Source organism: Rhodococcus phenolicus, from assembly GCF_001646785.1.
Taxonomy (GTDB): domain Bacteria; phylum Actinomycetota; class Actinomycetes; order Mycobacteriales; family Mycobacteriaceae; genus Rhodococcus; species Rhodococcus phenolicus.
This window is the reverse complement of record NZ_LRRH01000085.1, coordinates 1-56,124: the sequence shown is the minus strand read 5'-3', so window position 1 is coordinate 56,124 and position 56,124 is coordinate 1. Positions and strand designations below refer to the sequence as shown.

The window sequence follows — 56,124 nt, the reverse complement described above, 5'->3', positions numbered from 1 at the left end:
GGCCAATCGTTCCTGCCCGCCTTTCGCGCCCTTCTTCGCGGTGGAGAGGGCGTCGACGCTGGGTCCGCGCGGATCGTTGACCGACATGTTCGGATCCACGGGCTCGTCGCACAGCCAGCATCGCCACGAGTCGCGCTCGCCCACTTCGTCCAACCTGCTCATGTCGTGAACGGTACACAGTGCGCGCGTAGGGTCCGGGGCGGGTTGTGGCACAGTTGCGTGCATGCCACTGATCCAGATCAGCCAGACGCCCGGCCTCACCACCGAGCAGAAGGCCGCCGTCATCGCCGCGGTCACCAAGGCGTACGCCGAGGCATCGGGGAAGAACGAGTCGTCGGTGTGGGTGACCCTCACCGAGGTACCGCGCGAGAACTGGGGCGTCGGAGGGGTTCCGCTCGGCTGATCCCGGGCAGAGCCGCGCGTGGAAGCCTAGGACGGCACAAGGCGTGATCGGTCGGTGTACGGCACGATTCACGTGTGAATCCCGTATTCGAACGCGCCGACTTCGACGACCCGAGTCTTGCCGCATTCCTGCAGGCGCACTTGGACGACATCGCTCCCACCGCGCCGAAGGAAAGCCGTCACGCGCTCGACCTGTCGGAGCTCGGGATGCCGTCCGTCCGGCTGTGGGTCGCCCGACATCGCGACGAGGTCGTCGCGACCGGAGCGCTGGCCCGGCTCGAACCGGGCCACGAGGAGCTGAAGAGCATGCGCACCGTTCCCCACCTGCGCGGACGAGGGATTGCGCGTGCTCTGCTCGACCATCTGATCCGGGACGCCACGGGTCGAGGGATCTCGCGGATCTCACTGGAGACGGGTTCGATGGACTTCTTCGCGCCGGCGCGGCGTCTGTACGCCGGAGCAGGCTTCGTCGAATGTCCGCCGTTCGGCGACTATTCGGACGATCCGAACAGTGCGTTCATGACACTGGTGCTTCGCGATCCCGGTGCAGTCGACTCCGGCGTCTCCGGCACACCTGGCAGGATCGAGGCGTGAGCACCGCGAACCTGACCCGAGCCGAGACGTCGACCCGCGCGAGCGCCGTCCGGGTGCACGCCTACCGCGTGGAACTGGACCTGCGGAGCGCACCGGACCCGGCGACCACCGGTTTCGCAACGACCACCACGATCGAGTTCACGTCCACGCGCGGTGAGACGTGGCTCGACTTCCTCGGCGCGTCCGTCGAATCCGTCACCGTCAACGGCGTACCCGTCGCGGTCGCGTACGACGGCGCGCGCATCGCGTTGAGCGGGCTGGCCGAGGACAATGTCGTGACGGTCGCAGCGACGGGCGAGTACAGCAGATCCGGGGAGGGCCTGCACCGGTTCGTCGACCCCGCCGACGGGCAGACCTATCTCTACACCCAGTACGAACCGGCCGACGCGCGGCGGGTGTTCGCGTGCTTCGAACAGCCGGATCTCAAGGCGCCGTTCACCTTCGACGTGTCCGCACCAGGCGGGTGGCAGGTCGTGTCCAATCAGGCGGTCGCGCATCGGAATCCGGTGGCCGATGGGCACCGCGTGGTGTTCGCGCCGACCCCGCCGATGTCCACCTACATCACCGCGGTCGTCGCGGGACCCTATCATCGGATCGAATCCTCTTGGAGCCGAGACGATCTCACCATAGACCTCGGCGTGCTGTGCCGGGTGTCGCTCGCGCAGTATCTCGACGCGGACGCGATCGTCGAGGTCACGAAACAGGGACTGGACTTCTTCGCCGAGCACTTCGGCTACCCGTACCCGTGGGGCAAGTACGACCAGGTGTTCGTGCCCGAATACAACCTCGGCGCGATGGAGAACCCCGGCTGCGTCACCTTCACCGAGGCCTACGTCTTCCGCGGCGCGGCGACGTCGGCGCAGTACCAGGGGCGGGCGAACACGATCCTGCACGAGATGGCACACATGTGGTTCGGCGACCTCGTCACCATGCGGTGGTGGGACGACCTGTGGCTCAAGGAATCGTTCGCCGACTACATGGGTTCGCTCGTCAGCGCCGAGGCCACCGAATTCACCGACGCGTGGGTCGCATTCGCGAACCGGCGCAAGGCGTGGGCGTACCTGCAGGACCAGCTGCCCACCACCCACCCGGTGGTCGCGGACATCGTCGACCTCGAAGCCGCCAAACTCAACTTCGACGGCATCACCTACGCCAAGGGCGCCAGCGTCCTGAAACAACTCGTCGCGTACGTCGGCCGGGACGCCTTCTTCGAGGGCGCCCGCCGCTACTTCCGTACCCACGCCTTCGGCAACACCACCCTCGACGACCTGCTCACCGAACTGTCCGCGACCTCGGGCCGCGACCTGACCGGCTGGGCGCGGGCATGGCTGCAGACCACCGGCGTGTCCACGTTGACCCTCGAACCCGCCGGTTGCGGCGGACACGAGATCGTGCAGACCGATCCGCGGCCGCACCACCTCGCGGTCGGACAGTACGACTTCGACGAGAGTGGCAACCTGGTGCGGCGCAACCGCATCGAGGTCGACCTCGAGAAGCGGCGCACACCGATCGATCTCACCGATACGCCGCTGACACTGCTCAACGACGACGACCTCACCTACGCGAAGGTCCGGCTCGACGCCCGCTCGCTCGCCACCGTCGAGGACTCGCTCGACCGGATCACCGATCCGCTCGCCCGCGGTCTCGTGTGGTCCGCGCTGTGGAACGCCACCCGTGACGCCGAGCTGCTTGCCGCCCGGTACGTGACGATGGCGCAGCGCTTCGCTCCGGCCGAATCGAACCTCGCGTTGCTCGGGGCCGTGCAGGCCAACGTCGCTGCCGCGATCGAGCACTACCTGCCGGCCGCGGCACGGGCCGGCTACCGGTGCGCGTGGCTCGACTCGGCATGGAATGCGCTGCACACCGCTGCCCCCGGATCGGGTGCCCAGCTCGCCTGGGCGCGGACGGTGGCCGCAGCGGCCACCGTCGACGACAGCCGGGCCGCGGACATCCGGTCCATCCTCGACGGTGCCGCACCGGCACCGGACGGGCTCGCCCTCGACCCGGACCTGCGCTGGTCGCTGTGGCTCGCGCTCGCCGCCACGGGCCACGCCGATGCCGCCGACCTCGGCGGTGAACTGACCCGCGACGACACCGGTTCCGGTCGCACCGCCCATCTGCGCGCCCTCGCCGCCCGCCCCGACAGCACCGTCAAGGCCGAGGCGTGGACCGCGATCTTCACCGACCGGTCCCTGTCCAACGAGCACCTCGACGCGACCATCGGCGGATTCCGCGCCGGGGGCCGCCGCGATCTGACCTCGCCCTACGACTCGGAGTACTTCGGGACGATCCGCGACGTGTGGGGCGAGCGCAGCATCGAGATCGCGCGGCGCATCGTCGTCGGGCTGTTCCCGGACAGCGACTCGCTCGCGCCGGCCGACGGGTGGCTCGACGCGCACCCGGACGCGCCGGGGGCGCTGCGTCGGCTGGTCGTCGAACAGCGCGACCACCTCGCCCGCGATCTGCGGGCTCGGTTGTTCAACCGAGATCGCAACTAGGTCCGACCGGGACGCTTCGGTCCGTGCACATGCCCCGCCAGGCGACCTCGAGGGCGGCGGCACACCGGGTGCGGGCGGTGCCGGCACCGAGGGACTCCCCGCGAACGACGGACTGGTAGTAGAACACGCCCGCGAGGAGGTCGAAGCAGGCCTCGACGTCGAGATCCGCGCGGAGCACACCGCGCTCGATTCCGGTGCGAAGCGCGTCTTCGATCGGCACGCGGCGCCGGGACACGTGCGAGTCCCAGTAGACCTGCTGCAACTCGCGATCCGCCATCGCCATGCTGACCCGGCGCCGGAAGCGCGCCTCGGGGTAGGCCTCCGGCCCGTCACCGATCTCGGGGGCGAGGAAGGCGCCGAGCACGGCTTCCCGGAGGTCCCCGTCGAGCGGGATCGGTGAGGGCTTCTCCCGGCCCGCGTCGACGGCGGCGGCGACGAGCGCCGTGATGGACGGCCACCTCCGGTACAACGCGGCCCGGCTGACGCCGCTGCGCTCGACGATCCGGGTCACCGTGGGAGTCTCGTTCTCGTCGACGAGTGCGAGTGTCGCAGCGAGGATCTGCCCGTCGATGTCGTCGTTGCGGGGCCGCCCCGGTCCCCGCCCGGCCGGCGCCGGGATCGCAGCGGCGGTCACGGTCACCGACCGAGCGCGCGCCGGCGCAGTCGCGTCACGGTGTCGTCGCCGAGGCCGGCCGCCCGCAGCGGCGCGAGCGCGTCGCCGTGACGTTCGCGCAGCAGTGCCAGGGTGTTCCGCATCGGGACGTCCCACGGGGTGTCGTCGTGCCGGATCGCGTCCTCGTCGAGGTCGAAGCCCATCTGCGCCATCAGGGTACCCATCACGGGGTTCATGCGGGTGTGGACCGCGTCGATGTTGGTGCCCGTGATTCGGTAGTCCGCGACAACGGCGTCGTCGTCGGCGCCGAGCGCGAGCAGCAGTGCGGCGGCGAGCACACCGGTGCGGTCCGCACCGGCGGCGCAGTGGAAGGCGGTGGTGCCCGGCGCGAACGCGATGATACTCAGGGCTGTGACTATCTGCGGCGCAGCACTTTCCAGCATCCCGGCATACATCTCACCGAACTCGGAACGGGAGGTCGGGATGCTCCCGCCGGAGTCGCCGACGCGACTGATGTCCGCCATCAGCGGCAGGTGGTGGTAGGCGACGGGATGGCCGGCGAGCGGCCCGCGACCGGTGTGCGCGACCTCGGTACCCGAGCGCAGGTCGATCACGCTGACCAGGCCGTCCGCCACCAGCGCGGCGGCATCCTCCGCGGTGCAGGTGGACAGGTCGTCGGCGCGGATCGCGAGACCGCGGCGCAGGACGCCACCGGCGATGGGGATTCCACCGAGGTGGCGCAGGTTCACCGGCGAGCTGAGGGCGATGTCGAGTGCGGTGGTCATCTAGGTGATTCTCCTTCTGATGAGGGCGCTGCCCTGGTCGATGACGGTGACGAGCGCGATGATGCAGATGATGATGGCGCTGAGATGGCCGTAGTCGTACATCTTCATCGCGGTGGTGAGTTCGAGTCCGATACCGCCCGCGCCGACGAGGCCGAGGATCGTTGCTCCGCGCACGTTGCCCTCGAACAGCAGCAGGGTGTAGGACACGAGGTTCGGGGCGGCCTGGGGCAGGATGCCGTACGTGATGACCTGGCGTTTCGACGCGCCGACCGCTTCCATGGCGACGACCGGCCCGCGGTCGACGGCCTCCATCGCCTCGGCGAAGATCTTGCCGATCGACCCGATCGAGCCGAGTGTCATCGCCAGGATGCCGGCGAACGGTCCGAGGCCGACGGCGGAGACGAACATCAGCGCGAAGACCAGATCGGGGACCGACCGAATGATGTTCATCGTCCAGCGCGCGAGGTAGTACAGCCATCTCGGCGCGATGTTCGACGACGCCCCGAAGGCGACGAGCAGCGAGAGGATGCCGCCGAGAACCGTTCCGACGATGGCCATCTGCAGGGTCTCGACGAGCAGCTCGACGATGGTGCCGAACTTCGAGAAGTCCGGCGGGAACAGGCGGGAGAGGAACTCGCCCATGTTGATCGCGCCGTCGGACAGTTTCGCGAAGTCGAATTCCGCGCCATCGAACGACCACAACAGCACGATCAGCGCGATCGGGATGCCGACGAGGAATCTCCCGCGCGGGATCGAGAAGGCGCGCTCGAGGCGTGTGCGTTCGGCGGGATCGAGCGACGGTGGGGTGGCCGCGGAACGCTGCCCGGCACCGGATGATTCACGCGAGAGCATCGTCACGGCCGTGCTCCTCGTCTTCGTAGAGGGGCAGGAGAGCCTCCGCGTCGAGTCCGGACGTGGGAGCCGAGATCAGCATCCGGCCCTGCCGCAGGCCCACGATGCGGTCGCTGTGCCGCAGGGCGACGGGCAGCACGTGCAGGCTGACGAGAACCGGGATCCGGTACTCGGCGGCGATGCCGCGCAACAGCTCGAGTACCGAGTCGGCGAGCTTGGGATCGAGGGAGGCCACGGGCTCGTCCGCGAGAACGATGCGCGGCTGCTGCATGAGCGCGCGGGCGATCGCGACGCGTTGCTGCTGGCCGCCGCTCAGTGATCGGGCCTGGTCCTTCGCTTTGTGGGCGATGCCGACCCGGTCGAGGTAGTGCATCGCGAGTGTGCGTTGCTCACCGGTGAATCCGCCGATCAGGTTGATCGGGCCGGCGGAGTGCAGGCCGCCGGCAAGGACGTTGGTCAGCACGCTCAACCGGGGAATCAGGTTGAACTGCTGGAACACCTGCCCGACCTCGGCGCGCAGTCGCCGCTGCTCCCGGTTGCGCAGCGCGGTCACATCGTGCCCGACGACCCGCACGCTGCCGCCGGCGACGGGTGCGAACCCGGTCAGGCTCTTCATCAGTGTCGACTTGCCGGACCCGGACGCACCGAGCAGAGCTACGGTCTCGCCGGCGTGCAGGTCGAGGTCGACCCCGTCGAGCACGGTGTGGGTGCCGTAGTCCACCCGCAGGTTCCGGACCGTGACGACGGGTGAGGTGTGGTCCACCGGGTTCCGGACCGGGGCCGGAACGGTCGCGGCGGTCATCCCTCGAGGTCCGACAGTTCGACGCCGGCGACCGCGGCGATATCGATGAACGACTGGAACTCCGACCGCGCAGGCTCGACGATCTGCTCGAGACCGATGAATCCGGAGTAGGCGCCGAGCGCCTCGGCGTTCTCCTCGGAGAACACCTTCGGCAGCGCTTCTTCCAGTTGCGTGCGCGTGTCGTCGTCGAGCGATCGGCGGGCCAGCACGGCTCCCTGGATCGGCATCGACGGGCTCGCGCCGACCCCGCGCCATTCGCCGTCGGCGAACGGGAACATCGGTGCGCCGAGTTCGGTGAGCATGACGGCGGTGCACGCGGCGTCGACCTGGCCCTGGCCGAGGGCGGCGAAGCTGCCTTCGTGTCCGCCGGCGAAGATCGCCTCGTAGTCGGTGCCCTGTTCGAGGCCGGCCTGATGGAGCATGTAGACGGGCATGAAGTAACCGGAACTCGAGGCCTGGTCGGCGAACGCGACGGTCTTGCCCTCGAGATCGGTCAGTTCGCGTACGGGGGAATCGTCGAGCACGACGCAGGTCGACACCGGGGCGTCGCTGCCTTTCCAGGCGAGCAGTGCGTCGACCTCCCCGGTGTTCATGGCGAGCGCGGACGGGAAGCCGCTCATGATGCCGAAGTCGACGTGGTCGGAGCGGATCGCCTCGACCACGCTCAGATAGTCGGGCACGTCCCGGATCTCGACGGGGCGTCCGGTCTCGGCTTCGAGTTTGTCGGCGAGGACCTCGACCGGGTTCGCCGCGGTCGGATCGTCCCCGACCGGGGTGGTGGCGATGGTGATGGGGGCGTTGGCTCCCGCGGAACCCCCGGCGTCCGCGCTGTCCGACGAGCAGCCGGTCAGCGCGACGACGAGGGCGCCGGCGCCCAGGACGCCGAGGAGGGGTGTGGTGTGGCGACGCATGGTGTCCCTTTCACGCGGTCACGTCGGGGTGGTTTCGAGAACGGGAGTATTCGAACCGTCCGAGGTGACGCGGAATTACGAGACTGCCGTACCGGAAATGGGCCACCGGGTGAACACTCGGTGGCACCGGTGTGGCGTGGGCCTCGCAGCCGGTGGTGTGCCCGTCCGCCGCCGGGCGCGCCGATGCCGTTACGCCCGGCGGACACCCCGTGCCGCAACTGCGGTGCCGGTGGTTCCTTCCCTCCCGATCAGCGACCGCAGCGGGGCGGCAGCGTCGAGCAGGGCCAGGGCGCGGGCGCCGATGTTCTCGCCCCGCGCGGCGAGCGCCACGCTCAGCTCGGCGTGTCCCCGGGCCCCACGCAACCGGGGCAGCACCCGCCGCAGGTCCGGGATGCGGTACCCGGCCAGGCGCAGCTGGTGAACGATGCGTGCGTCCCGCACGTCGGTCGGGGAGTACCGGCGCGGGCCACCCGCACCCGCCCGGCCGGGCACGACGAGATCTTCTGCGTCCCAGTGCCGCAGCGTGGAGGCCCGCACGCCGAGCGCGCCGGCCAGTTCGGCGATGCTCATGGCATCGGACGGCCGCGTGTCCCCGAGCGGCTCCGCGGAGATCGCCGCCGCCGCATGCTGTGCGAGCGCGAGTTCGCGGCGTTCGGTGTCGAGCCGTGCGTGTGCGGCGTCGAGAAGCGCCAGCACCTCCGTTGCCGGACGGGTGTGTGCCGCCCGCACCATCACCTTGGCCTCGACCGGTCCGACCCCGGCGGCGAGCGCCCGGTAGGCGAGCGCCGATTCGAGGTGCACCGCGTCGTAGATCCGGTAGCCGGCATCCGAGCGGGCCGCCGGTGGCAGCACCTCGTCGCGTTCGAGATTGCGGATCTGCTGGACCGAATACCCGGCCACTCGGGCAAGGTCGCTCGTGCGCATGCCCCGCTTGAGACTTTCTGTCATCTCACCTCGACATTTCCGGGTCAGGTCTCCACAAGCACTTGAATGGAACACTCGAGACATGAGTATCGACGAGATCATCGACTTCGTCACCGGACTGGGCGGGGTTCTGGCCTGTCGTCCGGCGCCCGGCGACGGATCACCCGAGATCAGCTGGGGCGACACCTTCTTCTACTACGCCCCCGACGGGCAGGTGCCGACGACCACCCAACCGTTCGCGACGATCGTGACCAAGGACTACCCCGGCGACGAACGATCGCGGCTGAACCGTCCGGACACATTCCGGCTCAACGTCTTCGCGGGGAAGGACGCGTTCACCGCGCGGATGGGTGCGAGACCGCGGGATGCCGGCACGCTCGATACCGACCCGAGTGTGCCCGACCGGATCGTCGCGCATCCGGTCTACGGCACGCTCGGGTGGCTGTGCGTCGTGAATCCGGGGCCCGGAACCGTCGCCGACGTCCGGGCGTTGCTGGTGCAGGCTCACACGTCGGCGCTCACGCGGTATCGACCGCCGCGCTGACGGGCCTGCCACGAGGTTCGTCGCGCCGATCCGGTCACGGATCACGATCAGGACCGGTGGAGCCGGTAGGTCAGCGAGGTGCAAGCAGCCGGGTTCGAAACAGGTCGAGCACCTGGTCGAGTGCTTCCCGGGTCGGTTGCCCGGGTTCGTCGATGAGGTGTTCGGTGAGCACCGAGTGAGGCTCGAGGGTCGCGGTGGGATCGGCGGCAGAGTCGTCGAGTTCCACGCCGACGAAAGCCTCGCCCAGTTGCTCGCGCAGGTAGTCGAAACGTTCGGCGGGGGAGGTTTTGTCGCCTCGGAAACGCAATCCCAGGACCGTGAGTCCGTGGGCGCAGCGCTGTCTGACCTTCGCCAGATCGTCGGGAGAGATGTCGATCGAATGTCGTTGCCGTGCGGTGATTCCGTAGGGCAGCGAAGGCTGGGAGAGGACCGGGGCCAGCAGACGGTCGTCGGTGGCCATCGCCAGGGCGTACCCGCCGGTGAAGCACATGCCCACCGCTCCGACTCCGGGCCCTCCGCACCTGTGATGCTCCTCGGCGGCCAGGGCGCGCAGCCAGGTGACGACCGGAGAGGTCCTTCCGGTGGCGAGCACGGTGAATTCGCGACTGATGCAGGCGGGAACGATCGAGTCCACGAACTTGCCGGCCGCGCGCAGCGTGCCGTCGACTTCGGGGTTCGGGTAGGCGCGTCCCGGGCGTCCGAACAGATGGGGCAGTACGGCCGTGCAGCCGATCGCGGAGACACGCCGGGCGAACTCGAGCACTTTCGGTGTGATGCCCGGTATTTCCGCGATCACGATCACCGCTGGTCCTGTGCCCTGCCGGAAGACCGCCCGCGTCCTGCCCTCGTGGGTGAAGGTGACGCGGTCGAAATCCTCCAGGGCGTCGTCCGGCATGGAAGGTGATGATATGCCAGTGCGGGATGAGACCGGGGTGGATCTTGCGTGCGCTGCTCGTGTTCGGTGCGGAGAGCTTCGCGCAGGAGGATCGCCGTCGGGTGTGGTGCGATCACCCCGGACGTTTCCGTCAGCCGGTCTGTTCGAGATCGGCTGTCGGCAGGCAGAGTCGGGCGAGTTCGTCGAGCGAGACCGACAGTTCCGTCGCCAGCGCGGCGACCGTGGTGAAGCCCGGGGTGGCGAGCCGCCCGGTCTCGATCTTGCGCAGGGTCTCCGGGGAGATGCCCGCCGCGGTCGCGACGTCGGTGAGGGTGCGCTCGCCGCGCGCGCGGCGCAGGTATTCGCCGAGGCGCTTGCCGGTGGCGATCTGTTGCGGGGTCAGTGGGAGACGGACCATGTGATGAAGCCTACCCGAGCCGGTATGAAAATACCGGTCCGCTCCGCTAGAGTGGTATTTTAATACCGACCTTTCGAACACTCAGGAGTGCGGACCGTTGCTCGAACTGAAGACGGCACGAGAGATCGCTGCCATGCGCGTCACCGGGGCGTTCATCGCCGAACTGCTCACCGACCTGGCGGGCATGGCGAAGCCCGGAGTGAACCTGCTCGATCTGGAGCATCGTGCGCGGCACCTCATCGAGGAGCGTGGCGCGAAGTCCTGCTACTGGGACTACGCGCCGTCCTTCGGGAGCGGCCCGTTCCGCAACGTCATCTGCCTGTCCGTCAACGACGCTGTGCTGCACGGGCTTCCGCACGACTACGTGTTGCGCGACGGTGACGTGCTCACCATGGACATCGCAGTGTCGATCGACGGATGGGTCGCCGACTCCGCCCGCACCGTCATCGTCGGCACGCCCCGCCCGGAGGATCAGCGGCTGATCGAGGCCACCGAACGCGCCCTCGAGGCGGGGATCGCCGTGGCGCGCCCCGGCAACAAGCTGGGGGACATCTCGGCGGCGATCGGTGCGGTCGCCGCCGAGTACGGATATCTCGTCAACACCGAGTTCGGCGGTCACGGCCTCGGCCGCACGATGCACGAGGACCCGCACGTACCCAACACCGGACGAGCCGGTCGGGGCTTGAAACTGCGCAACGGGCTGACCCTCGCGCTCGAACCGTGGTTCGCGCAGGGGACCGACCGGATCGTCTACGACCCGGACGGATGGACGATCCGTTCCGCCGACGGATCGCGCACCGCGCACAGCGAGCACACCATCGCCGTCACCGACGGCGACCCGCAGATCCTCACGCTCCCCGCCGGTGCCTGATCGTCACGCCTTCCCGATCCCCGCTGCCAGGCCCTTGTCGAGCTGGGCGACGAGTACGGCGCCCAGCTCGGTGAGCAGACGCACCTGGTGGTCGTCCAGTCCGTCGAACACCAGCTGTCGCACCGACTCGACGTGGGCGGGGGCCGCCTCGGCGACCTTCGCGTAGCCCTCGTCGGTGAGCACCGCGAAGGAGCCGCGGCTGCCCGGGATCGGCTCCCGGTAGACCCAGCCGCGTTTGGTCAGGCGGGTGATCACGTGCGACAGGCGCGACAACGACGAATTCGTGGACTCCGCGAGAACGGACAACTGGGCGCGCCGGCCGGGGGACTCGGACAGTTGCGCCAGAGTGAAGTACTCGAAGTGGGTCAGGTCCGAGTCGCGTTGGGTCTGGGTGTCCAGGGCGGCGGGCAATCGGGTGACCACCGACACCAGCGTGCGCCAGGCGGCCTGCTGGTTCGCGTCGAGCCACCGGGGACTGTCGCTGCCCATGGGATGTGTCCTCGCTTCCGTCGTGCTGTCGTTCCAGCCTGCCAAAGCCCCGTGGTGCACCGGCGCGCGGCATGCGCCGGTCAGCTCGGGTCGGTGCCGTCCCCGCGGCAGATCATCACGGGCCGCTCCGCGCGATGCAGCAGATTCTGGCTCGTCGAGCCGAGCAGGGCGCCGGTGATGCGGCCCCGGCCGCGGCTGCCCACGACCGCGAGCTGGGCGTCGTCGAGCGCACGCAGCAGTTCGCGCGATGCCGATCCGCGCGACGACACCTCCTCGACCATGACCTGAGGGAAGCGTTGCCGGTAGGGCGTGAGGAACTCGCGCAGTCGCGCCGCCTCCCCGCGCGCGACGGCGTCCCAATCGACGAGCATCGCCGCCGGACCGGCTATCGGTGTCGCGTCGGCGGCGACGGAACCGACCGCGAACTCGTCGGTCCACGTGCGGACCGCGGTGATCGGCGCGCCCGTCAGTGCGGCGAAGTCGAACGCCGACTCGGCTGCGAGAGCGGACGCCGGCCCGTCGGCGACACCGACGACCACGGGCCGGGTATCGGGTCCCGGATCGGCGGGATCACCACGCCACACCACGACCGGGCAGTGAGCGCGACCGACCACCCGGGACGCGGTGGAGCCGAGCAGCCACCGCTCCACCGACCCGCGGCCGGTCGCGCCGACCACGATCAGCGACGCGTCCTTCGCGGCGGCGAGCAGGGTGGTCGCGGGCGCCTCGTCCCCGAGCAGCGTGGTCATATGGGTGTCCGGGGCGTCCTGCCGGGCCGCGGCGACCGCGGCCGAGACGATGCGGGCCCCGTCCTCCGTCAGGCTGTCGGTCAACTGTTGGGCCAGTGTCGGGTCCCCGACCCCGAGCAGACGCGTGGGATGCGATGTCGAGTGCACCAGTTGCAGGGTGCGGCCCAGCTTCCCGGCGATCGCGGCGGCCCACTTCGCGGCGCCGAGCGACGTGTCGGATCCGTCGATTCCGACCACGATGTGGGTTCCGGTGTTCTGGAAGGTCATCTCGTCCTCGCCTTCGGCCGATGGTCAGCTGTCGTGCGAACCTGCCGTGGCGATCGAGCGGACCACGACCCGAGTCGAGATTATCTCCCGCGTGGCTGTGATCGCGGCGCTGATTGTGGTGACGACCCTGGTGGTGGCGACGACCGGTAGGTCCTGCCGACCCGCCTCGCGTCGGGGTCTCGGTAGTGACCGGTCCGACGGTCGGCGTACTGATTCGGCGTACTGATATTGGGGTGCACCGGCCGTCGCTTCGGTCGCTGCTGTGCGTGGGACCGGTGCCGGGGGAATGAACTTGGCGATCGCGCGGTTGAAGCCTATGATAGTTGAAGCTTCAACTTGAAGGAGTGTCATGAGCACCATGCCCGCCCTGTTCCTGAGTCACGGCGCCCCGCCGCTCGTCGACAGCGAACTGTGGGTGTCCCAGCTCCGGCGGTGGGCGGCGGAGCTGCCGCGCCCTACCGCGATCCTGGTGGTGTCCGCGCACTGGGAATCGGCGCCGCTCACCATCGGTGCCACCACCACCGGCACCCCGCTCGTCTACGACTTCGGGGGCTTCCCACAGCGCTTCTATGAGGTCACCTACACCTCGCCCGGCGCGCCGGACCTCGCCCGGCAGGTCGCCGCGCTGATGCCCGACAACGAACCGGTCGTGCAGCAGCCCCACCGTGGCCTCGACCACGGCGCGTACGTTCCGCTGACCGTCATGTACCCGGATGCGGACATCCCGGTGCTGCAGATCTCGCTGCCCACCCTCGACCCGCAGCGGCTGCTGCAGCTCGGCGAGCGGCTGCGGCCGCTGCGCGAGCAGGGCGTGCTCATCATCGGCTCCGGCTTCACCACCCACGGGCTGCCGTTCCTGCGCGACCCGCGTCCCGAGGCCGCCGCCCCCGGCTGGTCCGCGGAGTTCGACGCCTGGGCCGGCGAACGGTTCGCGGCCGGTGACATCGAAGGACTGCTCGATTTCCGCACCCGGGCGCCCGGCATGCCGTACGCGCACCCGACCGTCGAGCACTTCGCCCCGCTGTTCGTCACGCTCGGTGCCTCCAGCGACCCGGAGCAGACCCCGCGACAGGTCATCGACGGGTTCTGGATGGGCCTGGCGAAACGGTCGATCCAGGTCGACTGAGGCCGGTCAGCGGGCGCGGAGGGCGTCGAGCGCGCGGTCCGCGTGCACCGACGCACGCAGCTCGCTCGCAATCACGTCGAGGACACGGCGATCGGTGTCGATCACGAACGTCGTGCGCTTCACCGGGGACAGCTTCCCGAGCAGACCGCGCCGCACCCCGTACGCCTCGGCGGTGGTGCCGTCCGGGTCCGACAGCAACGGAAATCCGAACGCCTGCCGCGTAGCCCACGACGCCAGCCGATCCACCGGATCCGCGCTGATCCCTACGCGCGTCGCACCGACCGCGGCGAACTCCGCCGCCAGATCCCGGAAGTGGCACGCCTCCGCGGTGCACACCGGCGTGAACGCCGCCGGATAGAAGAACAACACCAGCGGGCCGCCGGCAAGCAGCTCGTCGAGCGTACGCAGCCCGCCGTCCTGATCGCGCAGCGAGAAGTCGGGGGCGGTGTCACCGGGTCTCATGTCCGGCGACGCTACCGCGCCCGCACCCGTCACGGGAGTCCCTGGGATGATGGGCGCATGTCCGGCGAGCCGACCACCATTCCCGCAGCCAGCGACCCGTCCGCGCACGGTCGATCCGATACCACCACCCGCGAGGAGTTCCGGGTACTCGCGGCCGAGCACCGTGTCGTCCCGGTCACCCGCAAGGTGCTCGCCGACGCCGAGACGCCGCTGTCGGCGTACCGCAAGCTCGCCGCCGACCGGCCCGGCACATTCCTGCTCGAATCCGCCGAGAACGGCCGCTCGTGGTCGCGCTGGTCGTTCGTCGGCGCCGGCAGCCCCGCCGCGCTCACCGTCGTCGACGGTGAAGCCGCGTGGTACGGCAGTGTTCCCGCCGGCGCACCCCAGGGCGGCAATCCCGTCGACGTCCTGAACGAAACCCTGAAGCTCCTGCACACCGAGCGCCTCCACGGGCTGCCGCCGCTGACCAGCGGCATGGTCGGATACCTCGGCTACGACATCGTCCGGCGCCTCGAGAGGCTGCCCTCGCTCGCCGAGGACGACCTGCAGATCCCCGAACTCGTCATGCTCCTCGCGACCGACCTCGCCGCGGTCGATCACCACGAGGGCACGATCTGGCTCATCGCCAACGCCGTCAACTGGGACGGCTCCGACGAACGCGTCGACGAGGCCTACGACGACGCGGTCGCGCGGCTGGACCGGATGACCGCGGCGCTCGCCGCGCCCGCCGCGTCCACCGTCTCGACGTTCACCAAGCCCGCCCCCGACTACCGGCGGCAGCGCACCACCGAGAGCTTCGGCACCGACGTGCGCAAACTCATCGGCGACATCGAAGCCGGTGAAGCGTTCCAGGTGGTGCTCTCGCAGCGTTTCGAAATCGACTGTCCCGCAGAACCGATCGACGTGTACCGGATGCTGCGCGCGTCGAACCCCAGCCCCTACATGTACCTGCTGCACATCCCCGGCCCGGACGGGGAGACCGCCTTCTCCATCGTCGGTTCGAGCCCCGAAGCGCTCGTCACCGTCTCCGACGGCGTCGCGACCACCCACCCGATCGCCGGGACCCGCTGGCGCGGGACCAGCGAGGAGGAGGACGTCCTGCTCGAGAAGGACCTCATCCACGACGAGAAGGAGAACGCCGAGCACCTCATGCTCGTCGACCTCGGCCGCAACGACCTCGGGCGCGTGTGCGAACCGGGCACCGTGAAGGTGCACGACTACCGGCACATCGAGCGGTACAGCCACGTGATGCATCTGGTCTCGACCGTCACCGGCCGCCTCGCCGAGGGCAGACACGCCCTCGACGCGGTCACCGCGTGCTTCCCGGCCGGCACCCTGTCCGGGGCGCCCAAGGTCCGGGCGATGGAACTCATCGAAGAACTCGAACCCACCCGCCGCGGCATCTACGGCGGCATCGTCGGATACCTCGACTTCGCCGGCGACGCCGACACCGCCATCGCCATCCGATCGGCGCTGATCAAGGACGGCGTCGCGTACGTGCAGGCCGGAGCCGGTGTCGTCGCCGACTCCGACCCGGTCTACGAGGACACCGAGGCCCGGAACAAGGCGATGTCCGCGCTGTCCGCGGTCGCGGCGGCCGGGACGCTGAACCCCTACGGCGGTGACCGGAAGTGACCGAGCCCGTCGAAACCACCGGCACCGCGCCGCGGCGCCGCCCGGCGGTGGTGGCGGCGCTGCTGCTCGGCATCGCCGCGCTCGCGCTGTGGGCGTCGAGCCGGATGACCTGGGTGACCGCCTACTCCTCCGACGGACTGGGGGAGGACCGCACCATCGGCCTCGACGGCGGCACCTGGGCGGCCTCGCTGACCCCGCTCGCGCTCGTGCTCGTCGCCGCGATCGCCGCGTCGTTCGCGGTGCGCGGCTGGGCCCTGCGGATCGTCGCGGTCGCGGTCGCCGCGGTCGGCGTCGCCGCCGCGATCCCGGCCGTCGGGCTGTTCGGCGGCGCCGACCCCGAGGACGCCGCCCGGATCGCGGACCTGCCGCTGCGCGCGACCGTCACGGCCACCGACATCGCGTACGGGCCGGCCGTGCTCGCGCTCGTGGGTGCGGTCGCGGCGCTGGCCGCGGCGGTGGTGCTGTGGCGGACACCGCGCAGTCAGGCCGGGCTGTCCTCGAAGTACGACAGCCCCGCCGCGCGCCGGGAAGCGGCCACGCGACGCGGCGAGGGCGACGAACCGGTCACCGAGCGAGCCCTGTGGGATGCCCTCGACGCGGGAGAGGATCCGACCCTCGACACCGAGACCGACGCCCGCCCCGACACGAAGGACAACCCGCCCGGTGACGAGGGTGGCGACGATTCGGGTACCCGCCGCTGACCTCTGTGGGGCGGCGCACTAGGCTTCAGGAAACCCCGATGAGCTTCGTCACAGGGGGATTGACAAGGGTGCGGAAAGGACTCGAGCCATGACAGTTCTCGACTCGATTCTCGAAGGGGTGCGCGCCGATGTCGCCGCCCGTGAGGCGGCCGTCGACTTCGCTGCCGTCAAGGCCGCCGCAGCCGCCGCGCCCCCGCCGATCGACGCGAAGGCCGCCCTGCGCGAGCCCGGCATCGCCGTCATCGCCGAGGTCAAGCGGGCCAGCCCGTCGAAGGGTGCGCTCGCCGATATCGCGGATCCGGCCGAACTCGCCAAGGCGTACGAGTCCGGGGGAGCGCGCGCGATCAGCGTGCTCACCGAGGAGCGGCGTTTCCACGGCAGCCTCGCCGACCTCGACGCGGTTCGCCGCGCCGTGCGGATCCCGGTGCTGCGCAAGGACTTCATCGTCGGCCCGTATCAGATCCACGAGGCCCGCGCCCACGGTGCCGACCTGGTCCTGCTGATCGTCGCGGCGCTCGAACAGCCGGTGCTGACCTCGCTCATCGATCGCATCGAATCGCTCGGGATGACCGCGCTCGTCGAGGCGCACACCGAGGAGGAGGCCAGCCGTGCCCTCGAGGCCGGCGCCACCGTCATCGGTATCAACGCCCGCAACCTCAAGACCCTCGAGGTCGACAAGGGCACGTTCGGGCGGATCGCGCCGGGCCTGCCCAGCGACGTCGTCAAGATCGCCGAATCCGGTGTCCGCGGCCCGGCGGACCTGCTCGCGTACGCCGGTGCCGGTGCCGACGCGGTACTCGTGGGGGAGGGTCTCGTGACGAGCGGCGACCCCCGTCAGGCCGTCGCCGAACTCGTCACCGTGGGCACGCACCCGTCCTGCCCCAAGCCCGCGCGCTGACCCACACCGGTCGCCCGCGCGCCGCCCGGACAGCGGCGCGCGGACGGCACCGCGCGAGCGTCCGCGTCGTCGTCGGAACCCGGGGACCACAGGGGTGTTCGGCCGTCCGCACACGATGATCGGAGACGGTGACCCGACGGCGCGCCGGGCGCGGTGGTGGGGCAGACTGGACACGTGACTGCAGACGATCCCGTCCTCTCGGCCAAGGGCCGCGGCCTGCCCCTCATGAGCGAAGCCGTGTCCGTCCCCACCGCGCACGAACCCGACGCCGCCGGACACTTCGGGGTCTTCGGTGGCCGCTACCTGCCCGAGGCGCTGATGGCGGTCATCGAAGAGGTGACCGCCGCCTACGAGAAGGAACGAACCGACCCCGGTTTCCTGGCCGAACTCGATCGTCTCCAGCGCGACTACACGGGCCGGCCCTCGCCCGTCTACGAGGCGGCCCGGCTCAGCGAACACGCCGGCGGAGCGCGGCTACTCCTCAAGCGCGAGGACCTCAACCACACCGGCTCCCACAAGATCAACAATGTGCTGGGGCAGGCGCTGCTCGCCAAGCGCATGGGCAAGACCCGCGTCATCGCCGAGACCGGCGCGGGCCAGCATGGCGTCGCCACCGCCACCGCGTGCGCCCTCCTCGGCCTCGACTGCATCGTCTACATGGGTGAGGTCGACACCCAGCGGCAGGCCCTGAACGTCGCGCGGATGCGCCTGCTCGGCGCCGAGGTCGTCGCCGCCAAGACGGGCTCGCGCACTCTCAAGGACGCCATCAACGAGGCGATGCGCGACTGGGTGACCAATGCGGACAACACCTACTACTGCTTCGGTACCGCCGCCGGCCCGCACCCCTTCCCGGCCATGGTCCGCGACTTCCAGCGCATCATCGGCCTCGAGGCGCGCGCCCAGGTGCAGGCCCTCACCGGCCGCCTGCCCGACGCCGTCGTCGCCTGCGTCGGTGGTGGTTCCAACGCCATCGGCATCTTCCACCCGTTCATCGACGACGCCTCGGTCAAGCTCGTCGGTATCGAAGCCGGCGGCGACGGCGTCGAAACCGGACGGCACGCCGCGACCATCGGCGGCGGCACCCACGGCGCCCTGCACGGCGCGTACTCGTACCTGCTGCAGGACGAGGACGGGCAGACCATCGAATCGCACTCGATCTCCGCGGGTCTCGACTACCCCGGTGTCGGCCCGGAACATTCGTGGCTCGCCGACACCGGCCGCGCGGAATACCGCTCGGCCACCGACACCGAGGCGATGGACGCGTTCAAGCTCCTGTGCCGCACCGAGGGCATCATTCCCGCGATCGAATCGGCCCACGCGGTCGCCGGAGCGCTGAAGCTCGGCCCCGAACTCGGAGACGGAGCCATCGTCCTCGTGAACATCTCGGGCCGCGGCGACAAGGACGTCGACACCGCCGCCAAGTGGTTCGGTTACCTTCCCGCCGACAGCACCGACACCGAAGGAGCCGCGCAGTGAGCGCCCCGCACGAACGCCTCACCGAGATCTTCACGACCTGCCGCGCCGAGAAGCGCGCCGCGCTCGTCGGCTATCTGCCCGTCGGCTACCCGACGGTCGAGAAGTCCGTCGAGGCCGTCACCGCGCTCGTCGAGGGCGGCTGCGACCTCGTCGAGGTCGGCATCCCCTACAGCGATCCCGTCATGGACGGCACCACCATCCAGAACGCCGCCACCGCCGCGCTCGCGGCAGGGGTGCGCGTGCGCGACGTGTTCCCGGCGGTGAAGGCCGTGACCGACGCCGGTGGCGCCGCCGTCGTCATGACCTACTGGAACATCGTCATGAAGTACGGCGTCGAGAACTTCGCCCGCGACCTCGCCGCGGCGGGCGGGCTCGGCATGATCACGCCCGACCTCATCCCCGACGAGGCCGGCGACTGGATCGCCGCGTCCGACAAGTACGGGCTCGGCCGCATCTTCCTCGTCGCGCCGTCGTCGACCAACGAGCGGATCGCGATGACCCTCGACCGGTGCCGCGGCTTCGTGTACGCCACCTCGACCATGGGTGTCACCGGCGCCCGCGACAACGTCGACAACCGCGCACCGGAGATCGTCGCTCGGGTGCGCGCCCACTCCGACATCCCGGTCGGGGTCGGACTCGGCGTCCGCAACGGCGCGCAGGCCGCGGAGATCGCCGGATACGCCGACGGCGTCATCGTCGGATCCGCGCTCGTCACCGCAGCCGGACAGGGCCGCGACGCACTGCTCGAACTGACGCGCGATCTCGCGAAGGGAGTGCGCTCGGCTACCGTGGCACCGTGACCGACACGACCACGTTCCTCGCGTATCTTCCCTCGCCCCCGCAGGGCGTCTGGTATCTGGGGCCGGCGGCCCTGCGTGCCTACGCCCTGTTCATCATCGTCGGCATCGTCGTCGCGATCGTGTGGGGGGACCGGCGCTGGGTTGCGCGCGGCGGCGAGAAGGGCACAGTCCTCGACATCGCGGTGTGGGCGGTCCCGTTCGGCCTGATCGGTGGCCGGCTCTACCACGTCGCCACCGACTGGCAGAAGTACTTCGGTGACGGCGCCGACCCGATCGACGCGCTGAAGATATGGGAGGGCGGCCTCGGCATCTGGGGTGCGGTCGCATTCGGTGCGGTCGGCGCCTGGATCGGCTGCCGCCGTCGCGGTATCCCGTTGCCCGCATTCGGTGATGCGCTCGCGCCGGCGATCCTGCTCGCCCAGGCCATCGGACGGCTCGGCAACTGGTTCAACCAGGAGTTGTACGGTCGCGAGACGACGCTGCCGTGGGGCCTCGAAATCTACGAACGCCGCAACGACGCCGGTCAGGTGTCGCCCGCCCTGATCGACGGGGTCTCCACCGGGCAGGTGGCCTCGGTCGTGCACCCCACCTTCCTCTACGAACTGCTGTGGAACGTGCTGATCGTCGTGCTGCTCGTCGTTGTCGATCGGCGTTTCCGGATCGGGCACGGCCGTCTGTTCGCCCTCTACGTCGCCGGATACTGCCTGGGCCGGTTCTGGATCGAACTGATGCGCTCCGACGCCGCCACCCACATCGCCGGCATCCGCATCAACTCGTTCACCTCCGGCATCGTCTTCGCCCTTGCGGTCGCGTACTTCGTCTTCGCCCGCAAGGGCCGGGAGGCCCCCGAGGAGTTGCAGTCCACTCGTGCACGGGCCGCGGCCGCCGAGGCCACGCCCGGAAACACGGCCGCCGCCGAGCCCGGGAGTTCCACCGAGTCCGGGAGTGAGACGACCGCGGGCAGCGGCGACAGCGGGAAGTCGAAGGACAGCCCGACGAAGTCGAAGGACGGTGCGGACTCGAAGGCTGGCGCACCGTCGACGGCAGCCGCCGAGGAGAAAGCGGCCGCCGGGGAGAAGGCAGCCGCCGGGGAGAAGGCAGCCGCGCAACCGGCCGGCGAGACCGGGGAAGCGAAGAAAGCGGACCGCTAGCCGCGGCCCTGGACCGGACCCGGAGGCACGCCGCCGGTAAGGTCGAACACGACATACCGACGACGAGGGGGATCATTCGTGACTACACCGGATCCGGCCGCTTCGGACCCGAATTCGGAGCGCCCGATCGATCTCGGCAAGAAGACGTCCGGCCCTGCCGATTCGCAGCCCGGCCCGAACTTCGGACCCGAGTTCGACTACGACGCGACCGCGCAGGCGTCGCTCTCCGAGCCGCCACCGACCTCCGAATCGACCGCGGCGTCGTCGGGCACCGCCGGTCCCGGCTGGGACACCTACTCGGGTATCGGCAACGGCCCGGGCTGGGGCACCACGCCCAGCTACCCGCCGCCGTCGGACTACTCGTCGGTGCCGCAGCAGCCCCCGGCGGGCGGTCCCGGCCCCTCCGGCTCGACCGGACCGGTGTACGGCACACCGGATCCGCAGTACCCGATGGGCGAGCAGCCCGGTTACGGTGCGCCCGGAGGTTTCGGCGGCCCGCCGCCCCCGCAGCAACAGCCGTACGGCAACTACGGCGCCGTCCCCGGTTACGGGCAGCCTCCGGCCGGTATGCCCGGTTACGGCTTCGTGGACCCGTCGGCGCCGTTCGGTCGTGATCCGCTCACCGGCGAGCCGTACTCGGACAAGTCGCGGATGACCGCGGGTCTGCTCGAGATCCTGCTCGGGGCGTTCGGCGCCGGCCGGTTCTACCTCAACCAGCCGGGCCTTGCGATCGCCCAGATCGCGGTGGTGTGGCTGACCTGCGGCCTGGGCGGCATCTGGCCGTTGATCGACGGCATCATGATGCTCACCGGCAAGGTCCGCGACGAGCACGGGCGGCCCCTGCAGCCCTGACCGGGGCGTCCCACACCCGGCACGATTCCCGACGGAAGGCCCGGCCGCGCACGCTCGCGCAGCCGGGCCTTCCGCGCGTAAACTGACGCGACCGGGCACGATCCCCGGCCTTCCCGGGCGGAGCCGATCGGCCCACCCACGCTGCTGCACCGCCCGTCGCGGCGACCCACCCGGGCCGCCGTTCCGACGCGCGACGCGTCGCCCCACGCCGTCCGCCCCGGTGGAGGTGGCCACAGTGCTGTACTCCGCGATTCCCGGCCCGCGCGGCCTGTACGACCCGGCGCTGGAATCGGACGCGTGCGGGGTCGCCGCCGTCGTGGACATCCACGGCCGGGCCGGCCACGACATCGTCACCGACGCCGTGCTCGCCCTGCAGAACCTGAGTCACCGCGGCGCGTGCGGTCGCGAAGCGGCCAGCGGAGACGGCGCCGGCATCACTCTCGCGGTCCCCACGGCGCTGTTCGACGCGGTCGCCGGGTTCCCGTTGCCCCCACCCGGCCGCTACGCCACCGGACTGTGCTTCCTTCCCCGCGACCCCGGCGATCGTGACCGTGCCCGCCGGCGCGTCGAGGTCATCGCCGCCGCCGAGCGCCTCGAGGTACTCGGCTGGCGCGACGTGCCCGTCGCACCCGAACGCGCCGGGATCGGCGCCACCGCGGACGGGTGCCGCCCGCACATCGCCCAGCTCTTCGTCGCGGCTCCGCCCGTCGCGGGCATCCGGCCCGGCGGCATCGATCTCGATCGGCTCGTCTACCCGCTCCGCCGCCGTGCCGAACGGCCCGGCCCCGACGAGGCGCCGGCGGTGTACTTTCCGTCGCTGTCGGCCCGCACGATCGTCTACAAGGGCATGCTCACCGCCGGGCAACTGCCGCGCTTCTATCCGGACCTGCGCGATCCGCGGTGTGTCAGCGCGATCGCGTTGGTCCACAGCCGCTATTCGACCAACACCTTCCCCTCGTGGACGCTCGCGCAGCCGTTCCGATACAGCGCGCACAACGGGGAGATCAACACCATCCGCGGCAACCGCAATCGGATGCGGGCCCGTCACGCGGTGTTGCGGACCGCACGGATCCCGGGTGACCTCACCCGGTTGTTCCCGATCTGCAGCCCCGACGGATCCGATTCGGCGTCGCTCGACGAGGTGCTCGAGTTGCTGCACCTGTCGGGGCGGTCGCTGCCGCATGCGGTGACCATGATGATCCCGCCGGCGTGGGAGAACGATCCCGCACTCGACGCCCGGCGCCGCGGATTCCACCGATTCCACGCGGCGCTGCTCGAGGCATGGGACGGGCCGGCGTGCCTGCCGTTCACCGACGGACGGGTCTTCGGCGCCGTCCTCGACCGCAACGGACTGAGGCCGGGTCGCTGGTGGCGCACCCTCGACGACCGGGTGATCTTCGCCAGCGAATCCGGGGTGCTCGATCTGCCGCCCGACCAGATCGTCGAGAAGGGACGCCTCGAACCGGGCCGGATGTTCCTCGTCGACACCGCTGCCGAGCGCATCGTGCCGTCCGACGAACTGCTCGGCGCGCTCGCCCGCACCCACCCCTACCGGCACTGGCTGCGCGCGGGCCGGGTCGAGCTCGCCGAACTTCCGCGCCCGGACCCCGGCTCGTCGCCGTGCACCGCGACCGCCCGTGCCCATCGGTTGTTCGGCTACACCCGGGAAGACCTCGACGTGCTGCTCGCCCCGATGGCCGGCACCGGCCGCGAACCGCTCGGCTCGATGGGCAACGACACTCCGCCCGCGGTGCTGTCCCCGCAGCCACGACTGCTCTACGACTACGTCACCGAACTGTTCGCGCAGGTCACGAACCCGCCGCTGGATTCGATCCGGGAGCACATCGTCACCACCACCGGTGTCGCCGTCGGTCCCGAGGACAACCTGCTGGACTGTTCGCCGGAATCGTGCCGGCAGCTGGTGCTGCCCGGGCCGGTGCTCACCGCCCCCGAACTCGATGCCGTCCGGGCTCTCACCCCGGACGGACCGCACCCGGTGCTCGCGACACGGACGCTGCCCGCGCATTTCGCCGCCGACGGACCGCCGGGCGACGCCCTCGCTGCGGGCCTGGCGGCGCTGCGCCGGGCCGCGGACGACGCCGTCGACGCCGGGTACGGACTGCTCGTCGTCACCGACCGCGGCAGCACGCCGGACTCGGTGCCGATCCCGTCGCTGCTCGCGGTCGCCGCGGTGCACCACCACCTGATCCGCACCGGCCGACGTACCCGCGTCGGCCTGCTCGTCGACAGCGGCGACGCCCGCGAGGTGCACCACGTCGCCGCGCTGCTCGGATTCGGCGCCTCCGCGGTCTGCCCGTACCTGGCGTTCGACACGGTGCGGGCGCTCGCCGGTCCGGGCGCCCACCCGGACGAGGCCGCCGGCAACTACCGGCAGGCACTGGTCGCCGGGGTGCTCGAGGTGATGGCGAAGATGGGCATCTCCGTGCTCGGCTCCTACATCGCGGCGCAGACCTTCGAAGCGGTCGGGTTGGGGCGCGACGTCGTCGATGCCTACCTGCCCGGCACCGCGTCGAGAATCGGCGGTGCGTCGCTGGGCGCCCGGGCCCCCGCCGCCCGTGCCCGCCACTCCGCCGCCTACGGTGAATTGGTCTCCGGCGCAGGCGAACTCGACAGCGGCGGCATGTACCGTTATCGCCGCGACGGGCAGCCGCACCTGTTCACCCCCGAAACGGTATTCCTGCTGCAACACGCCACCCGCACCGGCCGCGCCGACATCTTCGCCCGCTACAGCGCCGAGGTCGACCGACTCGCCGCGGCCGGCGGAACCCTGCGCGGACTGCTGGGCTTCCGCACCGGCCGACACCCGCCGATCCCGCTCGATCGGGTCGAACCCGCGGACCGGATCCTCGCCCGGTTCGCCACCGGCGCCATGAGCTACGGGTCGATCTCCGCCGAGGCGCACACGGCCCTCGCGGTCGCGATGAACCGGATCGGCGGTCGCTCGAACTCCGGGGAGGGCGGTGAGGATCCGGACCGGCTCGGGGACCCGCTGCGCCGCAGCGCCGTCAAACAGATCGCCAGCGGACGGTTCGGTGTCACCGCCGAATACCTCGCCGACGCCACCGATCTGCAGATCAAGATGGCGCAGGGCGCGAAACCCGGTGAAGGCGGCCAGCTTCCCGGCGGGAAGGTGTATCCGTGGATCGCCCGTACCCGGCACAGCACCCCCGGGGTCGGGTTGATCTCGCCGCCACCGCACCACGACATCTACTCGATCGAGGACCTCGCCCAGCTCATCCACGACCTGCGCTGCGCCAACCCGCGGGCCCGTATCCACGTCAAACTCGTCAGCGGGGTCGGCGTCGGCATCGTCGCGGCCGGCGTCGCGAAGGGACATGCCGACGTGGTGCTGATCTCGGGACAGGACGGGGGCACCGGCGCGGCGCTGCTCACCGCGCTGGCGCACTCCGGCACCCCGTGGGAGATCGGGCTCGCCGAAACCCAGCAGACCCTCGTGCTCGGCGGGCTGCGCGACCGCATCACCGTCCAGTGCGACGGCGGTTTGCGCACCGGCCGCGACGTGCTCGTCGCCGCTCTGCTCGGCGCCGAGGAATACGGCTTCGCGACCGCGCCGCTCGTGGTGCTCGGCTGCATCCTCATGCGAGTCTGCCACCTCGACACCTGCCCGGTCGGCATCGCCACCCAGAATCCAGATCTGCGGGAGAAGTTCACGGGCCGAGCGGAATTCGTCGAGCAATACTTCCGGTTCGTTGCCGAGGACGTGCGCCGCCGACTCGCCGCACTCGGACTGCGCAGCCTCGACGACGCGGTCGGCCGCGTCGACCTGCTCGAGCCCGATACGGCCCTGAGCCGGTGGCGTGCGGCCGGACTGGACCTCTCGCCCCTGTTCGTGCCCCCGGTCGATGCCGGCGGCGCCCCGCCGCAGCGCCGCCGCACCCGGCCTGCCGTCCCCGCCCCCGACGACACCCTCGACGACCGGTTGATCGCGATGGCCGCCGACGCGCTCGCCGGCACCCGTCCGGTGCGGATCGAGGCGCACGTGCGCAACATCGACCGCACGGTCGGGACCCGGCTCGGCGCCGAGGTGACCGCGCGCCGCGGCAGGTCGGGTCTGCCCGACGACACCATCCGCGTCGAGTTGCGAGGCAGCGCCGGCCAGTCTCTCGGCGCCTTCCTGCCGCCCGGAATCACCGTCACGGTCACCGGCGATGCGAACGACTACGTCGGTAAAGGACTGTCCGGCGGCCGTGTCGTCGTGCGCCCGGACCCGGGCGCCCACTTCGTGGCGCACGCCCAGATCATCGCCGGCAACACCGTCCTGTACGGCGCGACGAGCGGGGAGTTGTTCCTGCGCGGCCGCGTCGGCGAACGTTTCGCGGTGCGCAACTCCGGGGCCGACGCGGTGTGCGAGGGCACCGGCGACCATGCGTGCGAGTACATGACCGGCGGTCGCGTCGTGATCCTCGGAGCCACCGGACGCAACCTCGCCGCCGGCATGTCCGGTGGACTCGCCCACGTCCTCGACCTCGACCCGGCGCGCGTCAACCGGGACTCGGTGTACCTGACCGCGGTCGAACCCGGCGACCTCGAAGCGCTCCGGAAACTGCTGTCCCGCCACCGCGACCGCACCGGATCGCCGATCGCCGCCGCATTGCTCGTCCACTGGCCTTGCGCGGCAGCGCGATTCACGACGGTACTGCCGATCGACTACGCGCGGGTGCGGACCGGCGAGCGCCGCGGTGAACCCGCCACCGCAGGAGCGGGCGGTGGCTGACCCCCGCGGATTCCTGCGGTACGGCCGGATCGAACCGCCGCACCGCCCCGTCGGGGACCGGGTCCAGGACTGGGCGGAGATCGCCGCGCCGCTCACACCCGCCGAACACGACCGTCTCATCCGCGACCAGGCCACCCGGTGCATGGACTGCGGCATCCCGTTCTGTCATTCGGTCAGTGCCGGCTGCCCGCTCGGCAACCTCATCCCCGAATGGAACGACCTGGTCCGCCGCGACCTGTGGGCCGAAGCGTCCCGGCGCCTGCACGCGACGAACAACTTTCCCGAGTTCACCGGCCGGATCTGTCCCGCGCCCTGCGAATCGGCGTGTGTGCTGGCCCTGTCCGATCCCGCCGCGGCCGTCACCATCGAGAAGATCGAACAGGCCGTCGCCGAGCGCGCCTTCGCCGACGGCACCGTCACCCCGCAACCGCCACGCCGCCGGACCGGGTGTTCCGTCGCGGTCGTCGGGTCCGGTCCGGCCGGACTGGCCGCCGCCCAGCAGCTCACCCGCGCCGGACACGCCGTCACCGTGTTCGAACGCGACGACCGGCTCGGCGGGCTGCTGCGCTACGGCATCCCCGCCTACAAGATGGACAAGACGCTCATCGACCGGCGGGTCGTGCAACTACGCGCCGAAGGCACCGTGTTCCGCACGGGCTGCGACGTCGGAACCGACCCCACCCTCGCCCGCCTGCGCGCCGAGTTCGACGCGGTGATCCTCGCGGTCGGCGCCGGAGCCAACCGCGACATGGACGTACCCGGCCGCGACCTGACCGGCGTGCACCAGGCCATGGACTACCTGGTCGCCGCCAATCACGACTGCGAAGGCGACGGGCCCACCCCGATCCACGCGGCGCGCCGGCACGTGGTGATCGTGGGCGGGGGAGACACCGGCGCCGACTGCCTCGGCACCGCGCACCGGCACCGCGCCGCGTCGATCACCCAGCTCGACTATCGCAACCGGCCCCCGGACGTCCGGGACGACACCCGCAGCCCGTGGCCGCTCGTCCCGTGGGTGCTGCGCACCACCCCCGCGCACGCCGAAGGCGGGGAGCGACGGTTCGAGGTCGGCGTCCAGCGGTTCGTCGGTGACCACGGCGGCCGGGTGCGGGCGCTGGTCCTGGCCGAGGTCGACGCCCGGCGCACCCGCGTGGGGCCGGAATTCGAGATACCGTGCGATCTCGCGCTGCTCGCCATCGGCTTCGACGGAGTGCGACCCGGGGCGCTGCTCACCGACGGACCCGCGGCCACCGCGCGCGGCACCCTCGCCTGCGGTGCCGACTGGCAGACCGGTGAGCCGGGGGTGTTCGTGTGCGGTGACGCGCATCGCGGCGCCTCCCTCGTGGTGTGGGCGATCGCCGAAGGCCGGTCCGCGGCGCGCGGCGTCGACACCTACCTGACGGGACACTCGGCGCTACCGGCCCCGGTGCACCCGCGTTCGGTGCCGCTGTCGGTGACACGGCACCCGCATCGAACAGCGGGTTCGGCGAGTCCACACGGCGAGCCGACCAGCGGCCCCGACCGTCGGTCAACACCTCCACCGCGGTGGGACTAGGCTCGACACGTGACCCGACGCACCAAGATCGTTTGCACCATGGGCCCCGCCACCGCCGACCCCGACGTCCTGAAGGAACTCGTCGCAGCCGGTATGGACGTGGCCCGACTCAACTTCAGCCACGGAGAACACTCAGAGCACGAGGCCCATTACAACCGGGTCCGCGCGGCCGCCGACGCCAGCGGACAGGCTGTCGGAATCCTCGCCGACCTGCAGGGTCCGAAGATCCGGCTCGGCCGCTTCACCGAAGGCCGCACCGAATGGGCCAACGGTGAGGTCGTGCGGATCACCGTCGACGACGTCGACGGAACCCACGATCGTGTCTCGACCACCTACAAGGAACTTGCACAGGACGCCGTCCCCGGCGACCGCCTGCTCGTCGACGACGGCAAGGTCGGGCTCGTCGTCGAATCGGTCGACGGCAACGACGTCGTCTGCCGTGTCACCGAAGGCGGACCGGTCAGCAACAACAAGGGCGTGTCGCTGCCGGGGATGAACATCTCCGTGCCCGCTCTGTCCGAGAAGGACATCGCCGACCTCGAGTTCGCTCTGCGCCTGGGCGTCGACTTCATCGCCCTCTCGTTCGTGCGGTCACCCGCCGACATCGAGCTCGTGCACGAGGTGATGGACCGGGTCGGCCGTCGCGTCCCGGTCATCGCGAAGCTCGAGAAGCCCGAAGCCGTCGAGAACCTCGAGGCGGTCGTCCTCGCCTTCGACGCGGTCATGGTCGCGCGCGGCGACCTCGGCGTCGAACTGCCCCTCGAAGAGGTGCCGCTGGTGCAGAAGCGGGCGATCCAGATCGCCCGAGAGAACGCCAAGCCGGTCATCGTCGCGACCCAGATGCTCGAGTCGATGATCGAGAACTCGCGGCCCACCCGCGCCGAGGCCTCCGACGTCGCCAACGCCGTGCTCGACGGCGCCGACGCGGTGATGCTCTCCGGGGAGACCTCGGTCGGGAAGTTCCCGGTCGAGACCGTCCGGACGATGGCCCGCATCATCGCCGCGGTCGAATCCGATTCGACGGACGTGCCCGCCCTGACGCACGTGCCCCGCACCAAGCGCGGCGTCATCTCCTACGCGGCCCGCGACATCGGGGAACGCCTCGACGCGAAGGCCCTGGTCGCGTTCACCCAGTCCGGCGACACCGTGCGTCGCCTCGCGCGCCTGCACACCCGGCTGCCGCTGCTCGCGTTCACCCCGGTGCCGGCCATCCGCAACCAACTCGCGCTCACGTGGGGCACCGAGACGTTCTCCGTCGAACCGATGGAGACCACCGACCAGATGGTCGAACAGGTCGACGCGGCGCTACTGTCGTTGGGTCGCTACCAGCGTGGCGACCTCGTGGTGATCGTCGCCGGTGCACCTCCGGGACGTTCCGGTTCGACGAACCTGATCCACGTGCACAGGCTGGGGGAAAAGGACACTCGTTGACAGGTATCGAGGCGACGGACCTCGACGTCCTCCTCGGTCTGCTCGATCTCGAGCAGACCGGGGAGGATGTTTTCCGTGGAGCACACCCGCCGCAGACCGGTGCCCGGACGTTCGGCGGACAACTGGTCGCGCAGGCGCTCGTCGCGGCCGGTCGCACGACCGGGGACCGGCCGATCCATGCGCTCAACGCGCACTTCGTCCGCGGCGGCGACGTCGGCGCCCCCATCGAATACCGGGTCGCGCGGCACCGGGACGGGCGCGACTTCGCGAACCGGATGGTCACCGCCTACCAGGGCGACGACGAACTGTTCGTGATGCTCGCGGCCTACCAGAAGTGGGGCAAGGGACTCGAACACGCGGTGACCGTCCCGGAGGTGCCGTTCCCGGAGGCGCTGCCCCCGATCGGCGACCACCTCGAAGGCTACGAGGAACACCTGCCCGGGTTCGTGAACGCGCTCAAGCCCATCGACATGCGCTACGCGAACGATCCCGCATGGATCCTCAAGGGCTCCGGCGAGAAGCTCAACCACAACCGGGTGTGGATGCGCACCGACGGGGAGCTACCCGACGATCCGCTGCTGCACGTCGCCGCGCTCGGCTACAGCTCCGACACCACCGTCCTCGACTCGATCCTCACCACCCACGGGTTGTCCTGGGGACTGGATCGGATCTTCGCGGCGACGGTCAACCATTCCATCTGGTTCCACCGGCCACCACGGTTCGACCGGTGGCACCTGTACGCCACCGAATCGCCGGTGGCCGCAGGGTCACGGGGCCTGGCCACCGGTCGGTACTTCAACCTCGACGGCGAACTCGTCGCCACCGTGGTGCAGGAAGGGATCATCAAGCACTTCCCGTCCCGGCGCTGAGCGGCGGAACCGGCCGTGTTCGCGACCCTCGCGGTCGTCATGGTGGTCGCGCTCGTCGGGTCCCTGCCCGCGGCCCGCAGCGGCATCCGGCTGCCGCTCGTCCTCGGCGAGCTGCTCGCCGGGATCGTCGTCGGCATCAGCGGGCTCGGCTGGGTCGACGCGAGCGAACCGACCCTCGACGCGGTCGCCCAGGTGGGGTTCGCGCTGGTCATGTTCGTCGCCGGCACCCACGTGCCGATCCGCGACGCAAGGCTGCGTCCGGCGCTCGGGCGAGGGATCGGCCGGGCCGCACTCGTCGGTGCGCTGGCGGTACCCGCGGGGATCGGTCTGGCCCAGCTGTTCGACGCCCCGCACCCGGCGCTGTTCGCGGTGCTGCTCTCGTCGTCGTCCGCGGCCCTGGTCCTGCCGATCGTCGACACGGCCGGGATCGACGGCCCCGAATTGCTGCCGCTGCTGGTGCAGGTCGCGGTTGCCGACACCGTGTGCATCGTCGCGCTACCTCTGGTGATCGACCCGCCCCGAGCGCTGCACGCCGGTCTCGGGGCGGTCGCGGTGATCGCGTGCGCGGCGGTGGTGTTCGTGGCGCTGCGCCAACTCGAACGCACCGGTATGCGACGTCGTGTCCACCACGTGTCGAAGGACCGCAAACTCGCGATCGAGCTGCGCGTGAGCCTGGCGGTGCTGTTCGGACTCGGCGCCCTCGCGGTGTGGACGCACGTGTCGGTGATGCTCGCCGGATTCGCGCTCGGCCTCGCCGTCGCCGCGGTGGGGGAACCGCGCAGGCTCGCCGGACAGCTCTTCGCGGTCACCGAAGGATTCTTCGCGCCGGTGTTCTACGTGTGGATCGGCGCGTCCATCGACGTGCGGGTGCTGTGGGAGGAACCGTCGCGGATCGGCCTGGGACTGGCGCTGGGGGCTGCCGCGATCGCCGTGCACCTCGTGCCGCGCGCCACCGGCCAGCCGTTCGCGCTCGGCGCGTTGTCCGCGACCCAGCTGGGCATTCCCCTGGCAGCGGTCGCGATCGGCATCGCCGGTGGGCTGCTCTCGCGGGCCGACGCCGCCGCGCTCGTGCTCGGGGCGCTCGTCACGATCGTCGCCGCGGCGATCGCCGCGGCCGTCGCGACGCCGCGACGACCCCACACCGCCGAGCCGAAGCCACCACCGGACACACCCCGCCCCTGAGATCGCGGAATCTCCGAGGGCCGCGCGCTGTTGCCGACAGCGGGGGCCGCGCACATTCGGCCTGCCGGAAAGGAAGCACCATGTCGGCCACCACCACGCTGCCCGTCGTCGACCTCACGGAGCTGAACCGAGGTCCGCGGGCCCGCGCGGAGCTGCTCACCCTGTTGCGCACCGTCACCCACGAGATCGGGTTCTTCCACCTGGCGGGCCACGGAATCGACCCGGTGCTCGCCGGTGATCTGCTCGCCGCTGCCCGTCGATTCTTCGCGCTCCCGGACGCCGCGAAACTCGGGATCGAGAACTCGCACTCCCCGCAGTTCCGCGGCTACACCCGCATCGGCGGGGAACGGACCCAGGGCTACGTCGACTGGCGCGAACAGATCGACATCGGTCCCGAACGCGCCGCCGTCGCCGCGATCGATTCCGCGAAGCCCTGGGAGGTGCTGCACGGACCCAACCTGTGGCCCGCGCAGATTCCCGAGTTGCGCGACCTGGCGTTGCAGTGGATCGAACGGTGCCAGGAGGTCGGGATCGTGCTGCTCCGCGCATGGGCCGAATCGCTCGGTGCACCCGCGGGGTTCTTCGACGACGCGTTCGCCGATCCCGATCCGCTGCTCAAGATCGCCCGCTATCCAGGCCACGACCGGTCGGTCACCGGGCAGGGCGTCGGCAGCCACAAGGACGTCGGAGTCCTCACCCTGCTGTATCCGGAACCCGGCAGCACCGGATTCCAGGTCGAACACGAGGGCACCTGGATCGACGTGGCGCCGCAGCCCGGCTGCTTCATCGTCAACATCGGGGAACTGCTCGAGCTGGCCACCGGAGGCTACCTGGAGGCCACCGCACACCGGGTGCTGCCGCCGGCACCCGGCACCGACCGCATCTCGCTGCCGTTCTTCCTCAACCCCGGGCTCGACCAGGCGCTGCCGACCGTTCCGCTTCCCTCCGAACTCGCCGCCGCGGCACGCGGTGTCGGCACCGACGAACACGGCGGAACCCTGCATTCGGTGTACGGGCTCAATGCGCTCAAGTCGCGGCTGCGCGCCCACCCGAACGTGACCGAGCGGTACCACGCGGAGCTGTCGAACTCGCCGGTGCTGTCGGACCGCGGGTCCACACTGTGAGTCATGGCATACGACGAGGAATTGGCCGGCCGCATCCGGGACCTCATCGAACCCGGGCCGGCGGTCACCGAACGCAAGATGTTCGGCGGTCTGTCCTTTCTGGTGGACGGCAACATGGCCGTCGCAGCCGGCGGTGACGGGGGCCTGCTCGTGCGGGTCGGACCCGAACTGCGCGATCGGCTCGTCGACGACATCGCGGTCCGGCGGGCGCTGATGGGCGATCGCGACATGGCGGGCTGGGTGCGGGTAACCGCTGCACACATCGCGGACGATGCACACCTGCGCGAGTGGGTCACCCGAGGTGTCGAATTCGCTCGTTCGCTTCCGTCGAAGAGTTGACGGTCCGGCCTGCTCGGATACGACGCCGCGGGGGCGGTGGCGTGGACTCCGTCGTGCACGATTCCGGTAGCAGATGCCACCAAAGCCACGCACGACCAGGCGTCGGCCATTCGGTTCGGCCAGTGGAGCCGGGATTGCCGGTCTGCCGGAACCCTGCCGGCGGGACACGGACCCGAACGTCGAGCGGGCACCGACTCCCCGAGTCGTGGGGACCCGTGACCCCACCCCGGCGGGATCGCGCGCGGCGATTGGAACAACGGCCGCATGAGCGGTGTGAGTGCACGCGAAACGGACGGAGTGTCCGCGGAGCAACTCGCCGACGCGCTCGGCACCAGCCGCGGTTCGGTGTCCACCTACACCCACAAACTCGTCGCGCGCGGATTCGTGCGCCGCGTCCGGCGGCCCGGGGACAGGGCCCACTACTTCGTGATGGACGCCGGCGTCTGGGGTGGGTTCCTCGAGAACGAGCAGGCACATGTCGTGGCTGCTCGACCATCGCACACTCAGCGAGGAGTGGGCGGCGTAGGTGAGAGCGTCCCGCTCGGTACTCGTCAGTTGCCGAGCCGGGTGGTTGCGCCGACACGGCCACCCGGCGCCCGGGTCTCACCTACTCTGAATCCGTTGCCTGCCCGGCACCCACGCTCACGGAGAACAGGTGGCGCCATGGCCGAACCGACGGGACCGGCGAGCCCGGGGGACAAGGAATCGGGACTGCCCGGCAACCTGTCGCGCCGGGACCGACGCCGGCTGGTCGTGTCGGCCTTGGCGCGCCCGTCGTTGATCGCGGTGGTGCTGCTGGTCGTCTACTTCCTGATCCCGCTCGATCACGTCGGCGACATCTCCGGTGCGCTGACACTGTTTGCCGGGATCGCCATCGTGGTCGTGTTGGGGTGGTGGCAGATCCGCAAGATCATGGCCGCCGAGTATCCGGCGGCCCAGGCGATCGAGGCGCTCACCACCGTCGTCGCGTTCTATCTCGTGCTGTTCGCGACGGTGTTCTACCGGATGTCGGTGGTCAACCCCGGCAGCTTCGACGAGGAGCTCTCGCGGATCGATGCCCTCTACTTCTGCCTGACCGTGTTCGCGACCGTCGGATTCGGCGACATCGTCCCGGTCGGACAGGCTGCGCGAGTGGTGGTCTCGGTCCAGATGGTCCTCAATCTGATCTTCATCGCGCTCGGTCTCCGGCTCGTCACCGCCGCCGTGCAGTGGCGCCGACGTCATCGCCGCGACGACTGACCGGTCCGCCCGACACCGGAGAATTCTCGGATTCCGCATGTCCACACGCGGAAGCGGGGTGATCCTTGTCCGATACCAGCGATCGTCGATGAAACGAGGGTCCTGAAATGGAGTGGTCAACGGTCGTCGTCGACAGCGCTCTGTGGACGGTGAAGGCCTACGCAATCACGGTCGTCGTCTCCGTCGCGGTGATCACGGCGCTGATCCGCTTCACCCGCTGGGGCAGCCAATGGTGGCGCATCGCCTCGTCGTACTTCGACCCGCGCACCGGCGTCGGCGGTCTCGGACTCGCCGGGCTGGTATTGCTGCTGACGGTGTTCGCGGTGCGGATGAACGTACTGTTCTCGTACTGGTACAACGACTTCTACACCGCGATCCAGAATCTCGACGAGCCCGCGTTCTGGCGATTCATGCGGATCTTCGCGGTGCTCGCGACAGTGCACGTGCTGCGCGCCCTCGTCGTCTATCTGCTCGGGCAGACCCTCGACATCCGCTGGCGCACCCATCTCAACGAACGGCTCGTGGACCGGTGGCTCGATTCCGGCGCCTACTACCGCGAGCGGTTCGTCGACGATCCGGTCGACAACCCGGATCAGCGGATCCAGGTCGACATCACGGACTTCGTCACCACGACCCGTGTCCTGTCGATGGGAGCGGTCAACGCGGTGCTGTCGATCGTGAGCTTCACCGGCATCCTGTGGGACCTGTCCGGTCCGATGGTGATTCTCGGCGTCGAAATCCCGCGCGTCATGGTGTTTCTCGTGTTCATCTACGTCCTGGTCACCACAGCGGTCGCGTTCTGGATCGGCCGTCCCCTGATCCGGTTGAACTTCCTCAACGAGAAACTGAGCGCCACCTACCGCTACGCGCTGGTCCGGGTGCGCGAGTACGGAGAGTCCATCGCCTTCTACCGTGGTGAGCCCGTCGAGCGTGGTGGGCTCCTGGCGAAATTCGCGGCGGTCATCCGGAACTGGTGGCGACTGGTGTTCCGGACCCTGAAGTTCAGCGGCTTCAACCTCGCCGTCAATCAACTCGCGATCATCTTCCCGTTCCTCATCCAGGGGCCACGGATGTTCGCCGGGCAGGTCACGCTCGGCGACGTGATGCAGACCGGCAACGCGTTCGGACAGGTGCACGACTCCCTGTCGTTCTTCCGCGAGTCCTACGACGACTTCGCGGCATTCCGTGCCACCACGATCCGACTCAACGGGCTGCTCGACACGACCGACCGGTCCGCGAAGCTGCCCACGCTCGACGCCACCGAACACGGCGACCGGCTCGACCTGAACGGTCTGTCCGTCGGCACGCCCGCCGGGGCGCCGCTCGTCACCGATCTGTCTCTGAACGTCGAACCGGGGGAGGCGCTCCTGGTTCGCGGCGCGTCGGGCAGCGGGAAGACGACGCTGCTCCGCACCGTCGCGGGCCTGTGGCCGTACGCGGACGGCACGGTCGCGCGGCCTTCGGGTATCGCGCTGTTCCTCTCCCAGCAACCGTACATGCCGCTGGGCACGTTGCGGGAAGCGCTGACCTATCCCGACCCCGACGGTGCCGCCGCCTCGGGCGGGGACGACGCCGCGTTGCGAGGTGTTCTCGAGCGGGTTCAGCTGGGGCACCTCGCCGACCGGCTGGACGAGACGGCGGACTGGACTCGGATCCTGTCGCCGGGGGAGCAGCAACGCCTCGGCTTCGCGCGGATCCTGCTCTCGGAACCGGCGATCGTGTTCCTCGACGAAGCGACCGCAGCCGTCGACGAAGGGCTCGAGAATTCGCTGTATCGCACGCTGCGCGAGGCGCTACCCGAATCGGTGATCGTGAGCGTCGGCCACCGGAGCACCCTCGACGGTTTCCACGATCGCGTCCTCGAACTCCGCGGCGGTGGACGGTGGGCGATCACCGACCGCGTGCGCTGACCGAATCCGCCGGTTGCGAACAGATCTCCTTTTGGGGACCAAAGACTCAGAATGCTGTACCGGATCACAATTCAATTGCGAGATGTGTGTCACAGCGGATAAGGTGGAGGTGTTCGCGCAGCCCAGACATCGGGGTTCAACGGCTCGCGTACGCAGGGGTACTCGGGGTGGACGCCGACTCTGTAAGCAGGACAGAGGATTCGGCAATCGCAATGTCCACCCTACGAGTGTCGGGCGGCACACAGGGGTGCCGCCGAGGGGTCGGGTGGGCGGCCGTCGAAGATTGTTCAGCGTCGAAAGCAGGCTCAATGACCACTGCTCAGAATCATGTGCCGCCGGCCGAGCGGCAGATTTCCCGTGGCCGTCACGTGGCCGGAACCGTCGGGGCCGCGTCGGTCGTCTCCGCTGTGCCCGTCGGTGTCCTCACCGCATCCCTGATCGTCGGTCTGGTCGTGGGGATCGTGACCGTCGCCTGCGTCCTGCTCGCGGAGGTCATGATCTAGGCGCGCCGGCGACGAGGGGGTCGCGATTGCCGCTGTTCGAAATCCGTTGCAGTCACGCTGCTTTCGTGTTTCCGTCGTGCGGAGCGGACCACGAACGTGCGTACTCGTCCACGTACTGTTGACCCGTACTGCGGGCGATCGCGAGCATGAGCGCGTCGGTTGCCGCACGGACACCGTTCGCACCGCGCTCGCGGAACGGCGAAAGGTCGAGGGGTTCGAGGATGTCGACGACAACCCGTCGGCGCCACCACGGAACGGTGGGATCGGGAACGGTTCCGGTGATCGCGACCGGAACGAGGGGAGTGCCGGTCGCCATCGCGACCCGCACCGCGCCGGTCCGACCCCGGTACAGACGGCCGTCGGGGGAGCGCGTGCCCTCCGGGTGGATTCCCCACACGCCGCCGTTCTCGACGATCGCGGCCGCGGCCTCGAGTGCCGGTGATGCCGCCGCGCCGCCGCGCCGGTCGACCGGGACCTGACCCAGCGCGGAGAGGAATCGCCGCCGGAGGCGGCCGGACACACCGCCCCGGTCGAAGTACTCGCTCTTGGCGAGGAAGGTGACCGGCCGGCGCGCGGCGAGGGTGAGATAGAAGGAATCGAGGACGGCGAGATGGTTCGCGGCCATGACCACCGGCCCGCGGCGCGGGATGTGGTGCCGTCCCCGGATCCGGGGTCGGCCCAGCGCATAGAGGGCCGGTCCGATGAGGATGTGGCGACAGAGCCGGTAGGCGAGGTCGTTCCACGGGGACGTGTTCGGCGGACGCATAGACACTGTCTACACGAGGATGGGAGACACTGTCTACGTGACTGAGCGGGACACGAGAACAGCATTGGTGCACGCGGGGATCGACCTGCTCGAGGAAACCGGCGACCCCGACATCGGGCTACGGGAGATCGCGAGGCGGGCCGGCGTCTCCCACGGCGCACCGCGCCGCTGGTTCCCCACCCACCGCAGCCTGCTCGCCGCGATCGCCGAGGCGGGCTTGCAGGACCTGTCCGAGGTCGTCGTCACCGCCGCCGGACGGGACGGAAACGACGTGCTCGCGGCAGCCGTGGCCTACGTCGACTTCGCTCGGCGCCGGCCCGCGATGTTCGCGCTGATCTTCCGCCACGACCTGCTCGTCGGATCGGGAGCGGAACTTCGCACCGTGTCGCGTCCTTTGTTCGGCTGGCTCGTCGAGTTGGTGTCGCGCGTGGGCGACGGACGCGAGCCGGAGGCGTCTGCGGCCGCGCTGTGGACCGGGCTCCACGGCATCGCCGTGCTGTCGTCGACCGGATCACTCGAACTGGCCGCGCCCGGCGTGGACGACAGCGCATTGATCGAACGCGTCGTGCGTGACAGTCTCCGCTGACCTGTCGGCCCGGAACGATCTCCGGGTCCACCGGAGCCGTTCGCGGTGTGTTCGCCGTCGCGGCGGTCAGACGTCGCCCGAGCCGGGGTGCGCTTCGCGCCACGCGGCCCAGACTTCCGGGCGCAACTTGCCTCGGTCGGGTACTGCAACCCCCGTGGCGCGCGCCCATGCCCGGACCTGGGCGGTCGTGGGTTCCGTCGGCCCCGGGCCTGTCTCGACGAGGTTCGTTGCCCCCGCGGACGGATTCGGAATCATGCGTTCGCGCGCGGCGGCGTCGTCCTCGACCCACTGGTGCGAGGCCGCGAGAAAGCGATACGTCCACTCCTCGGCGAGCGCGCGGGTCTCACAGAACACGATCGGCACATTCGGATAGCGGACCTGTAGTTCGGCGAGCCCGTCGGCAACGACTGCGGGACGAACCCACCCGCCCTTGAACACGGATGAGTAGCGGTCCTCGACGACCACCGCGGCGCGGGGAATGGCAGCCAGCTCCGCCATCGCGAACCGCAGTGTGCCGTTGGTGAGACTCGAGACCAGATCGGACAGCGACTTGCGCTCCACTGAGGCGACCAGGCGATCCTCGTCAACGAGGCCGTAATCGCCGCACGTCAACGGCCGGGTGACGGTGGTGATCTGCCGGCCGGGAAACTTGTAGGCGTAGCGCTCGTGGGAATCGACGATGATGGTCAGTTCGGCGAGCCCTGCGGCGCGGGCCGTGGGGGTGCGCACCTGGGGACGTGCCTGCTTTCGGGTGCGCGGCGACTGCCAGAACACTATGTCGCGACCACGCGCTTTGGTGAACACGATCTGGGAGCGGCTCTCGCGGCTCCGGTCAAGGACGAGATCGATTGCGGCGCCCCGTCGTACACACGAGCGCAGGGCGACGCGCTCGACGACATCAGGGTCGGTGGGCCACTCGTCGGCCGGAACCGGATAGCAGAACAGCGCTTTGGTGCGCGGCCAGGTGCCGGAGGTACGAAATACGAGTCCGCCCTCGATCGGTAGTCGTAACAGGAACGGCAGGCTCGAACCCTGATCCGGGTTGCGGGCGATCACCAGGTCCACGATCCTCGGTTCTCCTTCCGTCCGCTCGGTCACCGTTCCCGACTCGCCCTGGTATGTGCGAAGCGGGTCGCGGGCGAGGTCACGCCGGGTGCCCCCGCCCGCGAACGGTCGTCGAATCAGCGACCGGGCACGATATCGATGTTGCCCTTGCACACTGCATTCTGTGTGTTGACGAACCACCAACCGCCGCCGGTCTGGGTGGTCACCGTGAAGTCCACGTTCCCGACTCCCGTGAACGTCCGGTTGATCGGGATGCCGGGCTTCTGCTGCCAGGCGGCCTGATCGCTCACCGAACGCCCGGATTCTCCGGTGGTGTTGTTGTGCCAGTCGACGAGAACCTGCGTGCCGTACCAGTTGGGGCCGATGCTCGGGAAGAGTCCCGGAGGCGGTGCAGGCAGTTCGTTACCACCGCTGAGCAGTAGTGACGGCACGAGCGCATCCCCGTTCGGCGGCAGCGATTCACCGGAACCCGCCCTGATCGTCCAGGTGAATGCAGGCGCCCACGGCAGCGGGTTCGCGCTTCCGCAGGTCATCGTCGTCGATGTCGCCGCGTTGGCGACGCCCCCGCCCCCGACGACCAGTGCAGTGGCAACGCCGGCGGCGGCCAGGATCGACGCACCCGTGCGTCGGATCGTTCGTCTACCCATGAATCTTTTCCTTCCGCGTCGTCGAAATGTGATCCCCAACCGTCCCTTCCTATCGGGTTTGTGCCGATTCGTCCCGGTTTCGTGTGGACGTGTCGCGGAAGTCGTTCGACGGCAACGGGATCATGGGAGCCGGCTCGAACTCAGTTTCGAGGGATGCGTCGTCGTGATCCCACCCGCCGAGTAGGCGGGCGCCCTGGGGAGGAATACGGCTACTCGCAGCCCACACCGTCGCCGTCCTTGTCGAGGTGCCGGGCATAGCCGGGATCACCCACACGAATCGGGTCCGCGTTGGCGGCACGCACTGCGTCGCAGTTCTTGTAGGTGACACCCGACGGGGACTCGACATCAGGCGGCGGGGTGTAGACCGGCGCAGGCTTCGTAGTGGTCGGCGGCACGTACACCGGCTCCGTCGTCAGCGGGATCCGGGCGGCCGTCGTCGTCGGCACCTGAACCGTTTCGGAGGCTGTGGTCGTGTCCTCGTACTGCGGCACCAATGGAACCACTGCCGGAGCGGTTGTGGTGGTGGTGCGGGGAACCTGCGTCGTGGTCCGCGTCGCTGTCGTGGTCGTCGCAGCGACGGTCGTCGAGGAGACGACGGTCGACTCCGCCTCCGGCTTCGAAGGATCCTGATTGAGCACGCTGATCCCCACCACCCCGACGACAGCGGCACCGGCGATCCACGGCCACTTCTTCCTCTTCCGAGGGGATTCGCCGTCTGCCGGGGTTCCGGGATCGGTCGGACCTCCGATCGGCGCGAACGCGAGGGTGGGATCGGCGGCGCCGGCAGGTTGGGTCTGCGCGGTCCACTGCTGCCCGTCCCACCACCGCTGAAGGGTGGGGTCGTAGGGGTCGGGATGCCATCCGGGGGGTGGATTCATGAACACGGTCCGTTCTTTATGTGCGGTCACACGAAGGTCGGCCATGTCACACGACTCGTTACAGCGTGACCTCCCCGTCACGCGCAACCCTTCGGCGGCACCCACAGTTCGTCGCCTGCACGCATCGCCACGGCATGCCGGGTGGGCGCCCGATCGTGACCGAGAAAGTGCTGCTGTGCGACCGCACGATAGTGCGGCAGGAGACCGGCTACCGGCGCGGTCCGGCGTCGACACAATTCGTCCTCGGCAGCCTCGCGATCCGCGTCCCCAACTGCACGCCCACGAGATCGGGCGCACGCCGGCGGCGCCGACCACATCGGCCCGATCACCGATCCTCGACAAGCGCAGCGACGTCGGCCACTTCGACGTGCAGGTGCTGCAGGACCTGCCCGCCCGCGCAGATCCCGGCGGAGTTGCAGGAGGAGATCTGATCGCGTCCATCGGCCGTTTGCTGCATGCTCGACGCTCAGCCGGTCCGGAACGGGTTGGGAGAGTGAACCCCTCGCAGGTCAGTGGCGGTGCCCCCGGTGAGACTCGAACTCACACTGGACGGGTTTTGAATCCGTTTCCTCTGCCAATTGGGATACGGGGGCGTCGTGCGGAGACCACTGTAAGGGATCGGGCGGAACGGTCAAACACCGGTACCCTTCTATCGATCGCCTTCGACCCCGGGGCGACGCGAGAGACGCGAGTGACAAAGGAGAAGGCCGACGATGACAGCCGCCCCGCACGAGAACTCCACCGCGCCCCGCCGGGTCGTGGTCGCCGAGGACGAGGCGCTGATCAGGCTCGATCTTGTCGAGATGCTCCGCGAAGAGGGATACGACGTCGTCGGGGAGGCCGGCGACGGGCAGCGTGCCGTCGAGCTCGCGGCCGAGCTGAAACCGGACCTCGTGATCATGGACGTGAAGATGCCCCGCCGCGACGGAATCGACGCCGCGTCCGAGATCGCCGAGCGCCGGATCGCGCCCGTGGTGATTCTCACAGCGTTCAGTCAGCGCGACCTCGTCGAGCGTGCCCGTGACGCCGGTGCGATGGCATATCTGGTCAAGCCGTTCTCGAAGTCGGACCTGGTTCCCGCGATCGAGGTGGCCGCCAGCCGTTTCGCCGAGATCCGCGAGCTCGAGAAGGAGATCGCAGGGCTCAGCGAGCGGTTCGAGGTCCGCAAGCTCGTCGACCGCGCCAAGGGCATGCTGATGGAGGCGCACGCGATGACCGAGCCCGAGGCGTTCCGCTGGATCCAGCGTGCGGCGATGGATCGGCGGACCACGATGAAGCAGGTCGCGGAGGTCGTCATCGACACACTCGGCTCGGAGTCCGCGGGCTGAGCCCCGCCCGGTCGTTACGGCCACATCAATTCTTCTTCCCGCTACATAACGGTCGGATCACAACGATTTCGGCGCGGTTCGCAGCGTCTCTCCGACGGTTATGTTTCGAGCCACGACCCGGTGAATCCACCGGAATGCGTTGAGGTCGACAGAAGGAGAGTTGGATGGCAAGACGGGCACTCGTCCGTGCCGCTGCGCTCTTGGGAGCAGCGTCTCTCGCACTCGCCGGCTGCAGTTCGGACAGCGATTCCTCCTCGGACACCGCCGCGGACGCGTCCGGCGACACGACCACGGTCACCACCGACTGCGAACCCGACCAGGCGACGGCCGGGGCAACCCCGGTCACCACGCCCCTGCGGATCGGCACGTTGCTGCCGGAAACGGGCAGCCTGTCGTTCATGGGACCGCCGACCGCCGCAGGCACCCGCCTCGGCGTCAACGACGTCAACGCGGCCGGAGGTGTGCTCGGTCAGCCGGTCGAACTGGTCACCGGCGACTCCGGCGACACCACCACGGACACCGCGAACGCCACCGTCGACCGTGAACTCGCTGCCGGAACCCAGGTGATCGTGGGTGCTGCGTCGTCCTCGGTGTCGCTGAAGGTGCTGGACAAGATCGCCAGCGCCGGCGTGGTGATGTTCTCGCCGGCGAACACCTCCGACCAGTTCGTCTGCTACGCGGACAAGGGCATGTACTTCCGGACCGCGCCCACCGATGTCCTGCAGGCACAGGCGCTTTCGCAGCTCATCGCCGACGACGGCGCCCAGCGGGTGTCGGTGATCGCCCTCAACGATCCGTACGGCACGGGACTGGCCGCGAACACGGTCGACAATCTCGTCGAGGCGGGCATCCCCGAGGACCAGATCCAGAAGATCATCTACGATCCGAACGCGCAGTCGTTCAACGCCGAGGTCGACCAGATCAAGGACTTCGCACCGGATGCGGTGGCGCTCATCGGTTTCGAGGAATCCGCGAAGATCATCACCCGCATGCACGAGGTCGGCATCGGCCCGTCCGACGGCATGCACGTGTACGGCGTGGACGGCAACATGGGCAACGAACTGGGTACGAACGTCGCGCCCGGGCTGGTGGCCGGGATGCGCGGAACCACGCCGCTCACCGATGTCGGTCCCGAATTCCAGAGCAGGTTGACGGCCCTCGATCCGGGCCTGATCGATTTCAACTATGCCGGTGAATCCTATGACGCCGTGGTGATCTCCGCGCTCGCCGCCGAGCAGGCGGGATCGACCGCCGGAATCGACATCGCCGCGAACATCAACGACGTCACCGAGGACGGCACGAAGTGCACCAGCTACCAGCAATGCCTGGATCTGCTGCGTGCCGGGGAGAACATCGACTACGACGGCATCACCGGTGAACTGAGCTTCGCCGCGGCGGGTGAGCCCAGCATCGGGTCCTACGGCAATCTGCTGTTCGGTCCGGACAACAAGCTCACCACCGAAGGGTTCATCGTCGTCGGAGGATGATCGAGCGGCCGCAGAGTGGGCCGGGAATCGCGCGATTCCCGGCCCCACTCGTCGTCGGGGGTGATTCAGGACCGCTTTCTCTCCTGGCTGCCCGCGAGCGTGCCCAGATAGAGTTCGATGACCTTCGGATCGTGCATGAGGTTCGTTCCGGTGTCGGTGTAGGCGTTGCGACCCTGGTCGAGGACGTAGCCGCGGTCGCAGATCTGCAGGCAGCGACGGGCATTCTGCTCGACCATGATGATCGAGACCCCGGTGGCGTTGATCTTCTTACAGCGGATGAAGACCTCGTCCTGGAACATCGGGGACAGTCCTGCCGACGGCTCGTCGAGCAGCAGCACCGACGGATCCATCATCAGCGCGCGACCCATCGCGACCATCTGCCGTTCACCGCCGGACAACGCACCGGCCTTGACTTTCCGGCGCTCGGCGAGCAACGGGAACAACTCCGACACGACCGCGAATCGTTCCGTGAACTGCTTGGGACGCAAGTAGATTCCCATCTCGAGGTTCTCCTCGATCGTCAGCGACGGGAAGACGTTGCGGGTCTGCGGCACATAGCCGAGTCCCTTGCGCACCAGCACGTGCGCGGGCGCGGCCGCGACCGGCTCGCCCCGCAGCGCGACCTCGCCCTGTCGGATCGGGATCAGTCCGAACAGCGCCTTGAGCAGTGTCGACTTCCCGGCACCGTTCGGCCCGATGATGCCGACGATCTCCCCTTCCCTCAGGAAGAAGTTGCAGCCGCGCAGGATGTCCACGCCCGGGAAGTACCCGGCGACCAGGTCGTCGGCTCGCAGAAGGGCTCCCCGGGCGAGCCGGCTGTGTTCCTGCGGGGTCGCGGCCAGTTCGGCGGCGGTCATCCCGGCGCCGGGTGTTGCGGGGGAGGGCTTCTCGGTCACGGCCGCTTCTCCTCGGTGTCTGCATCGGGGGCGTCGGGCAGGTCGGCGAGAACCGCCGCGTCCGGTTCGGACAGGTCACCACCCGTCTCGAGAGTCGCGACGACGGCCTCCTCGAGCGCCTCGGCTAGCGTTGCGGTCGCACCGACGGGATTGCCCTCGTCGTCGAACTCGAGTGCCTGGTCGTGATGGCTGCCGAGGTAGGCGTCGACGACGGTGCTGTTGCCGGACAATGCCTCGGGGGGTGCCTCGGCGATCACCGAGCCCTGTGCCATGACCACCACCCAGTCGGAAACCTCGCGGATGACGTCCATGTCGTGTTCGACGAACACGACCGTCATGCCGTCGTCGCGCAGCGATTTGATGTGGCCGAGCAGACTCTGGGTGAGCGCCGGATTCACTCCGGCCATCGGTTCGTCGAGCATGACCACCTCGGGGTCGGTCATCAAGGCCCGGGCCATCTCGAGCAATTTGCGCTGACCGCCGGACAGCGAGCCGGCCAGGTCTTCGGCTTTGGCGTCGAGGGCGAAACGCGCCAGCAGCTCGCGCGCGCGTTCGGTGATCTCGCGTTCCTGCGACTTCCACGTCCACGGCAGCAGCGCACCGGTGATCCGTTCGCCGCGTTGCCCGGTGGCACCGAGCCGCACGTTGTCGAGGACGGTCATCTTCGACAACGCCTTGGTGAGCTGGAAGGTGCGAACCATGCCGTGCCGGGCGACGCGATGCGGATGCATCCGGCCGAGGCGGACACCGTTCATGCTCCAGCTGCCGCTGTCCGGGCGGTCGAAGCCGGTGAGCAGGTTGAACAGGGTGGTCTTGCCGGCGCCGTTGGGTCCGATCAGCCCGGTGATACACCCGCGCTGAATCTCGAGGTGTGCGACGTCGACGGCCTTGAGGCCGCCGAACGCACGGGAGACACCATCCACGACCAGCACCGGGTCGGGTTTGGCCACACCGGGTTCCTGCGATATGGCGGAGAACAGCGCGGCGCGGGCGGTCGCGTCGACCGGCGATCGATCGGTGACGTCACGCATCGAGCTGTACCTCCCGCTTGTTTCCCAGGATGCCCTGTGGCCGGAACACCATCAACACCGCGATGAGCACTCCGAGCAGGACGAAACGCATGGCGCCGACCTGCTGCTCGGTGAGCGGCAGGAGTGGGTCGGGGCCGGCGATGGCCTGACGCAGCAGCGCATCGGGGACGGTGAGCAGGAACCAGAACAGCATGGCACCCAGGACCGGGCCGAACACCGTCGCGGCACCGCCGAGGATCAACGCGCCGAACGCGAAGAACGTCTGCGCCGTCGAGTAGAAGTCGGGGTTGATCGACTTGGTCTGCAGGGCGTTGAAGACACCGCCGAGGCCGCCGATGACACCACCGAGCACCAGTGCCTGCATCTTGTAGACGAAGACGTTCTTGCCGAGCGAGCGGGCGGCGTCCTCGTCCTCCCGGACCGCCTGGAGCACTCGCCCCCAGGGGCTGTGGCTGAGCAGGTACACGAAACCGCAGAGCACCAGCACCAGCGTCCAGCCGACGAGCATCGCCCACAGGTCGTCGCCGTAGAAGCGCATCCCGAGAATCGAGTACTGGCGGCCCGAGTCGAAGGGGCTCAGCTCGGTGAACGGTCCGGCGAATCCGTAGAGGCCGTTGGTGGAGCCGGTGATCGGATCCGAGGCAGTGGAGCGGAACACCAGCCGGAGGATCTCGGAGGCCGCGATCGTCACGATGGCGAGGTAGTCGGCGCGCAGACGCAGCGTCGGGATGCCGAGTACGAGCGCCAGCAATGCGGCCGCGCCGAGACCGACGAGGATGCCGAGCCACAGCGGCTGGTCGTAGGTGACCGTCATGATCCCGACCCCGTACCCGCCGAGCAGCGCGAACCCGATCTGACCGAAGTTCAGCAGGCCCGCATAGCCGAAATGCAGGTTCAGTCCGATCGCGAGCAGGGCGTAGAAGATCGCGGAGGGCCCGATGAGCTGGGCGAACGAAACCTGGAGTACGGCAACGAGGTCCATGGCTCACCCGATCCTTGCTCGGCTGCCGAGGATGCCCTGCGGTCGGATCACCAGGATCACGATGAGGATCAGCAGACCACCGATGTATTTCAGGTCCGGGCTGATCACCAGGGTGGACAGCTGGACGACGAGCCCGACGATCACGCACCCGAGCAGGGCGCCGTAGGCGGTGCCGAGACCGCCGAGGGTGATGCCGGCGAACATCAGCAGCAGCAGCTTGAAACCCATCTCCCATTGCACGCGACCACCGAGTTCGGACAGTGCGTAGAGCACGCCGCCGAGTGCGGCGAGCGCGCCCCCGAGCGCCCAGACGAAACGCACGACCCGCTCGACGTCGATGCCGGAGGAGGCGGCCAGATCCCGGTTGTCCGCGACCGCGCGCATCGCCTTGCCGATCCGGGTGCGCTGCAGCAGCAGTGCGATGCCGATCAGCACGACGAGGCTGACGAGGATGCAGGCGAGGTTGATCGGGGTGATCGCCAGCGGACCCCATTCGAGCTGTTGTTGCCCCTGGTAGTCGGCGAATGCCTCGGTGCGATCGGAGAAGAAGATGAGGATGAGGTACCTCAGCGCGATCGCCACCCCGATCGACACGACGAGCTGCGCGATCAGGCCGGTGCGGCGTCGGCGCAGCGGCGCCCAGATCAATCCGTCGTTGAGCAGGCCGATGGCGATCCCGGCGATCACGGCCAGGATCGTCGCCGGGATGAGCTGGATACCGAAGCTGACGTTGAACACCCACGCGGCGACCGCGCCGAGTGTCACCAGCTCGCCGTGAGCGAAGTTCGTCAAACCGGTGGTCCCGAAGATCAGGCTCAATCCGACGCCGGCGATCGCGATGATCAGGCCGAAGCGCAAGCCGTCGACCACGGTGCGGAGAATCTTCTCACCGGTGGCGATGTCGGTACCGGATCGGGCCTCGCCGAAGGAGAAGATCACCACGTTCGAGCGTCCGGCGGTCACGTTCCGCTCCACCGTCGACTGCACGCTGACGTCGTCCGGCAGCGTCTCGGTGTCCACTTCGAAGGTGTAGCTGCCCGGGGGCAGAGTCAGCTCCCACCGGCCGCCGTCCCCGGAGACGGTCTCGGCGACAGCGTTCCCGGAGGTGTCCAGGGCGCGAACGGTGACCCCGGCCAGTCGTTCGCCGCCGTTGTTGAGGCTGCCGCCCACCGGAACGCCCGCCGCGGGTTCGCCGGGGGGCGCCGTCGTGGGGGGTTCGGGCGGTGCCGTCGGTTCCTGCGCGGAGGCACTGCCGAGGCCGGACAGACTCGCGGCGAGGACGAACAGGAGCAGCAGCGTTCGGGCGAGCCGTCGTGGCGGCGGAGATCCTCGTCCGGGTCTGACCATTCGGGCCACTCGGGTCCTCCCGCGCGCGTGGTGGTGGTCGGGCACGGCGCCGGGGGACCGGCGCCGTGGAACCGGACTCTAGCGGCTGTCGTCGCGTTGCACGGGGCTCTGGGATTTCCGCGTCGTTTCGGTTGGGTTTCGTCGTCCCGCAATCGAATACGGCGTATGTCGTAGGGCCTCAGGAGCGGACGAGGCGGGCGATCGCGTCGGATGCTTCCTTGAGCTTGACCTCCGCGTCGTCGCCGCCCTGCCGGGCCGCGTCGAGGACGCAGTGCTTGAGGTGGTCGTCGAGCAGTCCCAGCGCGACACCTTCGAGGGCCTTGGTGAGTGCGGAGATCTGGGTGAGGATGTCGATGCAGTATTGTTCCTCGTCCACCATCCGATGGATTCCGCGCGCCTGGCCCTCGATCCGCTTGAGGCGGGCGAGGTATCGGCTCTTGTCTCCCATGTAGCCGTGACCGGTGTGGCAGGTCTCGGACTGGGGTGCTGCAGCAGGGGTGTCGGCCATATCCGCATTATATACCCCTAGGGGGTATTGAGCGAGTATGTGACATCCGGCTCGGGAATCAGGCACGCCAGGTTCCGGGGGCCGTCGTCGGCCGGATCGGTTCGGCGGGCGTCGATTTTCGACGGGTACGTGCGCGACTTCCTGCGCGAGCATCCGGACGGCACGGTGGTCGATCTGGGATGCGGTCTGTCGACCCGGCCGATCGCCTGGGCAACGGGCGCGTGCGGTGGTTCGACCTGGATGTCGAGGACACCACGTCGCTGTGGTCTCCGGATGTTCGCCTGAGCGCCCGGTGACAACGTACGAACTCGATCTGTTCATCACCGACGACGGACCCGATCGAGACCGGTGCCGGTAGGCCCCGCGCGCGATCGGCCCGCTCGTCGATCGCTGCACGGGCTGTCGGGGCCGGTCCCTAGACTGGCTCCCGTGACTCGTGCATCCACCTCGTCTGCTCCCGCCGCCACGAGCGGCGACCGTCCGACCCTGCTGTTGCTGGACGGCCACTCCCTGGCCTTCCGCGCCTTCTACGCGCTGCCCGCGGAGAACTTCAAGACGCAGAGCGGCCTGACCACGAACGCGGTGTACGGCTTCACCTCCATGCTCATCAATCTGCTGCGCGACGAGCAGCCCACTCACGTGGCGGCCGCATTCGACGTCAGCCGGCAGACCTTCCGCGCCGAGATGTACCCCGAGTACAAGGCGCAGCGCAGCTCCGCGCCCGACGAGTTCAAGGGCCAGATCGAGATCACCAAGGACGTCCTCGGCGCTCTCGGGATCTGCGTGATGGCCGAGGCCGGATTCGAGGCAGACGACATCATCGCCACCCTCACCACCCAGGCCACCGCGCTGGGCTACCGGGTGCTCGTGGTCACCGGTGACCGGGACTCGCTGCAGCTCGTCACCGACGAGGTCACCGTGCTCTACCCGAAGCGCGGAGTGTCGGACCTGACCCGTTTCACCCCCGACGCGGTCGAGGAGAAGTACGGGCTGACCCCGGCCCAGTACCCCGACTTCGCGGCGCTGCGCGGCGACCCGAGCGACAACCTGCCCGGAATCCCCGGCGTGGGCGAGAAGACCGCCGCCAAGTGGATCCGCGAATTCGGCGACCTGAATGCCCTCGTCGACCGCGTGGACGAGGTGCGCGGCAAGACCGGCGATGCCCTGCGCACGAACATCGGCAACGTGCTCATGAACCGGCGCCTGACCGAGATGGTCCGCGACGTGCCACTGCCGTTCACCCCGGCCCAGCTCGAACTCGCGCCCTGGGACCGCGACCGCATCCACCGCCTGTTCGACGATCTCGAGTTCAAGGTGTTGCGCGACCGGCTGTTCGCGACGCTCGCGTCCGCCGAACCCGAGGCCGAGGAGGGATTCGAGGTGCGCGGCGGCGCACTCGAGCCCGGTGCGCTCGCGGCCTGGCTCGCCGAACACGCCGTCGCCGGCGTGCGGCACGGGCTGTCCGTCGTCGGCCTCGGCACCCCCTACGCTGGCGACGCGACCGCGCTGGCGATCGCCGCGGCCGACGGGGAGGGAGCATACGTTTCCACCGCGACCCTCACCCCCGAGGACGACGCCGCGCTGGCCGCCTGGCTCGCGGACCCCGGCACCCCGAAGGCGCTGCACGAGGCGAAGTCGGCGATGCACGCGTTGCGCGGGCGCGGCTGGACGCTCGCGGGTGTCACCAGCGACACGGCGCTCGCCGCGTACCTGGTGCGGCCCGGGCAGCGCAGCTTCAACCTCGACGACCTCTCCTTGCGGTACCTGAAGCGGGAACTGCGTGTCGAGGAGAGCGGCGAGCAGCAGTTGTCGTTGCTCGACGACAACGACGCCGCCGACGCGAAGGCCGCCGAGAACGCGATCCTGCGGGCGCGGGCCGTCGTCGACCTGGCCGAAGCCCTCGACGGCGAACTGCAGGACATCGAGTCGACCGCACTGCTGGCCGACATGGAATTGCCCCTGCTCGGTGTGCTCGCCGACCTCGAGGCCGCCGGTATCGCCGTGAACGCCGACCACCTGCACGACCTGCAGTCCGGGTTCGCGGCCGATGTCGCCACCGCGGCGAATGCCGCGTACGAGGTCATCGGCAAGCAGATCAACCTGGGATCGCCGAAACAGCTGCAGGTGGTGCTGTTCGACGAGCTCGACATGCCGAAGACGAAGAAGACGAAGACCGGCTACACCACCGATGCCGACGCCCTGCAGAACCTGTTCGACAAGACCGGCCATCCGTTCCTCGAACACCTGCTGGCGCACCGCGAGTCCACCAAGATGAAAACCACCGTGGACGGGCTCATCAAGTCGATCGCCGACGACGGCCGTATCCACACCACGTTCAACCAGACCGTAGCCGCGACCGGCCGGTTGTCCTCGACCGAGCCGAACCTGCAGAACATCCCGGTCCGCACCGACGCCGGTCGGCACATCCGCGACGGCTTCGTCGTCGGCCCCGGTTTCGATCTGCTGCTGACCGCGGACTACAGCCAGATCGAGATGCGGATCATGGCGCACCTGTCCGGCGACGCCGGGCTGATCGAAGCCTTCAACACCGGCGAGGACCTCCACAGCTTCGTCGGGGCCCGCGCGTTCGGTGTACCGATCGAGGAGGTCACTCCCGAACTGCGCCGCCGCGTCAAGGCGATGTCGTACGGCCTGGCCTACGGGCTCAGCGCCTACGGTCTCGCGCAGCAGCTCAAGATCTCCACGGACGAGGCGAAGGAGCAGATGGAGGCGTACTTCACCCGATTCGGTGGGGTGCGCGACTACCTGCACAACGTCGTCGAGGATGCGCGGAAGGTCGGCTACACCTCGACGCTGTACGGGCGACGCCGTTACCTGCCGGACCTGACCAGCGACAACCGTCAGCGCCGCGAGGTCGCCGAGCGCGCCGCGCTCAACGCGCCGATCCAGGGCACGGCTGCCGACATCATCAAGGTCGCGATGATCGACGTGCAGAAGGCGTTGCGCGAAGCCGGGCTGAGTTCGCGGATGCTGCTGCAGGTGCACGACGAACTCGTGCTCGAGGTGACCGAGAGCGAACGCGAACAGGTGGAGGCCCTGGTCCGCGCGAAGATGGATTCCGCGATCGAGTTGTCGGTCCCGCTCGAGGTGTCCGTCGGATACGGGCGCAGCTGGGACGCGGCTGCGCACTGAACCGTCCGAGGGAGAATCGCCCGGTCCCGCGCGTGCGGTGCCGGGCGATTCGGTGTTCACCGGCCGTGCGATCCGCCGGGGTTCCGAACCGGCACGGACCGGGTATGCGCCCGGTATGAAACCACGAACCACCCTCCTCGTATCCGGCGCGTGTCTCACGGTGCTGGTCGTAGCCGGCTGCGGCAACGACGACGGGACCACGGTCGAATCGGCGCCCGCGACCACCGAACGCACGGACACCACGACCCTGCCGAACCCGGCATCGGGCATGACCGGAGACGCCTTCGGCGTGCCCGGCACCACCGAGACCGATGCGTTCACCTACGACCAAACGGCGGTGCCGGTCGGATCGACCGTCGACGTCGAAACCGAGGAGGACAACGGGCGCACGACCGTCACGCTCTCCGTCACCGGCCTGGCCCCCAACCGGGACTTCGGCGCCCACGTGCACACCCGGGCGTGCGGCCCGCAACCGGCCGATTCGGGACCGCACTACCAGAACGACCCCGATCCTGCCGCGACACCCGAGTCACCGTCGACGGACCCCGCCTATGCGAATCCGCAGAACGAAGTGTGGCTCGACATCACCACCGACGACAACGGCGATGCGCGCGCCTCGACCACCGTCGACTGGGAGTTCCGCGACGACGCAGCCGAATCCGTCGTCATCCACGCACAACACACCATGACGGGGCCCGGTGTGGCCGGCACCGCCGGTGACCGGCTGGCCTGCATCGACGAGGACTTCTGATCCTCGTTCTCACGGCGCCGTCACCGGCCCTGGATCGGGTACCTCACGTGACCTTGACGAGCAGTTCGTACTCGTTCACGGTCGCGTGCCGGCCCGGCCGCAGCCGCAGCGACACCGGCCACGATCCGGCCCGCTTCGCGCGGAGCGTCATGATCCGTTCGGCGCCACCGCCCGGCAGCGGGTTGTTCGAGGGCAGGTAGCGCAGATTGGTCCACACGAGACCGTCACCGATGCGATCGGTGAACCATGTGGACCCCGAGGTGGACCGCTCCATCAGGTGCAACTCGACGATGTCGCCCGCGGCGACGGTCACGTCGCGGGCGTCCGAGGTGACGACATGTTTCATGAAGTCAGTGTAGTTGCGAACGTGACCGGCATCACTGTGTTGGGAACCCGGCGGCCGCTCGGCGAGGAAATGCGATGAAGGTCGCGCCTCGGGCCGCGCGCACCTCACACGGCGGAGGTCTCCGTCGATCGGCCCGCGTTCACCGGACCGGCGCCGGTGCGGGGGCCCACGGTGAACGTGGCGGCCACACAGGCGATCGCGACGACGAAGCATGCCAGGGTGTACCAGAGGCTGCCGATCGGGTCGCCGTTCTCGGTGAGGCCGTCGACCGCGCCGAAGAAGGCCGGCAGCGCGGCGATCCACAGCAGTGCCATCACGCCCAGGTACACCAGGCTGTAGACCTGCACGAACCGGTTGGTGTGGCGTTCCACGGACGCGTCCGCGCCGCGTAGGTCCCGCCACCGCCGCACGAGGGCGACTACCGCGACGACCGAGAGGACCGCCAGTTCGGCCAGGTACACCGCGCCGCGCACAGTGTCGCTGCCCATGCCCAGAACGGTGGCCGGCAGGGGCAGCACGAACGTGCCGACCGACGCGAGCAGGCCGATCACCACCGTGCGCCAGGTCAGTTCCACACCGGAGAAGTGCCGGCCCGCGTCGACGTGCCGGCCGACGAAGAACTGCACGCACAACGCCAGCGACATCGGCCACAACGCCGCGAACACCACGACGCTGGGAACAGGCACCGACTCGAAGAACGGCTGGTTGATCGGGTTGTCGAGCGACCACTCCCACCACCGCAGTTGCGGGCCGAGGTGATCGAAGATCTCGTAGAACGCGTGGTGCACGAAGCCCACGCAGGCGGCGCCGATCAGCACCCCGTAGCGGGTGAACACGCCGAGCATCCGGACGACCTCGAACGCGAGGGTCGCCATCAGCGGATAGATCGCGACGATGTACAGCGGCAGCCGGCCCCACATGAAGTCGACCGTGAACACGTTGTGCGCGAACATCGTGTCCACGTGTTCCTCGATGCCGAACGCGGCCGGGAAATACAGCGGCGGTTCGATGACGAACAGGTACGCGGTCGCGCCGAGCCACAGCACCAGGTTCGTCGGGTCGCCCTGGCGGCGGAGCCGCACGATCGCGAAGATCAGGGCGAGGATCGCGCCGACGACGATGGTGACCTCGAGGACCGGCAGTGTCCAGTTCTCCAGCGCCAGGGGACTGCGGAACTCGACGAGACCACCGGCTTCCTCACACGAGAAACCGAGCCGGCCCGCGAGATCCTCGAAGGTGGGGGAACACAGGTCCGACATCAGTTGGCCCCCTGCGCCTTCGCGCCGGCGGTGTACCAGTTGGTGACGTCGTATCCGGATTCGAAACGTTCGAACCACACCCCGGCCAGCTCCGGCAGCTTCTCGTGATCCGGATTGTGCTTGGGCATCTGGCTGCGGACGACACCGCCGAGGGCGGTGAGCTGTTCACCGAGCGGCAGATGGTCGAACGCCCGGGTCATCGGGCCGTTGTAGTCGGCGGTCAACGTCGGCATCAGTCTGCGGAAGGTCTGCCGGCGGCGGTACCAGGCGAACATCGCCATCGCGTCGATCTTCCGGTCCTCGACCGGGACGTGCTTGTTGAAGCCCTCGCTGGCGATCCGGATGACCTTCAGCACGTGCCGGAACACCGAGGGAGCCATGCGCATCCGGTACAGGTCGCTGCCGACGATGGAGTCGAAGATGATCAGCGCTGAGCTGCGATGCTCGACCTCCTCCACGAAGTGCCAGATGAACAGCGACGCGACCCGGTCGTCGCCCGGAGCGAACAGCGTCGAGTCGTTGTCGAGCATCAGCTTGAACACCGGGGTGAAGGTGGCTTCGAGGTCGGCGGTGTAGGCCAGCCGGTAGTGCAGCGACGTCTCGGCGGTGAGCTTGTCGAAGGCGCCGATCACATCGTCGAGGGTTTCCTGCAGGCCCGGATACCGGTCGATCAGCGCCTTGACGTGCTGGCGGTGGGCGGTCGAGTGCTGGCCTTCCTGACGCATGAAAGCGTCGGCTTCGGCAGCGACCCCGGGATCGGTGATCAGCGGCTTCGCCTCGGTGATCATCTGGACGATCATCTTCTCGAACCCGACCGCGAGGAACGAGACCGCGTTGGCCATGCTCGAGAACGCCGGGTTCGCCTCGTTCCACAGGAACGGTACGTCCTGGTTCTCGAACCCGAAACGCATCTTGCGGACTTGTAGATCGGTCACTTGCGATACCTCGTCTTTCGAAAAGCGGAGTCGTTCGGAAGTGGGGCTGCGGGCGCGGTCTCGTCCGGACACGACGAGGCACGGTGATCCAGATCATACACAGACTCAGGAACTTGTATGATTACTTTCGCGGGTCTCGGCGACCCGGCTCCGCGGCCCGGTCCGTGCTAACGTCGACACCCCGTCCGCGTGGTCCCGCGCACTCTCCGGCGCACGTCGATCCCCGGACTCGCTCGACCGAGGAAGCAGTCAGTGGCAGGCAGGCGTGGGTGGGGTGGAAGTCCCCCGGGCAGCGACGCGGAAGCGTCCGAACGGATCGTCGCCGCCGCCGTCGACCTCATCGGGCGCACCGGCGCGGCGATCAGCATCGCCGACGTCGCCGAGGCGCTCGGCGTCATCCGGCAGACGGTGTACCGCTATTTTCCGAGCGCCGACGCGCTGATGCAGGCCGCCGCGATCGCCTCCGTCGCAGGGTTCCTCGATCGTCTCGCCGAGCAGATCCGGGGCCTCGAGGACCCGGCCGAGGCGATGACGGAAGCGGTGCTCTACACGCTCACCGAGGTCCGGCGCACGCCGCACCTGGGGATCCTGCTGTCCAACTCGTACTCGAACGCCGACCCCGACCGCATCACGTCCGACGAGGCGCAGCTGTTCGGCATGACGATGATCCGGCGCTTCGACGTCGATTGGGAGAGTTACGGATACGACGAGGCATCGCTGCACGAGCTCGTCGAATACCTGCTGCGCACCATGCAGTCGTTCTTCGTCTCCCCGGGTCATCCGCCTCGCAGCGACGAGGAGATGCGCCGGTACCTGCGCCGCTGGGTCGGATCCGCGATCCTGGCCCAGCCGCGCACGGCGGTGTCCCGGCCTACGGCGTGACGACGTCGAAGTCGAGGTCGGGCCGATCGGTCGGCTCGAGGATCCGGGCCCATACCGTCGTGTCGCCGCGGGTCTGCAGTCCGTCCAGGGAACCGGTGGCGCGGACAGCTTTTCGTCCCACGCCGGGGGCCGACGATTCGCAGCGAGACGGTGTCGAACAGCTGGGTGAGGCTCATCGCCGGGGCGAGCCCGGCGCCCTGCTCGAACGGGGTGTGGAACTTCCCGTGGCGCAACTCGTGCGCACCGACCAGGAAGCAGTTGCGCCACGTGGCGTTCTCGAGCCGTAACCGAGCCGTTCGAGGACGACCGCCAGCCGTACCCGGGCGGCGGTGCCGGCCGGGTCCGCGAACACCGCATGGCTGCCGAGTTCGGCCGCGAACCGCAGATCGCCCGGGTCCGCGTACTCGCGCACCTTCGCCAGGCCCGGGTGCACCTGTCCGCGCCCTCGGTGTCGAGGAGCCGCTACGCGTCCATGTCCCAGACCACCCGGCCGTCGGCGTCGGTGTGATTCGGCGTGCTTCCACCCTCCCGGAGTCGATCGGTTCCCGCCTCACCGCCGAGGATGAATCGGCCCCGCGATCCGCCACCGCGCCCCGCGCGAACCGGCACGCTGGTGGCGTGTCGAGAACGCGGGGCCCGCTCCGTCCCAGGGGCACGACGGGGGTAAGTCCCGGG

57 protein-coding genes and 1 tRNA gene (1 of these 58 only partly in view) are annotated in these 56,124 nt (G+C 69.3%); 30 read left to right on the top strand and 28 right to left on the bottom strand.

Translation table 11 applies throughout. The features are described from left to right. Nucleotides 1–162, bottom strand: partial view of a hypothetical protein gene (locus tag A8G15_RS21835; protein WP_068164454.1) — the 5' portion only. It extends 279 nt beyond the left edge of the window; the window shows 162 of its 441 coding nt (coding positions 1–162); its start codon is at nucleotides 160–162; its stop codon lies beyond the left edge, outside the window. Nucleotides 163–223: 61 nt separating this feature from the next. On the opposite strand from A8G15_RS21835, the gene A8G15_RS21830 reads away from it, so the two are divergent. From A8G15_RS21830 to pepN, 3 genes are all read left to right on the top strand, one after another. Further along, nucleotides 224–403: a tautomerase family protein gene (locus tag A8G15_RS21830; RefSeq protein WP_068164451.1), complete on the top strand. Its 180-nt coding sequence runs from the start codon at nucleotides 224–226 to the stop codon at nucleotides 401–403. A 74-nt stretch (nucleotides 404–477) separates the two neighbouring features. After that, entirely contained in the window at nucleotides 478–996 is a 519-nt protein-coding gene (locus A8G15_RS21825) for a GNAT family N-acetyltransferase (RefSeq protein ID WP_068164442.1), read from the top strand. Beyond that, nucleotides 993–3,494: an aminopeptidase N gene (gene pepN / locus A8G15_RS21820; RefSeq protein WP_068164440.1), complete on the top strand. Its 2,502-nt coding sequence runs from the start codon at nucleotides 993–995 to the stop codon at nucleotides 3,492–3,494. Before A8G15_RS21825 ends, pepN begins: the two co-directional genes overlap by 4 nt. On the opposite strand, the gene A8G15_RS21815 is transcribed toward pepN, so the two are convergent. The 6 genes from A8G15_RS21815 to A8G15_RS21790 form a co-directional block, all read right to left on the bottom strand. Further along, complete coding sequence (locus tag A8G15_RS21815) at nucleotides 3,475–4,134, bottom strand: TetR/AcrR family transcriptional regulator (RefSeq protein ID WP_082900074.1); 660 nt, start codon at nucleotides 4,132–4,134, stop codon at nucleotides 3,475–3,477. The genes pepN and A8G15_RS21815 overlap by 20 nt on opposite strands. Beyond that, nucleotides 4,131–4,892 (bottom strand): tyrosine-protein phosphatase, encoded by a 762-nt coding sequence (locus A8G15_RS21810; protein ID WP_068164437.1) that lies wholly within the window; start codon nucleotides 4,890–4,892, stop codon nucleotides 4,131–4,133. Before A8G15_RS21810 ends, A8G15_RS21815 begins: the two co-directional genes overlap by 4 nt. Beyond that, nucleotides 4,893–5,744 (bottom strand): phosphonate ABC transporter, permease protein PhnE, encoded by an 852-nt coding sequence (gene phnE, locus A8G15_RS21805; protein WP_068164504.1) that lies wholly within the window; start codon nucleotides 5,742–5,744, stop codon nucleotides 4,893–4,895. It lies immediately after the preceding gene. Continuing rightward, nucleotides 5,731–6,546, bottom strand: a complete 816-nt coding sequence (locus A8G15_RS21800) for a phosphonate ABC transporter ATP-binding protein (protein WP_068164434.1) — start codon at nucleotides 6,544–6,546, stop codon at nucleotides 5,731–5,733. The genes phnE and A8G15_RS21800 overlap by 14 nt, the downstream gene beginning before the upstream one ends. Next, nucleotides 6,543–7,457, bottom strand: a complete 915-nt coding sequence (phnD, locus tag A8G15_RS21795; RefSeq protein WP_068164432.1) for a phosphate/phosphite/phosphonate ABC transporter substrate-binding protein — start codon at nucleotides 7,455–7,457, stop codon at nucleotides 6,543–6,545. Before phnD ends, A8G15_RS21800 begins: the two co-directional genes overlap by 4 nt. Before the next feature lie 189 nt (nucleotides 7,458–7,646). After that, nucleotides 7,647–8,405 carry a MerR family transcriptional regulator gene (locus A8G15_RS21790; protein WP_068164428.1) on the bottom strand — a complete coding sequence of 253 codons (759 nt, stop codon included), beginning with the start codon at nucleotides 8,403–8,405 and terminating at the stop codon, nucleotides 7,647–7,649. 58 nt (nucleotides 8,406–8,463) lie between these two features. Between A8G15_RS21790 and A8G15_RS21785 the strand changes: the two genes are divergently transcribed. Next, nucleotides 8,464–8,925: a DUF6194 family protein gene (locus A8G15_RS21785; RefSeq protein WP_068164425.1), complete on the top strand. Its 462-nt coding sequence runs from the start codon at nucleotides 8,464–8,466 to the stop codon at nucleotides 8,923–8,925. Nucleotides 8,926–8,995: 70 nt separating this feature from the next. Here the strand turns inward: A8G15_RS21785 and A8G15_RS21780 are convergent, their stop codons facing one another. Both A8G15_RS21780 and A8G15_RS21775 read right to left on the bottom strand, forming a co-directional pair. Further along, nucleotides 8,996–9,820 (bottom strand): dienelactone hydrolase family protein, encoded by an 825-nt coding sequence (locus A8G15_RS21780; RefSeq protein WP_068164422.1) that lies wholly within the window; start codon nucleotides 9,818–9,820, stop codon nucleotides 8,996–8,998. A 130-nt stretch (nucleotides 9,821–9,950) separates the two neighbouring features. Next, on the bottom strand, nucleotides 9,951–10,217 hold the full coding sequence (locus A8G15_RS21775; RefSeq protein ID WP_068164419.1) for a helix-turn-helix domain-containing protein: 267 nt from the start codon (nucleotides 10,215–10,217) through the stop codon (nucleotides 9,951–9,953). Nucleotides 10,218–10,314: 97 nt separating this feature from the next. Here A8G15_RS21775 and map point away from each other — a divergent pair, with 97 nt between their 5' ends. Beyond that, nucleotides 10,315–11,088, top strand: a complete 774-nt coding sequence (gene map, locus A8G15_RS21770; protein WP_068164415.1) for a type I methionyl aminopeptidase — start codon at nucleotides 10,315–10,317, stop codon at nucleotides 11,086–11,088. 3 nt (nucleotides 11,089–11,091) lie between these two features. Here the strand turns inward: map and A8G15_RS21765 are convergent, their stop codons facing one another. Beyond that, the gene (locus A8G15_RS21765) at nucleotides 11,092–11,577 is read right to left on the bottom strand and encodes a MarR family winged helix-turn-helix transcriptional regulator (protein ID WP_068164413.1); all 486 of its coding nucleotides are present in this window, start codon (nucleotides 11,575–11,577) and stop codon (nucleotides 11,092–11,094) included. A gap of 80 nt (nucleotides 11,578–11,657) precedes the next feature. Continuing rightward, nucleotides 11,658–12,593 carry a universal stress protein gene (locus A8G15_RS21760; protein WP_068164411.1) on the bottom strand — a complete coding sequence of 312 codons (936 nt, stop codon included), beginning with the start codon at nucleotides 12,591–12,593 and terminating at the stop codon, nucleotides 11,658–11,660. Between the two features lie 358 nt (nucleotides 12,594–12,951). Here A8G15_RS21760 and A8G15_RS21755 point away from each other — a divergent pair, with 358 nt between their 5' ends. Next, the gene (locus tag A8G15_RS21755; RefSeq protein WP_068164501.1) at nucleotides 12,952–13,719 is read left to right on the top strand and encodes a dioxygenase family protein; all 768 of its coding nucleotides are present in this window, start codon (nucleotides 12,952–12,954) and stop codon (nucleotides 13,717–13,719) included. 6 nt (nucleotides 13,720–13,725) lie between these two features. On the opposite strand, the gene A8G15_RS21750 is transcribed toward A8G15_RS21755, so the two are convergent. Next, the gene (locus A8G15_RS21750; protein WP_068164407.1) at nucleotides 13,726–14,181 is read right to left on the bottom strand and encodes a peroxiredoxin; all 456 of its coding nucleotides are present in this window, start codon (nucleotides 14,179–14,181) and stop codon (nucleotides 13,726–13,728) included. A 57-nt stretch (nucleotides 14,182–14,238) separates the two neighbouring features. Here A8G15_RS21750 and A8G15_RS21745 point away from each other — a divergent pair, with 57 nt between their 5' ends. The 17 genes from A8G15_RS21745 (at nucleotide 14,239) to A8G15_RS30785 (ending at nucleotide 36,602) form a co-directional block, all read left to right on the top strand. Continuing rightward, nucleotides 14,239–15,816, top strand: a complete 1,578-nt coding sequence (locus A8G15_RS21745) for an anthranilate synthase component I (RefSeq protein WP_068164404.1) — start codon at nucleotides 14,239–14,241, stop codon at nucleotides 15,814–15,816. Beyond that, entirely contained in the window at nucleotides 15,813–16,517 is a 705-nt protein-coding gene (locus A8G15_RS21740; protein WP_068164402.1) for a TIGR02234 family membrane protein, read from the top strand. The genes A8G15_RS21745 and A8G15_RS21740 overlap by 4 nt, the downstream gene beginning before the upstream one ends. An 88-nt stretch (nucleotides 16,518–16,605) precedes the next feature. Beyond that, on the top strand, nucleotides 16,606–17,415 hold the full coding sequence (gene trpC, locus A8G15_RS21735) for an indole-3-glycerol phosphate synthase TrpC (protein WP_068164399.1): 810 nt from the start codon (nucleotides 16,606–16,608) through the stop codon (nucleotides 17,413–17,415). A gap of 225 nt (nucleotides 17,416–17,640) precedes the next feature. After that, a complete protein-coding gene (trpB, locus tag A8G15_RS21730; RefSeq protein WP_068164500.1) occupies nucleotides 17,641–18,891 on the top strand; it encodes a tryptophan synthase subunit beta in 1,251 nt (416 codons plus the stop codon). Further along, nucleotides 18,888–19,691, top strand: a complete 804-nt coding sequence (trpA, locus tag A8G15_RS21725) for a tryptophan synthase subunit alpha (protein WP_068164396.1) — start codon at nucleotides 18,888–18,890, stop codon at nucleotides 19,689–19,691. The genes trpB and trpA overlap by 4 nt, the downstream gene beginning before the upstream one ends. Next, the gene (gene lgt, locus A8G15_RS21720; protein ID WP_082900073.1) at nucleotides 19,688–20,842 is read left to right on the top strand and encodes a prolipoprotein diacylglyceryl transferase; all 1,155 of its coding nucleotides are present in this window, start codon (nucleotides 19,688–19,690) and stop codon (nucleotides 20,840–20,842) included. Before trpA ends, lgt begins: the two co-directional genes overlap by 4 nt. A gap of 78 nt (nucleotides 20,843–20,920) precedes the next feature. Continuing rightward, nucleotides 20,921–21,694 (top strand): TM2 domain-containing protein, encoded by a 774-nt coding sequence (locus A8G15_RS21715; RefSeq protein ID WP_082900072.1) that lies wholly within the window; start codon nucleotides 20,921–20,923, stop codon nucleotides 21,692–21,694. A 235-nt stretch (nucleotides 21,695–21,929) separates the two neighbouring features. Beyond that, a complete protein-coding gene (gene gltB, locus A8G15_RS21710) occupies nucleotides 21,930–26,450 on the top strand; it encodes a glutamate synthase large subunit (protein ID WP_082900077.1) in 4,521 nt (1,506 codons plus the stop codon). Further along, nucleotides 26,443–28,005 (top strand): glutamate synthase subunit beta, encoded by a 1,563-nt coding sequence (locus A8G15_RS21705; protein WP_082900076.1) that lies wholly within the window; start codon nucleotides 26,443–26,445, stop codon nucleotides 28,003–28,005. The genes gltB and A8G15_RS21705 overlap by 8 nt, the downstream gene beginning before the upstream one ends. A gap of 9 nt (nucleotides 28,006–28,014) precedes the next feature. Next, the gene (gene pyk, locus A8G15_RS21700; RefSeq protein ID WP_068164393.1) at nucleotides 28,015–29,436 is read left to right on the top strand and encodes a pyruvate kinase; all 1,422 of its coding nucleotides are present in this window, start codon (nucleotides 28,015–28,017) and stop codon (nucleotides 29,434–29,436) included. Then, on the top strand, nucleotides 29,433–30,305 hold the full coding sequence (locus tag A8G15_RS21695; protein WP_068164387.1) for an acyl-CoA thioesterase II: 873 nt from the start codon (nucleotides 29,433–29,435) through the stop codon (nucleotides 30,303–30,305). The genes pyk and A8G15_RS21695 overlap by 4 nt, the downstream gene beginning before the upstream one ends. Nucleotides 30,306–30,320: 15 nt before the next feature. Beyond that, a complete protein-coding gene (locus A8G15_RS21690; protein WP_245687945.1) occupies nucleotides 30,321–31,487 on the top strand; it encodes a cation:proton antiporter in 1,167 nt (388 codons plus the stop codon). Between the two features lie 80 nt (nucleotides 31,488–31,567). Further along, nucleotides 31,568–32,611, top strand: a complete 1,044-nt coding sequence (locus A8G15_RS21685) for an isopenicillin N synthase family dioxygenase (protein WP_068164383.1) — start codon at nucleotides 31,568–31,570, stop codon at nucleotides 32,609–32,611. Nucleotides 32,612–32,614: 3 nt separating this feature from the next. Continuing rightward, on the top strand, nucleotides 32,615–32,950 hold the full coding sequence (locus tag A8G15_RS21680) for a TfoX/Sxy family protein (protein WP_068164381.1): 336 nt from the start codon (nucleotides 32,615–32,617) through the stop codon (nucleotides 32,948–32,950). A 264-nt stretch (nucleotides 32,951–33,214) separates the two neighbouring features. After that, nucleotides 33,215–34,189, top strand: coding sequence for an ion channel (locus tag A8G15_RS32385; RefSeq protein WP_082900071.1), 975 nt, complete (start codon nucleotides 33,215–33,217; stop codon nucleotides 34,187–34,189). Nucleotides 34,190–34,296: 107 nt separating this feature from the next. After that, nucleotides 34,297–36,099, top strand: a complete 1,803-nt coding sequence (locus tag A8G15_RS21670; RefSeq protein WP_068164378.1) for an ABC transporter ATP-binding protein/permease — start codon at nucleotides 34,297–34,299, stop codon at nucleotides 36,097–36,099. 308 nt (nucleotides 36,100–36,407) lie between these two features. Beyond that, nucleotides 36,408–36,602, top strand: coding sequence for a hypothetical protein (locus tag A8G15_RS30785; protein WP_156665510.1), 195 nt, complete (start codon nucleotides 36,408–36,410; stop codon nucleotides 36,600–36,602). Nucleotides 36,603–36,654: 52 nt separating this feature from the next. On the opposite strand, the gene A8G15_RS21665 is transcribed toward A8G15_RS30785, so the two are convergent. Beyond that, nucleotides 36,655–37,368, bottom strand: coding sequence for a lysophospholipid acyltransferase family protein (locus A8G15_RS21665; protein ID WP_068164376.1), 714 nt, complete (start codon nucleotides 37,366–37,368; stop codon nucleotides 36,655–36,657). A 37-nt stretch (nucleotides 37,369–37,405) separates the two neighbouring features. On the opposite strand from A8G15_RS21665, the gene A8G15_RS21660 reads away from it, so the two are divergent. Continuing rightward, nucleotides 37,406–37,954: a TetR/AcrR family transcriptional regulator gene (locus A8G15_RS21660; protein WP_342671591.1), complete on the top strand. Its 549-nt coding sequence runs from the start codon at nucleotides 37,406–37,408 to the stop codon at nucleotides 37,952–37,954. Nucleotides 37,955–38,020: 66 nt separating this feature from the next. On the opposite strand, the gene A8G15_RS21655 is transcribed toward A8G15_RS21660, so the two are convergent. From A8G15_RS21655 to A8G15_RS21640, 5 genes are all read right to left on the bottom strand, one after another. Then, on the bottom strand, nucleotides 38,021–39,022 hold the full coding sequence (locus A8G15_RS21655) for an ERCC4 domain-containing protein (protein ID WP_425415115.1): 1,002 nt from the start codon (nucleotides 39,020–39,022) through the stop codon (nucleotides 38,021–38,023). Nucleotides 39,023–39,135: 113 nt separating this feature from the next. After that, nucleotides 39,136–39,666: a hypothetical protein gene (locus tag A8G15_RS21650; RefSeq protein WP_068164369.1), complete on the bottom strand. Its 531-nt coding sequence runs from the start codon at nucleotides 39,664–39,666 to the stop codon at nucleotides 39,136–39,138. A gap of 209 nt (nucleotides 39,667–39,875) precedes the next feature. After that, nucleotides 39,876–40,544 carry an excalibur calcium-binding domain-containing protein gene (locus A8G15_RS21645; protein ID WP_068164483.1) on the bottom strand — a complete coding sequence of 223 codons (669 nt, stop codon included), beginning with the start codon at nucleotides 40,542–40,544 and terminating at the stop codon, nucleotides 39,876–39,878. Nucleotides 40,545–40,869: 325 nt separating this feature from the next. Then, entirely contained in the window at nucleotides 40,870–41,001 is a 132-nt protein-coding gene (locus A8G15_RS32255) for a hypothetical protein (protein ID WP_281180732.1), read from the bottom strand. 62 nt (nucleotides 41,002–41,063) lie between these two features. Beyond that, nucleotides 41,064–41,137 (bottom strand) — tRNA-Leu (locus A8G15_RS21640). A 120-nt stretch (nucleotides 41,138–41,257) separates the two neighbouring features. On the opposite strand from A8G15_RS21640, the gene A8G15_RS21635 reads away from it, so the two are divergent. Together A8G15_RS21635 and A8G15_RS21630 are read left to right on the top strand one after the other, a co-directional pair. Then, nucleotides 41,258–41,872 carry an ANTAR domain-containing response regulator gene (locus tag A8G15_RS21635; RefSeq protein ID WP_068164365.1) on the top strand — a complete coding sequence of 205 codons (615 nt, stop codon included), beginning with the start codon at nucleotides 41,258–41,260 and terminating at the stop codon, nucleotides 41,870–41,872. A 164-nt stretch (nucleotides 41,873–42,036) separates the two neighbouring features. After that, complete coding sequence (locus tag A8G15_RS21630) at nucleotides 42,037–43,359, top strand: ABC transporter substrate-binding protein (RefSeq protein WP_068164362.1); 1,323 nt, start codon at nucleotides 42,037–42,039, stop codon at nucleotides 43,357–43,359. Nucleotides 43,360–43,424: 65 nt separating this feature from the next. Here the strand turns inward: A8G15_RS21630 and A8G15_RS21625 are convergent, their stop codons facing one another. The 5 genes from A8G15_RS21625 to A8G15_RS21605 all read right to left on the bottom strand — a co-directional run bounded on the left by A8G15_RS21625 (nucleotide 43,425) and on the right by A8G15_RS21605 (nucleotide 48,123). Then, nucleotides 43,425–44,216 (bottom strand): ABC transporter ATP-binding protein, encoded by a 792-nt coding sequence (locus A8G15_RS21625; RefSeq protein ID WP_068164359.1) that lies wholly within the window; start codon nucleotides 44,214–44,216, stop codon nucleotides 43,425–43,427. 35 nt (nucleotides 44,217–44,251) lie between these two features. Beyond that, nucleotides 44,252–45,286: an ABC transporter ATP-binding protein gene (locus A8G15_RS21620; protein WP_068164356.1), complete on the bottom strand. Its 1,035-nt coding sequence runs from the start codon at nucleotides 45,284–45,286 to the stop codon at nucleotides 44,252–44,254. Continuing rightward, nucleotides 45,279–46,268, bottom strand: coding sequence for a branched-chain amino acid ABC transporter permease (locus tag A8G15_RS21615; protein ID WP_068164354.1), 990 nt, complete (start codon nucleotides 46,266–46,268; stop codon nucleotides 45,279–45,281). Before A8G15_RS21615 ends, A8G15_RS21620 begins: the two co-directional genes overlap by 8 nt. A 3-nt stretch (nucleotides 46,269–46,271) precedes the next feature. Beyond that, on the bottom strand, nucleotides 46,272–47,615 hold the full coding sequence (locus tag A8G15_RS21610) for a branched-chain amino acid ABC transporter permease (protein WP_068164352.1): 1,344 nt from the start codon (nucleotides 47,613–47,615) through the stop codon (nucleotides 46,272–46,274). Between the two features lie 178 nt (nucleotides 47,616–47,793). Continuing rightward, nucleotides 47,794–48,123, bottom strand: coding sequence for a metal-sensitive transcriptional regulator (locus tag A8G15_RS21605; protein WP_068164350.1), 330 nt, complete (start codon nucleotides 48,121–48,123; stop codon nucleotides 47,794–47,796). 429 nt (nucleotides 48,124–48,552) lie between these two features. Here A8G15_RS21605 and polA point away from each other — a divergent pair, with 429 nt between their 5' ends. Continuing rightward, entirely contained in the window at nucleotides 48,553–51,276 is a 2,724-nt protein-coding gene (polA, locus tag A8G15_RS21600; protein WP_068164347.1) for a DNA polymerase I, read from the top strand. A 115-nt stretch (nucleotides 51,277–51,391) separates the two neighbouring features. Further along, on the top strand, nucleotides 51,392–52,027 hold the full coding sequence (locus A8G15_RS21595) for a superoxide dismutase family protein (protein ID WP_068164480.1): 636 nt from the start codon (nucleotides 51,392–51,394) through the stop codon (nucleotides 52,025–52,027). A 43-nt stretch (nucleotides 52,028–52,070) separates the two neighbouring features. On the opposite strand, the gene A8G15_RS21590 is transcribed toward A8G15_RS21595, so the two are convergent. The 3 genes from A8G15_RS21590 to A8G15_RS21580 form a co-directional block, all read right to left on the bottom strand. Then, a complete protein-coding gene (locus A8G15_RS21590) occupies nucleotides 52,071–52,373 on the bottom strand; it encodes a protease inhibitor I42 family protein (RefSeq protein WP_068164344.1) in 303 nt (100 codons plus the stop codon). 104 nt (nucleotides 52,374–52,477) lie between these two features. Next, nucleotides 52,478–53,632, bottom strand: coding sequence for a hypothetical protein (locus A8G15_RS21585; protein ID WP_068164343.1), 1,155 nt, complete (start codon nucleotides 53,630–53,632; stop codon nucleotides 52,478–52,480). Continuing rightward, nucleotides 53,632–54,567 (bottom strand): metal-dependent hydrolase, encoded by a 936-nt coding sequence (locus A8G15_RS21580; protein WP_068164338.1) that lies wholly within the window; start codon nucleotides 54,565–54,567, stop codon nucleotides 53,632–53,634. Before A8G15_RS21580 ends, A8G15_RS21585 begins: the two co-directional genes overlap by 1 nt. Before the next feature lie 252 nt (nucleotides 54,568–54,819). Here A8G15_RS21580 and A8G15_RS21575 point away from each other — a divergent pair, with 252 nt between their 5' ends. Next, the gene (locus tag A8G15_RS21575) at nucleotides 54,820–55,449 is read left to right on the top strand and encodes a TetR/AcrR family transcriptional regulator (protein ID WP_068164334.1); all 630 of its coding nucleotides are present in this window, start codon (nucleotides 54,820–54,822) and stop codon (nucleotides 55,447–55,449) included. Here the strand turns inward: A8G15_RS21575 and A8G15_RS32250 are convergent. Continuing rightward, on the bottom strand, nucleotides 55,439–55,570 hold the full coding sequence (locus tag A8G15_RS32250; RefSeq protein WP_281180731.1) for a hypothetical protein: 132 nt from the start codon (nucleotides 55,568–55,570) through the stop codon (nucleotides 55,439–55,441). The genes A8G15_RS21575 and A8G15_RS32250 overlap by 11 nt on opposite strands. Nucleotides 55,571–55,621: 51 nt before the next feature. Continuing rightward, nucleotides 55,622–55,861, bottom strand: coding sequence for an alkyl sulfatase dimerization domain-containing protein (locus tag A8G15_RS30780; protein WP_245687946.1), 240 nt, complete (start codon nucleotides 55,859–55,861; stop codon nucleotides 55,622–55,624). Here A8G15_RS30780 and A8G15_RS31975 point away from each other — a divergent pair. Further along, nucleotides 55,805–55,957, top strand: coding sequence for a hypothetical protein (locus A8G15_RS31975; RefSeq protein ID WP_245687950.1), 153 nt, complete (start codon nucleotides 55,805–55,807; stop codon nucleotides 55,955–55,957). The two genes, A8G15_RS30780 and A8G15_RS31975, sit on opposite strands and share 57 nt — an antisense overlap. The last annotated feature ends 167 nt before the right edge of the window (nucleotides 55,958–56,124 follow it).

Excerpts from the sequence above, each read along its gene's own strand:
- A8G15_RS31975 (WP_245687950.1), top strand. The coding sequence starts at position 55,805 with ATGGCTGCCGAGTTCGGCCGCGAACCGCAGATCGCCCGGGTCCGCGTA.
- A8G15_RS21755 (WP_068164501.1), top strand. The coding sequence starts at position 12,952 with ATGCCCGCCCTGTTCCTGAGTCACGGCGCCCCGCCGCTCGTCGACAGC.
- A8G15_RS21685 (WP_068164383.1), top strand. The coding sequence starts at position 31,568 with ATGTCGGCCACCACCACGCTGCCCGTCGTCGACCTCACGGAGCTGAAC.
- A8G15_RS21810 (WP_068164437.1), bottom strand. The coding sequence starts at position 4,892 with ATGACCACCGCACTCGACATCGCCCTCAGCTCGCCGGTGAACCTGCGC.
- phnD (WP_068164432.1), bottom strand. The coding sequence starts at position 7,457 with ATGCGTCGCCACACCACACCCCTCCTCGGCGTCCTGGGCGCCGGCGCC.
- A8G15_RS21610 (WP_068164352.1), bottom strand. The coding sequence starts at position 47,615 with ATGGTCAGACCCGGACGAGGATCTCCGCCGCCACGACGGCTCGCCCGA.
- A8G15_RS32385 (WP_082900071.1), top strand. The coding sequence starts at position 33,215 with ATGAGCGGTGTGAGTGCACGCGAAACGGACGGAGTGTCCGCGGAGCAA.
- A8G15_RS21645 (WP_068164483.1), bottom strand. The coding sequence starts at position 40,544 with ATGAATCCACCCCCCGGATGGCATCCCGACCCCTACGACCCCACCCTT.
- A8G15_RS21830 (WP_068164451.1), top strand. The coding sequence starts at position 224 with ATGCCACTGATCCAGATCAGCCAGACGCCCGGCCTCACCACCGAGCAG.
- A8G15_RS21590 (WP_068164344.1), bottom strand. The coding sequence starts at position 52,373 with ATGAAACATGTCGTCACCTCGGACGCCCGCGACGTGACCGTCGCCGCG.
- phnE (WP_068164504.1), bottom strand. The coding sequence starts at position 5,744 with ATGCTCTCGCGTGAATCATCCGGTGCCGGGCAGCGTTCCGCGGCCACC.
- A8G15_RS21680 (WP_068164381.1), top strand. The coding sequence starts at position 32,615 with ATGGCATACGACGAGGAATTGGCCGGCCGCATCCGGGACCTCATCGAA.
- A8G15_RS21790 (WP_068164428.1), bottom strand. The coding sequence starts at position 8,405 with ATGACAGAAAGTCTCAAGCGGGGCATGCGCACGAGCGACCTTGCCCGA.
- A8G15_RS21595 (WP_068164480.1), top strand. The coding sequence starts at position 51,392 with ATGAAACCACGAACCACCCTCCTCGTATCCGGCGCGTGTCTCACGGTG.
- A8G15_RS21620 (WP_068164356.1), bottom strand. The coding sequence starts at position 45,286 with ATGCGTGACGTCACCGATCGATCGCCGGTCGACGCGACCGCCCGCGCC.
- A8G15_RS21625 (WP_068164359.1), bottom strand. The coding sequence starts at position 44,216 with ATGACCGCCGCCGAACTGGCCGCGACCCCGCAGGAACACAGCCGGCTC.
- A8G15_RS21585 (WP_068164343.1), bottom strand. The coding sequence starts at position 53,632 with ATGTCGGACCTGTGTTCCCCCACCTTCGAGGATCTCGCGGGCCGGCTC.
- A8G15_RS21765 (WP_068164413.1), bottom strand. The coding sequence starts at position 11,577 with ATGGGCAGCGACAGTCCCCGGTGGCTCGACGCGAACCAGCAGGCCGCC.
- A8G15_RS21650 (WP_068164369.1), bottom strand. The coding sequence starts at position 39,666 with ATGGGTAGACGAACGATCCGACGCACGGGTGCGTCGATCCTGGCCGCC.
- A8G15_RS21800 (WP_068164434.1), bottom strand. The coding sequence starts at position 6,546 with ATGACCGCCGCGACCGTTCCGGCCCCGGTCCGGAACCCGGTGGACCAC.
- A8G15_RS21760 (WP_068164411.1), bottom strand. The coding sequence starts at position 12,593 with ATGACCTTCCAGAACACCGGAACCCACATCGTGGTCGGAATCGACGGA.
- A8G15_RS21775 (WP_068164419.1), bottom strand. The coding sequence starts at position 10,217 with ATGGTCCGTCTCCCACTGACCCCGCAACAGATCGCCACCGGCAAGCGC.
- A8G15_RS21745 (WP_068164404.1), top strand. The coding sequence starts at position 14,239 with ATGTCCGGCGAGCCGACCACCATTCCCGCAGCCAGCGACCCGTCCGCG.
- A8G15_RS21750 (WP_068164407.1), bottom strand. The coding sequence starts at position 14,181 with ATGAGACCCGGTGACACCGCCCCCGACTTCTCGCTGCGCGATCAGGAC.
- A8G15_RS21605 (WP_068164350.1), bottom strand. The coding sequence starts at position 48,123 with ATGGCCGACACCCCTGCTGCAGCACCCCAGTCCGAGACCTGCCACACC.
- A8G15_RS21635 (WP_068164365.1), top strand. The coding sequence starts at position 41,258 with ATGACAGCCGCCCCGCACGAGAACTCCACCGCGCCCCGCCGGGTCGTG.
- A8G15_RS21630 (WP_068164362.1), top strand. The coding sequence starts at position 42,037 with ATGGCAAGACGGGCACTCGTCCGTGCCGCTGCGCTCTTGGGAGCAGCG.
- A8G15_RS30785 (WP_156665510.1), top strand. The coding sequence starts at position 36,408 with ATGACCACTGCTCAGAATCATGTGCCGCCGGCCGAGCGGCAGATTTCC.
- A8G15_RS21665 (WP_068164376.1), bottom strand. The coding sequence starts at position 37,368 with ATGCGTCCGCCGAACACGTCCCCGTGGAACGACCTCGCCTACCGGCTC.
- trpC (WP_068164399.1), top strand. The coding sequence starts at position 16,606 with ATGACAGTTCTCGACTCGATTCTCGAAGGGGTGCGCGCCGATGTCGCC.
- A8G15_RS21670 (WP_068164378.1), top strand. The coding sequence starts at position 34,297 with ATGGAGTGGTCAACGGTCGTCGTCGACAGCGCTCTGTGGACGGTGAAG.
- A8G15_RS32255 (WP_281180732.1), bottom strand. The coding sequence starts at position 41,001 with ATGCAGCAAACGGCCGATGGACGCGATCAGATCTCCTCCTGCAACTCC.
- A8G15_RS21785 (WP_068164425.1), top strand. The coding sequence starts at position 8,464 with ATGAGTATCGACGAGATCATCGACTTCGTCACCGGACTGGGCGGGGTT.
- A8G15_RS21780 (WP_068164422.1), bottom strand. The coding sequence starts at position 9,820 with ATGCCGGACGACGCCCTGGAGGATTTCGACCGCGTCACCTTCACCCAC.
- A8G15_RS21615 (WP_068164354.1), bottom strand. The coding sequence starts at position 46,268 with ATGGACCTCGTTGCCGTACTCCAGGTTTCGTTCGCCCAGCTCATCGGG.
- trpB (WP_068164500.1), top strand. The coding sequence starts at position 17,641 with ATGAGCGAAGCCGTGTCCGTCCCCACCGCGCACGAACCCGACGCCGCC.